The 57,671-nt window shown below is 38.0% G+C and carries 57 protein-coding genes, 1 pseudogene and 1 riboswitch (2 of these 59 cut by a window edge); of the genes and pseudogenes, 48 read left to right on the top strand and 10 right to left on the bottom strand.

Annotation, left to right across the window (positions count from 1 at the left end; all coding sequences use genetic code 11):
• Positions 1-1,190 carry the 3' portion of a phosphoenolpyruvate--protein phosphotransferase gene (gene ptsP / locus VEIT17_RS08060; RefSeq protein WP_178885553.1) on the top strand. It extends 538 nt beyond the left edge of the window, so only the last 1,190 of its 1,728 coding nucleotides appear in the window; the start codon falls outside the window, past its left edge; it ends in the stop codon at positions 1,188-1,190.
• Between the two features lie 149 nt (positions 1,191-1,339).
• Positions 1,340-1,600, top strand: coding sequence for an HPr family phosphocarrier protein (locus VEIT17_RS08055; RefSeq protein WP_178885550.1), 261 nt, complete (start codon positions 1,340-1,342; stop codon positions 1,598-1,600).
• Positions 1,601-1,770: 170 nt separating this feature from the next.
• On the opposite strand, the gene VEIT17_RS08050 is transcribed toward VEIT17_RS08055, so the two are convergent.
• On the bottom strand, positions 1,771-2,049 hold the full coding sequence (locus VEIT17_RS08050; protein ID WP_004695033.1) for a metal-sensing transcriptional repressor: 279 nt from the start codon (positions 2,047-2,049) through the stop codon (positions 1,771-1,773).
• 372 nt (positions 2,050-2,421) lie between these two features.
• Here VEIT17_RS08050 and VEIT17_RS08045 point away from each other — a divergent pair, with 372 nt between their 5' ends.
• The 11 genes from VEIT17_RS08045 (at position 2,422) to VEIT17_RS07995 (ending at position 16,521) form a co-directional block, all read left to right on the top strand.
• Positions 2,422-3,228 (top strand): transglycosylase domain-containing protein, encoded by an 807-nt coding sequence (locus VEIT17_RS08045; RefSeq protein WP_178885548.1) that lies wholly within the window; start codon positions 2,422-2,424, stop codon positions 3,226-3,228.
• Between the two features lie 122 nt (positions 3,229-3,350).
• Complete coding sequence (locus VEIT17_RS08040) at positions 3,351-4,052, top strand: hypothetical protein (RefSeq protein WP_129823427.1); 702 nt, start codon at positions 3,351-3,353, stop codon at positions 4,050-4,052.
• A 268-nt stretch (positions 4,053-4,320) separates the two neighbouring features.
• Positions 4,321-5,532 carry an argininosuccinate synthase gene (locus VEIT17_RS08035; RefSeq protein WP_178885546.1) on the top strand — a complete coding sequence of 404 codons (1,212 nt, stop codon included), beginning with the start codon at positions 4,321-4,323 and terminating at the stop codon, positions 5,530-5,532.
• Positions 5,532-6,959, top strand: a complete 1,428-nt coding sequence (gene argH / locus VEIT17_RS08030) for an argininosuccinate lyase (RefSeq protein WP_178885544.1) — start codon at positions 5,532-5,534, stop codon at positions 6,957-6,959. Before VEIT17_RS08035 ends, argH begins: the two co-directional genes overlap by 1 nt.
• 616 nt (positions 6,960-7,575) lie before the next feature.
• Positions 7,576-8,907 (top strand): putrescine-ornithine antiporter, encoded by a 1,332-nt coding sequence (gene potE, locus VEIT17_RS08025; RefSeq protein ID WP_178885542.1) that lies wholly within the window; start codon positions 7,576-7,578, stop codon positions 8,905-8,907.
• A 390-nt stretch (positions 8,908-9,297) separates the two neighbouring features.
• A riboswitch (cobalamin riboswitch) is annotated at positions 9,298-9,485 on the top strand.
• 148 nt (positions 9,486-9,633) lie between these two features.
• Positions 9,634-10,572, top strand: a complete 939-nt coding sequence (nikB, locus tag VEIT17_RS08020) for a nickel ABC transporter permease (RefSeq protein ID WP_178885540.1) — start codon at positions 9,634-9,636, stop codon at positions 10,570-10,572.
• Positions 10,572-11,393 carry a nickel transporter permease gene (gene nikC, locus VEIT17_RS08015; protein ID WP_105089750.1) on the top strand — a complete coding sequence of 274 codons (822 nt, stop codon included), beginning with the start codon at positions 10,572-10,574 and terminating at the stop codon, positions 11,391-11,393. Before nikB ends, nikC begins: the two co-directional genes overlap by 1 nt.
• 149 nt (positions 11,394-11,542) lie before the next feature.
• Positions 11,543-13,111 carry an ABC transporter substrate-binding protein gene (locus tag VEIT17_RS08010; protein ID WP_178885538.1) on the top strand — a complete coding sequence of 523 codons (1,569 nt, stop codon included), beginning with the start codon at positions 11,543-11,545 and terminating at the stop codon, positions 13,109-13,111.
• A 12-nt stretch (positions 13,112-13,123) separates the two neighbouring features.
• Complete coding sequence (locus VEIT17_RS08005; protein ID WP_005385379.1) at positions 13,124-13,921, top strand: ABC transporter ATP-binding protein; 798 nt, start codon at positions 13,124-13,126, stop codon at positions 13,919-13,921.
• Positions 13,914-14,726, top strand: a complete 813-nt coding sequence (locus VEIT17_RS08000; protein ID WP_156719994.1) for an ABC transporter ATP-binding protein — start codon at positions 13,914-13,916, stop codon at positions 14,724-14,726. Before VEIT17_RS08005 ends, VEIT17_RS08000 begins: the two co-directional genes overlap by 8 nt.
• 241 nt (positions 14,727-14,967) lie before the next feature.
• Positions 14,968-16,521: an ABC transporter substrate-binding protein gene (locus VEIT17_RS07995; RefSeq protein ID WP_178885536.1), complete on the top strand. Its 1,554-nt coding sequence runs from the start codon at positions 14,968-14,970 to the stop codon at positions 16,519-16,521.
• Positions 16,522-16,627: 106 nt separating this feature from the next.
• Here the strand turns inward: VEIT17_RS07995 and VEIT17_RS07990 are convergent, their stop codons facing one another.
• Positions 16,628-17,563, bottom strand: a complete 936-nt coding sequence (locus VEIT17_RS07990; RefSeq protein ID WP_129823431.1) for a YiiG family protein — start codon at positions 17,561-17,563, stop codon at positions 16,628-16,630.
• 277 nt (positions 17,564-17,840) lie between these two features.
• Here VEIT17_RS07990 and VEIT17_RS07985 point away from each other — a divergent pair, with 277 nt between their 5' ends.
• The 18 genes and pseudogenes from VEIT17_RS07985 to VEIT17_RS07895 all read left to right on the top strand — a co-directional run bounded on the left by VEIT17_RS07985 (position 17,841) and on the right by VEIT17_RS07895 (position 35,872).
• Positions 17,841-19,223 (top strand): Sau3AI family type II restriction endonuclease, encoded by a 1,383-nt coding sequence (locus tag VEIT17_RS07985; RefSeq protein WP_178885534.1) that lies wholly within the window; start codon positions 17,841-17,843, stop codon positions 19,221-19,223.
• Between the two features lie 10 nt (positions 19,224-19,233).
• Entirely contained in the window at positions 19,234-19,470 is a 237-nt protein-coding gene (locus VEIT17_RS07980; RefSeq protein ID WP_178885532.1) for a hypothetical protein, read from the top strand.
• Positions 19,471-19,583: 113 nt separating this feature from the next.
• Entirely contained in the window at positions 19,584-20,015 is a 432-nt protein-coding gene (locus tag VEIT17_RS07975) for a hypothetical protein (RefSeq protein ID WP_178885530.1), read from the top strand.
• An 81-nt stretch (positions 20,016-20,096) separates the two neighbouring features.
• A complete protein-coding gene (dcm, locus tag VEIT17_RS07970) occupies positions 20,097-21,392 on the top strand; it encodes a DNA (cytosine-5-)-methyltransferase (protein WP_178885528.1) in 1,296 nt (431 codons plus the stop codon).
• Positions 21,393-21,851: 459 nt separating this feature from the next.
• Complete coding sequence (locus tag VEIT17_RS07965) at positions 21,852-22,166, top strand: YdcP family protein (protein WP_000420682.1); 315 nt, start codon at positions 21,852-21,854, stop codon at positions 22,164-22,166.
• Between the two features lie 15 nt (positions 22,167-22,181).
• Positions 22,182-22,568, top strand: coding sequence for a YdcP family protein (locus VEIT17_RS07960; protein ID WP_000985015.1), 387 nt, complete (start codon positions 22,182-22,184; stop codon positions 22,566-22,568).
• Positions 22,569-22,596: 28 nt separating this feature from the next.
• Entirely contained in the window at positions 22,597-23,982 is a 1,386-nt protein-coding gene (locus tag VEIT17_RS07955; protein WP_178885526.1) for an FtsK/SpoIIIE domain-containing protein, read from the top strand.
• Positions 23,983-24,159: 177 nt separating this feature from the next.
• Positions 24,160-25,365 carry a MobT family relaxase gene (mobT, locus tag VEIT17_RS07945; RefSeq protein ID WP_000398284.1) on the top strand — a complete coding sequence of 402 codons (1,206 nt, stop codon included), beginning with the start codon at positions 24,160-24,162 and terminating at the stop codon, positions 25,363-25,365.
• Positions 25,366-25,407: 42 nt separating this feature from the next.
• The gene (locus VEIT17_RS07940) at positions 25,408-25,629 is read left to right on the top strand and encodes a hypothetical protein (protein ID WP_001009056.1); all 222 of its coding nucleotides are present in this window, start codon (positions 25,408-25,410) and stop codon (positions 25,627-25,629) included.
• Positions 25,630-25,745: 116 nt separating this feature from the next.
• Complete coding sequence (locus tag VEIT17_RS07935) at positions 25,746-26,243, top strand: antirestriction protein ArdA (RefSeq protein WP_000342539.1); 498 nt, start codon at positions 25,746-25,748, stop codon at positions 26,241-26,243.
• Positions 26,218-26,724 (top strand): conjugal transfer protein, encoded by a 507-nt coding sequence (locus VEIT17_RS07930; protein ID WP_000506270.1) that lies wholly within the window; start codon positions 26,218-26,220, stop codon positions 26,722-26,724. Before VEIT17_RS07935 ends, VEIT17_RS07930 begins: the two co-directional genes overlap by 26 nt.
• Complete coding sequence (tcpF, locus tag VEIT17_RS07925) at positions 26,708-29,155, top strand: conjugal transfer ATPase TcpF (RefSeq protein WP_000331160.1); 2,448 nt, start codon at positions 26,708-26,710, stop codon at positions 29,153-29,155. Before VEIT17_RS07930 ends, tcpF begins: the two co-directional genes overlap by 17 nt.
• A gap of 2 nt (positions 29,156-29,157) precedes the next feature.
• The gene (locus VEIT17_RS07920) at positions 29,158-31,335 is read left to right on the top strand and encodes a CD3337/EF1877 family mobilome membrane protein (protein ID WP_000804748.1); all 2,178 of its coding nucleotides are present in this window, start codon (positions 29,158-29,160) and stop codon (positions 31,333-31,335) included.
• Positions 31,332-32,344 (top strand): annotated as a pseudogene (locus VEIT17_RS07915) (bifunctional lytic transglycosylase/C40 family peptidase). Before VEIT17_RS07920 ends, VEIT17_RS07915 begins: the two are co-directional and overlap by 4 nt.
• A gap of 7 nt (positions 32,345-32,351) precedes the next feature.
• Positions 32,352-33,290: a conjugal transfer protein gene (locus VEIT17_RS07910; RefSeq protein ID WP_078377190.1), complete on the top strand. Its 939-nt coding sequence runs from the start codon at positions 32,352-32,354 to the stop codon at positions 33,288-33,290.
• A gap of 274 nt (positions 33,291-33,564) precedes the next feature.
• On the top strand, positions 33,565-33,651 hold the full coding sequence (locus tag VEIT17_RS07905; RefSeq protein ID WP_011058339.1) for a tetracycline resistance determinant leader peptide: 87 nt from the start codon (positions 33,565-33,567) through the stop codon (positions 33,649-33,651).
• Positions 33,652-33,666: 15 nt separating this feature from the next.
• On the top strand, positions 33,667-35,586 hold the full coding sequence (tet(M), locus tag VEIT17_RS07900) for a tetracycline resistance ribosomal protection protein Tet(M) (protein WP_000691741.1): 1,920 nt from the start codon (positions 33,667-33,669) through the stop codon (positions 35,584-35,586).
• Positions 35,587-35,704: 118 nt separating this feature from the next.
• Positions 35,705-35,872, top strand: a complete 168-nt coding sequence (locus VEIT17_RS07895; RefSeq protein WP_000336323.1) for a cysteine-rich KTR domain-containing protein — start codon at positions 35,705-35,707, stop codon at positions 35,870-35,872.
• 59 nt (positions 35,873-35,931) lie between these two features.
• Here the strand turns inward: VEIT17_RS07895 and VEIT17_RS07890 are convergent, their stop codons facing one another.
• Positions 35,932-36,054, bottom strand: a complete 123-nt coding sequence (locus VEIT17_RS07890) for a hypothetical protein (protein ID WP_427876568.1) — start codon at positions 36,052-36,054, stop codon at positions 35,932-35,934.
• A 248-nt stretch (positions 36,055-36,302) separates the two neighbouring features.
• Here VEIT17_RS07890 and VEIT17_RS07885 point away from each other — a divergent pair, with 248 nt between their 5' ends.
• The 4 genes from VEIT17_RS07885 (at position 36,303) to VEIT17_RS07870 (ending at position 41,079) form a co-directional block, all read left to right on the top strand.
• On the top strand, positions 36,303-36,386 hold the full coding sequence (locus VEIT17_RS07885) for a 23S rRNA methyltransferase attenuation leader peptide (protein ID WP_001814874.1): 84 nt from the start codon (positions 36,303-36,305) through the stop codon (positions 36,384-36,386).
• A 124-nt stretch (positions 36,387-36,510) separates the two neighbouring features.
• Entirely contained in the window at positions 36,511-37,248 is a 738-nt protein-coding gene (gene erm(B) / locus VEIT17_RS07880) for a 23S rRNA (adenine(2058)-N(6))-methyltransferase Erm(B) (RefSeq protein WP_001038790.1), read from the top strand.
• 354 nt (positions 37,249-37,602) lie between these two features.
• Positions 37,603-38,157, top strand: coding sequence for a recombinase family protein (locus VEIT17_RS07875; protein ID WP_000576156.1), 555 nt, complete (start codon positions 37,603-37,605; stop codon positions 38,155-38,157).
• A gap of 3 nt (positions 38,158-38,160) precedes the next feature.
• Entirely contained in the window at positions 38,161-41,079 is a 2,919-nt protein-coding gene (locus tag VEIT17_RS07870; protein ID WP_001240982.1) for a Tn3 family transposase, read from the top strand.
• A 55-nt stretch (positions 41,080-41,134) separates the two neighbouring features.
• Here the strand turns inward: VEIT17_RS07870 and VEIT17_RS07865 are convergent, their stop codons facing one another.
• Positions 41,135-41,374 (bottom strand): helix-turn-helix domain-containing protein, encoded by a 240-nt coding sequence (locus VEIT17_RS07865; RefSeq protein WP_001227348.1) that lies wholly within the window; start codon positions 41,372-41,374, stop codon positions 41,135-41,137.
• A 504-nt stretch (positions 41,375-41,878) separates the two neighbouring features.
• Between VEIT17_RS07865 and VEIT17_RS09975 the strand changes: the two genes are divergently transcribed.
• The 11 genes from VEIT17_RS09975 (at position 41,879) to VEIT17_RS07815 (ending at position 48,944) form a co-directional block, all read left to right on the top strand.
• Positions 41,879-42,139 (top strand): hypothetical protein, encoded by a 261-nt coding sequence (locus tag VEIT17_RS09975; protein WP_426098233.1) that lies wholly within the window; start codon positions 41,879-41,881, stop codon positions 42,137-42,139.
• A complete protein-coding gene (locus VEIT17_RS09970; RefSeq protein ID WP_009431784.1) occupies positions 42,140-42,301 on the top strand; it encodes an RNA polymerase sigma factor in 162 nt (53 codons plus the stop codon).
• On the top strand, positions 42,298-42,528 hold the full coding sequence (locus VEIT17_RS07855; RefSeq protein WP_000857133.1) for a helix-turn-helix domain-containing protein: 231 nt from the start codon (positions 42,298-42,300) through the stop codon (positions 42,526-42,528). Before VEIT17_RS09970 ends, VEIT17_RS07855 begins: the two co-directional genes overlap by 4 nt.
• A 460-nt stretch (positions 42,529-42,988) precedes the next feature.
• Positions 42,989-43,192, top strand: a complete 204-nt coding sequence (locus VEIT17_RS07850) for an excisionase (protein WP_000814511.1) — start codon at positions 42,989-42,991, stop codon at positions 43,190-43,192.
• An 81-nt stretch (positions 43,193-43,273) separates the two neighbouring features.
• The gene (locus VEIT17_RS07845) at positions 43,274-44,491 is read left to right on the top strand and encodes a tyrosine-type recombinase/integrase (protein ID WP_001291561.1); all 1,218 of its coding nucleotides are present in this window, start codon (positions 43,274-43,276) and stop codon (positions 44,489-44,491) included.
• Between the two features lie 270 nt (positions 44,492-44,761).
• Entirely contained in the window at positions 44,762-45,214 is a 453-nt protein-coding gene (locus VEIT17_RS07840) for a hypothetical protein (RefSeq protein ID WP_178885524.1), read from the top strand.
• A 223-nt stretch (positions 45,215-45,437) separates the two neighbouring features.
• Positions 45,438-46,256, top strand: coding sequence for a sulfurtransferase (locus VEIT17_RS07835; RefSeq protein ID WP_178885522.1), 819 nt, complete (start codon positions 45,438-45,440; stop codon positions 46,254-46,256).
• A gap of 13 nt (positions 46,257-46,269) precedes the next feature.
• The gene (locus VEIT17_RS07830) at positions 46,270-46,494 is read left to right on the top strand and encodes a hypothetical protein (protein ID WP_024064459.1); all 225 of its coding nucleotides are present in this window, start codon (positions 46,270-46,272) and stop codon (positions 46,492-46,494) included.
• Between the two features lie 149 nt (positions 46,495-46,643).
• On the top strand, positions 46,644-47,399 hold the full coding sequence (locus VEIT17_RS07825; protein ID WP_054748264.1) for an exodeoxyribonuclease III: 756 nt from the start codon (positions 46,644-46,646) through the stop codon (positions 47,397-47,399).
• A 68-nt stretch (positions 47,400-47,467) separates the two neighbouring features.
• Positions 47,468-48,157: a 7-cyano-7-deazaguanine synthase QueC gene (gene queC, locus VEIT17_RS07820; protein WP_178885520.1), complete on the top strand. Its 690-nt coding sequence runs from the start codon at positions 47,468-47,470 to the stop codon at positions 48,155-48,157.
• A 295-nt stretch (positions 48,158-48,452) separates the two neighbouring features.
• Entirely contained in the window at positions 48,453-48,944 is a 492-nt protein-coding gene (locus VEIT17_RS07815) for a QueT transporter family protein (RefSeq protein WP_024065885.1), read from the top strand.
• A gap of 77 nt (positions 48,945-49,021) precedes the next feature.
• Here the strand turns inward: VEIT17_RS07815 and VEIT17_RS07810 are convergent, their stop codons facing one another.
• The 6 genes from VEIT17_RS07810 to ispE all read right to left on the bottom strand — a co-directional run bounded on the left by VEIT17_RS07810 (position 49,022) and on the right by ispE (position 55,226).
• Positions 49,022-49,876: an IS3 family transposase gene (locus VEIT17_RS07810; RefSeq protein ID WP_242013297.1), complete on the bottom strand. Its 855-nt coding sequence runs from the start codon at positions 49,874-49,876 to the stop codon at positions 49,022-49,024.
• Positions 49,840-50,409, bottom strand: coding sequence for a transposase (locus VEIT17_RS07805; protein ID WP_242013249.1), 570 nt, complete (start codon positions 50,407-50,409; stop codon positions 49,840-49,842). Before VEIT17_RS07805 ends, VEIT17_RS07810 begins: the two co-directional genes overlap by 37 nt.
• Before the next feature lie 92 nt (positions 50,410-50,501).
• The gene (locus tag VEIT17_RS07800; RefSeq protein WP_178885516.1) at positions 50,502-51,758 is read right to left on the bottom strand and encodes a Glu/Leu/Phe/Val family dehydrogenase; all 1,257 of its coding nucleotides are present in this window, start codon (positions 51,756-51,758) and stop codon (positions 50,502-50,504) included.
• Positions 51,759-52,034: 276 nt separating this feature from the next.
• Positions 52,035-53,495: an alanine/glycine:cation symporter family protein gene (locus VEIT17_RS07795; RefSeq protein WP_024065886.1), complete on the bottom strand. Its 1,461-nt coding sequence runs from the start codon at positions 53,493-53,495 to the stop codon at positions 52,035-52,037.
• A gap of 145 nt (positions 53,496-53,640) precedes the next feature.
• Positions 53,641-54,333 carry a GntR family transcriptional regulator gene (locus VEIT17_RS07790; protein WP_024065887.1) on the bottom strand — a complete coding sequence of 231 codons (693 nt, stop codon included), beginning with the start codon at positions 54,331-54,333 and terminating at the stop codon, positions 53,641-53,643.
• A complete protein-coding gene (gene ispE / locus VEIT17_RS07785; RefSeq protein ID WP_156720005.1) occupies positions 54,330-55,226 on the bottom strand; it encodes a 4-(cytidine 5'-diphospho)-2-C-methyl-D-erythritol kinase in 897 nt (298 codons plus the stop codon). Before ispE ends, VEIT17_RS07790 begins: the two co-directional genes overlap by 4 nt.
• 205 nt (positions 55,227-55,431) lie before the next feature.
• Between ispE and VEIT17_RS07780 the strand changes: the two genes are divergently transcribed.
• Together VEIT17_RS07780 and VEIT17_RS07775 are read left to right on the top strand one after the other, a co-directional pair.
• Positions 55,432-56,361 (top strand): YitT family protein, encoded by a 930-nt coding sequence (locus tag VEIT17_RS07780; RefSeq protein WP_024065889.1) that lies wholly within the window; start codon positions 55,432-55,434, stop codon positions 56,359-56,361.
• An 83-nt stretch (positions 56,362-56,444) separates the two neighbouring features.
• Positions 56,445-57,671 carry the 5' portion of a phosphoglucomutase gene (locus VEIT17_RS07775; RefSeq protein WP_178885514.1) on the top strand. It continues 411 nt past the right edge of the window, so the window shows 1,227 of its 1,638 coding nt (coding positions 1-1,227); its start codon is at positions 56,445-56,447; its stop codon lies off the right edge, out of view.

Here is a 57,671-nt window from a genome sequence, read left to right as displayed (position 1 = left end):
TTGTAACAGCTGCTGGTGGTCCTACATCTCATGCGGCTATCATGGCGCGCACCTTGGAAATTCCTGCCGTTATGGGCGTTGGTGACATTGAAGGCTTCGTAGATGGCGAGAAAGCTGTTGTACTTGGTACAGATGGTATTGTGGAAACAAATCCATCTGATGCGGATTGGACTGAATATACAAATCAAGCGGCTGCATACCAAGAGGAATTGAAACGGTTGCGCGAATCTGCCAATCTTGAAGCTAAGACTACTGATGGTCATCATGTAGAATTATTCGGTAACATCGGTAAGTCTAAAGATGCTAAACACGCTCTTACAATGGGCGCACAAGGCATCGGCTTATATCGTACAGAATTCTTGTACATGGAAAACGACGAGTTACCAACAGAAGATGTACAGTTTGAAGAATATAAAAAGGTTGCAGAAGATATGCAGGGCCAACCTGTTATTATCCGTACTATGGATATCGGTGGCGATAAGGAATTGAAATGCCTTGATTTACCAAGTGAAATGAATCCATTCCTTGGTTATCGTGCGATTCGTATTTCCTTGAACCGTCCGGATATCTTCAAAGTACAATTGCGTGCGTTATTGCGTGCTAGTTCCTTTGGCGATATTCACATCATGTACCCTATGATTGCTTCCGTAGAAGAAGTGAAACAAGCGAATGCTATGCTCGAAGAATGTAAGGCAGAACTTACAGCTGAAGGCAAAGAATTCAACAAGGATATCAAGGTTGGCATTATGATCGAAGTACCAGCGGCGGCTGTTATTTCTCCAATCTTAGCAAAATATGTGGACTTCTTCAGTATCGGTACAAATGATTTATGCCAATATACACTGGCGGTAGACCGTATGAACGAATCTATTGGTTCTCTATATCAACCATTGCATCCAGGTGTATTACGTCTTATCAAGCATGTTATCGATGCGAGCCATGAACAAGGTAAATTTACAGGCATGTGCGGTGAACTTGCTAGTGACCCTGTAGCTACAATGATTCTATTAGGCCTTGGCCTTGATGAATTCTCTATGACAGCGTCATCTATACCACTTATTAAGAAAATCTTGCGTTCCGTTTCTAAAGCAGAATGTGAAGAGGTGGCTAATAAAGCACTTTCCATGGATACAGCTGAAGAAATTACAGAATATGCTAAATCTGTACTAGCCGAAAAAGACTTACTATAATTCTGTATAGATTAAAGATAAACGTTAAGCGAATCAGTATATAGTAAATAACTTTTAATATACTTGAATTGAAATGCTTGAAATTGATACAATATATCTATTAGAACGTATGGGATAGGTACTACCTATCGAGATAGAAAGAGGTTATTATGAAAGAATTAACAGTAGAAATTACTAACGAATCTGGTTTACATGCTCGTCCTGCTACAGCTTTCACACAATTGGCTGCTAAATACGCTTCCAAAGTGACAATCGCTGCTAACGGTAAAACAGCTGATGCTAAATCCATTTTAACTGTATTGACTTTGGGCGCTACAAAAGGCACATCTGTTACATTGACAGCTGACGGTGCTGACGAAGATGACGTACTCGCTGCATTGAGCGAATTCTTAACAACTAACCACGACTAATACTTTGTGGTAATATAAAGGACTCTACGAATGTAGAGTCCTTTTTTCTTGAGCCATATATGATGGATGTTTTAATCAGATTTGATTTTTATTTGCTTTTTCGGGGGAGCTTCACGATTTAGTAGAGCCTTGTTTTTGGTAAAAAAAGAAGAGGCCTCTTAGCCTCTTCTTTATTTTCCCATGTTTGCAAAACGCTCTACAGCTTTTGTAAAGTCGCTAATGGTTTTCTCTACGTCACCGTGTTCGATACCATCTCGCACGCAGTGGTTGATATGTCCTTCAAGAACTACTTGACCTACTTTATGTAGTGCAGATTTAGCTGCATTAATTTGGCTCAACACATCTTCGCATGGAATGTCTTCTTCAATCATTCGATCAATAGCTTGCACTTGACCAAGGATTTTACGCAATCGACGATGTAGATTTTCTGAATCCATACATTGTTTCATAATACTCCTCCAATGGGCATGTTTTTATCATCTTTACTATTATACTCCATGTAAAGTTTATAATACAACTTAATAAGTATACCTAATATGCATTAAATCTACATATATAGATTTATATTATATATGGATATATGTGAATATCTGTATTTAAAGGTACTTTTAAATATATACTTTTAAAATAGAATGAAATATATTTTATATTATACGCATCTATTTAGACCTTGTAATATATATCTTCTTCTTAATTGATGTGATACAATACATTTAATACACAATGTGTTTGTATATGTATATAAGGTGCTGTAATACATAATAGATTTTAAATTTGTCTATGGGTATATACTACGGACCTTTATGAAATAGGTGAAAGCAATGAAAGTGTTTCGCTACCTTCGGAATCTAGTGGTGTTCGTGGTGGTCATCATATTGGCCATGTTTATATATGACGGATACCATAGCTTTCAAGGTACAGATCGTGAAAGTAAGGCTCACACAACTGTTGAAAAACGCATAGAACAAGGTGAAGATACCCTCAGTCGTACAGATCGTATCATACGAATATTTACATTTAAAGAAAAGGTAGAGACGGCCCTTAATCAACGTGTTTCTAAAGAACACTGGGTGAAGGGTGATGTCATTCCAGAATATACAAAGAATGCACTTATCGCTATTGAGGATAAGCGGTACTATAAACATGGAGCTATTGATGTGCTCGGTATTATTCGCGCCTTTTATACCAATACTATAGCAGGCGAAACTGTAGAGGGGGGGAGTACTATTACACAACAAGTAGTAAAAAATCTCTTCCTTTCATCAAAACGCATCATGAGTCGTAAGGTAGAGGAAGCAATCCTTGCTAGTGAAATGGAACATTACTACTCGAAAGAAGAAATCCTCACCATGTATTTAAATACTGTATATTATGGTCATAATTACTACGGTATTTACGAAGCTGCTCATGGCTATTTTGGAACAAGTCCAAGCCGATTGACACTAGGTCAAAGTGCCATGTTAGCCGCCTTGCCTAATGCACCATCTTATTTGGATCCCTATACGAACTATAAAGGGGCTAAGGCTAGACAAAAACTGGTGCTTGAACAAATGGTAGACCAAGGCATGATTACACAAGCGGAAGCGGACTATGCATACCAACAAGACCTAGGACTTGTGGATGAATAATTGAATATATTTTATAATCTCTGTTTGCTAATGAATAATTAATTGGCGAACAGAGATTTTTTTGCTACATTAGTAATAATAGATACATTTAGAGAGAGTTTTGAGTATTAGGAGCATAATTATTGGATAATATTGAATTAAAGCAGTATGAGGAAGGCAATTTTTTATCTATTTATATTGGAGCAAAACCTATTATTAAGTTTGCTATGCTTCGATTGGAGAATTTTATATCCTATTATTTAAGAGGTCCTGGAGGATTAGATTATAAGTCTGAAGCACTTGATATTGATTCCTATGCCCGTGAAATCTTTTATATTGAACAAACAGATGCTAATAAATTTGAAAACTGGATAGTTTACTACGATGATGAACATGATTGTATGACTGTAAGGCATTGTTTTTGGGATAAAGCGTTAGATAGAGAACAAATAATGACTGATGAGTCTTTGCGAGTTGCTGTTAGAGAGCAATACATTGTGGATTCAATCCCACATATTCAAAATGAGACCGTTATAGGCGTAAATGAAATAGATAAAAATAATATTTTAAATAGTATAAATGCTTTCGATATAGCGATATCTAAGATAAATATATTAAAGCTATTTAGCAATGTAGACTACAGTACAGGTGATTATAGAATTTCTAGGTCTTATGATTTAGATGTTCGTATTGAAGCGATTATTAATGAAGCTCAAAATGAGCTTTACTCGGTTATAGGTGAAATTCAGTCTTTAATAGTTAATACTTTAAAAGCATCAATAAATACAACTACAGATTATAAGATAGCTTTAGATTACCAGTTTTCACCTATTGATATTAAGTAAGAATAGATAGTCCATCGTAAGAAATGAAGCTATGTCTAGTATTAAATCACTGAATATAGCTTTTTTATTATGTTAGTTCGGAATCGAAATATATTACTAAATTGAATAAAAATAATGCTTGCATTTATAATTATACAGGTGTATACTATTTTTTGTCAGAAAGAGGGAATGACCGTTGAGCTAGATGCCACGGTGCTTTCACAATTATCTGATATAATATTGATTATATGAGTTTAAATACATAGTAAGTTTTTTATGAGGTGTTATCATGGGTAAAGCAAATAAAGTAGTACTCGCATATTCTGGTGGTTTAGACACATCCGTTATCATTCCTTGGTTAAAAGAAAATTATGGAGCTGAAGTTATCGCAGTGTGCGTAGACTTGGGCCAACCTGAGGATTATGATGCAGTTGAGAAAAAAGCAATCAAATCCGGTGCTTCTAAAGCGTACATCGTTGATGCTAAAGAAGAGTTCGTAAAAGATTATGTATGGCCAACAGTAAAAGCGGGTGCAGTTTATGAAGGTAAATATTTATTAGGTACATCCTTCGCTAGACCTTTAATCGGTAAAATCCTTGTAGATATTGCTAAAAAAGAAGGTGCTGATGCTATCGCTCACGGTGCGACTGGTAAAGGTAATGACCAAGTTCGTTTCGAACTTGCTATCAAAGCATTGGCTCCTAATATGAAAATCATCGCTCCTTGGAGAGAATGGGATTTGAAATCCAGAACAGACTGCATGGAATACGCTGCTAAACATGATATTCCAGTTGTAGCTACGAAATCCCATCCATATTCCATGGACCAAAACGTATGGCATTTGTCCCATGAAGGCGGCGATCTTGAAAATCCAGCAAATGCTCCTAAAGATGATGTGTACTTGGTAACACATACTCCTGAACAAGCTCCAGATGAAGCTGGTTATGTAACTGTATTCTTCAAAGATGGCGTACCTGTAGCAGTAGATGGCCAAGAAGGTACTCCATTACAATTATTAGAAAAACTCAACGAAATCGGTGCACACTATGGCGTAGGCGTTGTAGATATCGTTGAAAATAGATTAGTAGGCATGAAATCCCGTGGCGTTTATGAAAACCCAGGTGGATCCATCATCATGTATGCTCATAGAGAACTTGAATACCTTTGCCTCGACAGAGCTACATACCACTACAAAGAACTTATTGCTAACAAATACGCTGAACTTGTATACGATGGCATGTGGTTCGCACCATTGATGAACGCTTTGCAAGCATTCGTTGATGAAACTCAAAAAACTGTAACTGGTGAAGTAAAACTTAAATTGTACAAAGGCAACATTATCTCTGCTGGTGCAACTTCTCCATACTCCTTGTACAGCGAAGATTTCGTAACATTCGAAGAAGATGATGTATACAACCAAGCTGATGCGGCTGGTTTCATCAACTTGTTCGGTTTACCTCTTAAAATTAATGCATTAATGAAAGAAAAGGCAGGTAAATAATGGCTAAATTGTGGGGCGGGCGTTTCACAAAAGGCACTGATAAAGCGGTAGAGGATTTTACATCCTCTATCGCTTTTGATGCGCGGATGTACGCCGAAGATATTGCAGGCAGTAAAGCACATGCTACAATGCTGGCAAAACAAAATATTATCTCCGACGCAGATCGGGATGCTATTGTTGAGGGCTTAACAAAGATTAAAGGCCAAATCGATAAAGGGGAGTTCCCATTCTCCGTAGCTCTTGAAGATATTCATATGAATATTGAAAAGCGCTTAACCGATGATATCGGCGAAGCAGGTGGCCGCTTACATACAGGTCGTAGCCGTAATGACCAATGTGCAGTTGATTTACATATGTACGTGCGTAAAGCCGTAGTAGAAATGGGCGAGCTCATCGTAGATATGCAAAAAGCCCTCATCGAAACAGCTGAAAAATACAGTGATGTTATCATGCCTGGCTATACGCATTTACAACGGGCGCAACCTGTATTATTTGGTCATCATATGATGGCATACTTCTCTATGCTAGAACGCGACTTTGACCGTTTGTTGATGGTCTTCAAACATGCAGATATCATGCCACTTGGTGCAGGGGCCTTAGCAGGTTCTACATACGGTATTGATCAAACTTATACGCAAAAGCTACTCGGCTTCTCTCGTATTTATGAAAATAGTATGGATGCCGTATCCGACCGTGACTATGTAGTTGAATTCTTGTCCTTTGCATCTCTTGTGATGATGCACTTGAGCCGTCTTAGCGAAGAATTGATTTTGTGGTCTACCAATGAGTTTAACTTCATTGAACTCGATGATGCTCACTGCACAGGCTCTAGCATTATGCCACAAAAGAAAAATCCTGACGTATGTGAACTTGTTCGTGGTAAAACAGGTCGTACCTATGGCCACTTGTTAGGTTTATTAACTACATTAAAAGGCTTGCCACTTACATATAATAAAGATATGCAAGAGGATAAAGAGGGCATTTTTGATGCTATCGATACAGTACACTTTGCATTGTCCATTAATGCGGCTATGGTCCGTGGTATGAAGGTCAATGGGGCGCATATGAAAGCTGTCCTCGATGATGACTTCTCTAATGCTACAGATATGGCCGATTACCTTGCGAAAAAAGGCGTTCCATTCCGTGAAGCTCATGAAATCGTAGGTAATGCTGTACATCATTGCATTGAAAAAGGTTGCGTATTGCTTGATTTATCTGTTGACGATTTCAAAGCTATATCCGATCACTTTGATGCAGATATCCTTGATGCCATTTCCATCGAAGCTTGCATAGCTGGCCGTAATAACTATTCTGGTACTGCGCCAGAATGTGTGGAAAGACAACGGAACAATGGTAAAGCTGTTATCGCCGGAGAAGAAAAACAAATTGCTCAGTGGAAAGCAATTGTTGAATCTGTGCAAGCATAACTGCTTTAGTAAGCCTAATGTTTTGATTTAGGGCCACATCCTGTACAAGAGTAACATTCAGAGTAATCGTTACATGTGACATTGAAAATTTAAGATCGATATACATATAAGTCTTATGTTAAAGCGCTTTATATTAACCTTTAAGCTTATGTGTATATCGATTTTTTTATTTGAATGATAGATAATTTCTAGAAAAGAGGTATTCTAATTGATAAATTACTATTAAAATAGTGTAAATTTGTGTACGCATACAGTGGACTGCGCGAAAACAATAGTCTTGTACTACGACACTATAACCATGATAGATAGTAAAAATCACATATATACACAGAATAAAATGGGGTAAAAATATACCCTGTCATTGATAAAATGAGTTCTGTTCGTTTTAGATGATAAATTAACTATAATTTATTCAATTCGTGTAATAATGCTTGTCCGCCAATAAAGTACTTTCATTTTGGGTTCATAGGTGTTATTATTTAATTCGTAATAAGAATAACAACGGTAAATTCACATTCAAGCCCATCACAGCACGAACTGAATTTACTTAGCGGTATATTATATTTAAGTGAATTATGGACGAGAAAAAATTCACCTTTTGAAAGGGGATTGATACATGAAAACCACCGCTAAAAAAATGTCTGTATTCCAGCTAACCACAATGGTAGCAGCCAATATGCTAGGAGCTGGGATCATTATGTTACCAACTAATTTGGCTCAAGTTGGTACTATTTCAGTTTTATCTTGGCTCGTAACAGCTGTGGGTGCGCTTCTGTTAGCGTATATTTTTGCTCAAGCGGGTATGTTCTCTCAGATTAGAGGGGGCATGGGCGGTTATGCAGAACACCGCTTCGGTAAAACTGGACATTTTATGGCGAGCTATGCTTACAGCATATCTCTCATCATTGCTAATATCGCCATCGCGGTATCTGCCGTAGGTTATGGCGCAGCTTTCTTTGGTGTTGACCTTAATGCAACACAAACAAGCCAAGTAACAATTGTGCTTTTGTGGTTTGCAGCGATTTTGAACTTCCGTGGTAATCGCTTCACAGGTCGACTCAGCAACATGACTATTTGGGGCTCTATTGTGCCGGTTTTATTAATTGGTACAATCGGCTGGTATTGGTTTGACCCGTCTATTTATTGGGCGGCTTGGAACCCAAATGATCTTCCGTTTTACGATGCAGTAAAACAATCCATTTCCCTCACTTTGTGGGGCTTCCTAGGATTTGAGTCCGCAGCGGCTAATGCTGATGCTGTTGAGAATCCAAAGAAAAACGTACCTATCGCAACTGTAGCGGGTACATTAGCAGTGGCAGTGGTTTACATCTTGTCCACAAACGTTATGGCCGGTATCGTGCCTAACATCGACTTATTAAATTCTAACGCACCATTCGGTTTGACATTCGTATACATGTTCAATGATACAATTGCAAATATCGTGATGGCTGCAATGGTTATTTCTTGCTTTGGCGCTTTACTTTGCTGGCAATTCACATTGTCTCGCGTATTTAAAAGCGCAGCGGAACATGGTTACTTCCCTAAAGTATTCGCTCGTGTAAATAGTAATGATGCTCCTGTTCGTGGCGTATTCATTCTACTCGCTGTTGAAACATTACTTACATTGTTCACTGCAAGTGATTCTTTGCGTGAGCAATTTGAAGTATTGGTAAACTTAGCGGTTGTAACTAACGTAGTACCATATGTATTGTGCATCTTAGCTGTACCTACAATGATGCGTATGGCTGGCGTAGCTGAAAGCCGTATTAAACGCTACAATTACGTATTTGGTGCAGGCGTTGTGTATTGCTTATATGCTATCTATGCATGTGGCTTTGATGCTATGGTTGGTAGTGCCGTGGCAGTAAGCATTGGTCTTGTGATCTATGTTTTGCGTAAAGCGTGGGCTACACGCAAAGCGCACCGCTTACAACAAAGTATCGATTAACTGAATATCTCTCGTCTTATAAGAGGCTGTTACTTAGTAACAGCCTCTTTTTGGTATATTAATCAGACTTATTAATTATAATTTTATTGATTATAAATAATTGATAGTTGCTAAAGTGATTAAGAGTTTTTTCGGTATGTATAAAAAAAATTCATGAGAAAATTACCATTATAATAATAATTAATATATATACAGTTGGATACAGTTAATACGGAAAAAATCATATATATAAAGTGATTTGTATGGGTTTATACATAAATAGAGACTTGTTCAGTAATCGATAATTTTTATTAGTATAAAAATTATATTGATTTTACTAAATATAACAATACCCCTAAGGGGTATATGTATTGTAAACATATTATTAATATAGTATATTTATAATCGATAAAAATGAATAAACTAATGAGTGTCGGGGTATACCGAGCGTAAAAGAGGAAAATGGGTGTAAATCCCATACTATGCAAATAGCTGTAATGAGGAGCAAGGTTTCATTATAGGGTCACTGGGAAACTGGGAAGGCCGAAATATTGCGATGAATCATGAGTCAGAAAGCCTGCTCTAAATGTATGGTATTGTACATACTATACTTAATTTAGGTTAGTCAGGTGGACTAACCTTTTTTGTCGTTTTCCTATATGCACCTCTGCTATATCGGGAGAAATAAGCATATTAGTTGTTCATTTAGATTATTGTAGTATTTAGAGAGTATAGGAGGAGGCGCCTATGGGCAAACGCTTTGCTAAACAGCTAGGTCAATTCATTGTTACACTGTTTGGCATTACTTTTTTAACATTTTGTCTCACTTATTTAGCACCAGGCGATCCAGTAACGATGTTACTAGAAACGGCAGATACAATTGTATCTCAGGAGCTTATCGATGAAACTCGAGCTCAGCTTGGGTTAGATAAACCGTTTATAGTGCAATATGCAAACTGGGTTGTGAATGCTGCACAAGGTGACTTAGGGATGAGTTACTCTGCTAAAAAGCCTGTTGTAGATCGTATGTTGGAGGCTTTGCCAGGGACAGTTATGCTAGCAGGTACAGCATTAGTATTTACATTGCTCTATGCATTGCCGGCAGGGATTATAAGCGCCTTAAATCGAAACAAATGGATCGACTATCTGTTGCGCGTTGCTTCCTTTGTAGGCGTGTCTATGCCATCATTCTGGTTAGGCCTTGTACTGATTTATATCTTTGGCCTTAAATTAGGACTTGTTCCTATTGCATCTTCTCGTGTAACTCCTATCGGTGTAATTCTACCAGCCGTTACATTAGCTGTTGTAGTCGGGTCCAAGTACATGCGCCAAGTTCGTCTCGTTATTCTTGAAGAAATGCAAAAGGATTATGTTATCGGCGCACGTGCTCGTGGTGTGAGTGAGATGAAAATTTTATTCGGTCATATTTTGCCTAATGCAGTATTACCACTTATCACTATACTGGGCGTTGTTATCGGTTGGTTATTAGGCGGTGTTGCAGTTATTGAAATGGTATTCTCCTGGCCTGGCCTTGGGAATATGGCAGTATATGCCATTACCATGCGCGACTATCCATTGATCGAAGGTTTTGTGTTGTGGGTTGCCTTAGCATATATGTGTATTAATGCATTAGTTGATGCGTCATATATCTTGTTAGACCCTAGATTAAAAAGGGAGAGAGCATAATGGCAGAATTTATTCAAAAACATAAATTGTTCTCTTTCTATAGCGCCTTGATGATTGTGGTAGTTCTCATAGCTATATTTGCACCATGGCTTGCTCCGGGTGATGCTTTTAGCTCAAATCTGAGTCAAGCATTACAAGCGCCAAGTAGTCAACATTGGTTTGGTACAGATAAGCTTGGTCGTGATGTATTGTCTCGCATCATTTATGGTACACAGTTATCCTTGTTTATGGGTGTCAGTATCGTTGTTATCATGGTAAGCATTGGTACTATTATCGGTGCTGTAGCTGGTTATTTCGGCGGGAAAATCGAAATGGTCCTCATGCGTCTTGCGGACATTATGCTATCCTTCCCGGGTGTAGTATTAGCCATTGCCATTGCTGGTATTTTGGGTGGTAGCATTGTGAATACGATTATAGCGCTATCTGTAGTTGGTTGGGCAAAATATGCTCGTCTTGTACGGTCTATGACGTTGAAAGTTCGCGGTGAAGAGTATGTAACGGCGGCTGTCATGATGGGGGCCTCTACAACGACTATTCTAAGACGTCATATCATTCCCAATATCCTTCCTCTTGTTGTTACAACAGGGGCTCTTGATATTGGGGCTATCATGATTGAAGTAGCAGGTCTTTCCTTCCTTGGATTTGGTGCTCAACCACCAACACCAGAATGGGGCCTTATGCTTAACGAAGGTCGTCAATATTTACAAACCAGTCCATGGCTGATGGCATTCCCTGGTATGTCCATCCTTATCGTAGTTGCTATCTTTAACCTTTGGTCTGATTCCTTACGGGACGTAGTGGATCCTAAGAACCAAGGTTAGTTATGTGTGATGCTTATTTATAGGTTGTGTTGTGAAAGTTGTTATATAAATAGGCGGTAATAAGGTTTTTCCATTATGACTATTGTAGATTGTAGTGGTCATGATGTGTATGTTTTATGTTTATATGTAATGGAACAAGGAGATTTTACATGAAAAAATCTTGGAAAAAAGCCCTCTTAGCAGGTCTTAGCATTGTAGTGATGGGTTCCTTCATCGCTGGTTGCGGCTCTGATAATAATGGTGCTGCTAATAAGGATGTTTTAAAAGTTGGTGTAACTAACTTCGCATCCACATTAGAACCTACAGAAAACTTCTTCGCATGGGTTGTTATGCGCTATGGTGTAGGCGAAACATTGGCTAAGTTTGACGAACACATGAAACCTCAACCATGGATTGCATCTAAATGGGAAGTATCCCCAGACCATAAAACGTGGACTTTCACAATCAATGATAAGGTGAAATTCTCTAATGGTAAAAAAGTTGATGCTGCAGCAGTTAAAGCATCTATCGAACGGGCTTTTGAAAAATCCAATCGTGCAAAAACATTTTTCGAATATGACTCTATGGAAGCTAATGGTCAACAATTAGTTATTCATACAACAAAAGAATATCCTAATATGCCTGGCCTTTTAGCGGATCCGTTGTTCCTAATCGTTGACGTTCAATCTGAAAAAGATGGCCGTAACTTTGCCAAGGAAGGTCCTATCGGTACAGGTCCATACGTAGTTAAATCTTTCACAAAAGATCGTGCTGAGATGGCTGCTAACGAAAACTATTGGGATGGTACAGTACCATTTAAAACTGTAGAAATTCCTTCCATCGATGATCCTAATACGCGTGCTATGAGCTTGCAATCTGGTGACGTAGATATGGCGGTTAACATCGGTGCTGGTGAAATGGGCTTATTCCAAAATAACGATAAGTTCAAGGTTGATGAAATCGCATCTCTTCGCGTAGTATTGGCTCGTATCAACCAAAAAGGTGTTCTTGGTGATGACAAAGTACGTGCTGCAGTTATTTCCGCAACAGACCGTAAAAACTATGCTGATGTATTGTTAAAAGGTACATTCATTCCTGGTTCCGCACCAATTCCACCATCCATGGACTATGGCTTCAAAGATTTGAAAGATCCTAATGCGTATAACCCTGAACGTTCTAAACAATTATTAGCAGAAGATGGTTGGAAAGATACTGATGGGGACGGCATCCTTGATAAAGATGGCAAACCATTAACATTTGACTTCGTAGTATATAATTCTCGTGCAGAATTACCACTTTATGCAGAAGCTGTTCAAGCAGACCTTAAAAAAGTGGGTATCGACATGAAAATCAAAACAGTTGACTATAACTTGATTGATAAAATGGGTCAAGATGGCGACTATGATATGCTTATCTCCAACATCGTAACTGCTAATACAGGCGATCCAATCTGGTTCTTAGCTAACTACTGGCATACTAATGTGGATGGTTCCAACCCTCAAAACGGTTCTGGTTACTCCAATCCACAAGTTGACCAATTGTTAGATGCTGCTGAAACTGAATTTGATCCTGCAAAACGTCGTGACTATGCAATTCAAATTCAACAATTATTGATGAATGATGGTGCTGCATTGTTCTTAGGTTACCCTAAAACTAATATCGTTACTGGTTCTTACTTGAAAGGTGCTGTCATGTACCCAAGTGACTACTACTGGATTACTAATAAAATTACAAAATAATAAGGAGCTATAATGGCAGAAAACATACTAACTGTAGAGAACCTTAACATCGCGTACCAAGGTGTGCCTGCTGTTATGGATGTAAACTTTACCTTGGAACGCGGTAAGGTATTGACCATTGTAGGGGAATCTGGATCCGGTAAAACTACCGTGATCCGGGCCCTCATGGGTTTATTGCCTATAGGTGGTGAGGTCACAGATGGTACAATGCTCTTTAATGGTCAAGACCTTCGCACCCTATCTAAGTCTGAATGGAGAGCTATACGTGGTAAAGACATGGCCATGATTTTCCAAGATAGTGGTAGTGCTTTAGACCCAATAGTTCGCATTGGTAAACAGTTTAGAGAATTATTTAAATCTCATATAGAAATTACCAATGATGAATGTGATCGACGAGCAATTGAGTTATTAGAATCTGTTTCTCTCCCTAATGGGGCAGATATATTGCGCCGTTATCCACATGAGTTATCCGGCGGTCAACGCCAACGTGTGGGCATTGCTATGGCATTAGCGCTGGATCCTGCGTTATTAATTGGTGATGAACCTACATCTGCTTTAGATGTAACAACACAATCACAAGTTGTTATGCAAATGCTAGAACTTGCTAAAGAGCATAATTCTGCTATCGTAATGGTTACGCATAACCTTGGTGTAGCGGCCTATATGTCCGACTATATCATTGTTATGAAAAAGGGTCGTGTTGTTGATGCTGGCACACCGCAAGATATTTTGGAAAACCCATCTAATGAATATACGAAGCAATTAAAAGATGCTGTACCAACATTGGAAGGAGGTCGTTACATTGACTAACTACGCTGTAGAATTAAAAAATGTATGTAAACGATTCCCACTTCCTACTGGTGGTGAGCTCGAAGCGTGTAAGAGTATTAATATCACCTTAGAAAAAGGCGAGTCCCTTGGGATTGTAGGGGAGTCTGGCTCTGGTAAAACAACTTTGGTTCGTATGATCATGAAGATGCTGCCTATCACAGAAGGCGAGATTTATGTAGATGGTGTAGAGATTCAACATATGAACTCTGAGCAAACGAAAGAATACCGCAAGAAAATTCAGATGGTATTCCAAGATCCATCTGCAGCTTTCAATCCGCGTATGAAGGTAAAGGATATTATCCTTGAACCGTTATACAATTTTGGGCTTCTTGAAAAAGGAAAAGAAGAACAAATCGCAGGTGACTATCTTGAAATGGTAGACCTACCTCGCGAGTTCATGCATCGTTATCCTCATGAAATGTCTGGTGGTCAACGTCAACGTGTAGCTATTGCTCGTGCCATTGTACTAGAACCAGAAATTCTTGTTCTAGATGAGGCAACAAGTGCTCTAGACGTGTCTGTACAAGACTCCATCGCCTATTTACTAGCGCGTTTACAAAAGAAGAAAAATTTAACATATCTATTTATCGCTCATGATATTGCGTTCATTCGTACCATGTGTCATAAGGTAGTGGTTATGTATAAAGGTGCTATCGTTGAAGAGCTAGATGCATTCCATTTAGCAGATGCAAAACATCCTTATACAAAGGTTCTATTGAGTTCTATCTTTGAAATTGGTAAAGATCATAAGCCACTTACTTTAGAAGAAGCTGGGAAAGCATAAATTTTGATTATATAAAATAGCAGTTAGCCATTTGGTTAACTGCTATTTTTATATTATCTATTATTTATTATGCGGATAATTTTTGCTTCTACATAAATATATCGAAAATTTCCTCAAAAATGATTGTGTTAACATTAAATATATAGTATAGTTGACTAAGCAATATACCCATATGGGTATGATTAAATATGCTCATATGAAATGATATACATATACATATAGAGAAAGGTTAGGTGTGTGAATGAAAGGATTACGTAAGGCGTTACTGATTGGTATGATGCTGGGGGTTACGGTCCTTGGTACTGTAGGATGCATGAATCAATCATCCGATTCATCTAATGATGTATTAAAGGTAGGGGCTATTAGCTTTGCGGGTACATTAGAACCAACAGAAAACTATTTTAGTTGGGCTGTTGTACGATATGGTGTAGGGGAAACACTCATAAAATTTGATGATCACATGAATGCTAAACCCTGGTTAGCATCTTCTTGGAAACAAAGTGATGATAAGCTGACTTGGACTTTCACCATCAACGATAAGGTTAAGTTCTCTAACGGTAATGCTCTTACTGCCGAGGCCGTAAAGGCGTCTTTGGAACGAACCTTTGCGAAGAGTAAACGGGCAAAAACATTCTTTAATTACACTGAAATGACGGCTAATGGTCAAGAGTTCACAATTAAGACCGATAAGCCTTATTATAATTTGCCAAACTTGTTGGGAGATCCATTATTCTTGATTATGGATGTAACTGCTGAGGCAAATGGTCGTGATATTGCGAAGGAAGGTCCTATTGGTACTGGTCCTTATGTAGTGACATCATTTACAAAAGAGCGTGCTGAGCTAGCACGGAATGATAACTATTGGGATGGCAAGCCAGGCTTCGGTAAGGTTGAAATTCCATCTATTAACGATGCCAATACACGAGCTATGGCATTGCAAGCGGGTGATGTAGATATGGCCGTTAGCATTGGACCTGGCGAATATGGTATCTTCCAAAACGATAAGAAATTTACTATTTATGAAGAATCATCTTTACGTGATGTATTCGTTCGGATGAGCCAAAAAGGCAAGCTTAAGAATGCTAATCTTCGAGCGGCCCTCATTGCCGGAGCGAATCGTGAGTCCTATGCAAAGAACCTTATGAAGGATACCTTTATTGCCGGTAAGGCTCCATTGCCACCGTCCATTGATTATGGATTCAATCAATTGCGGGATCCTAATAAATATAATGTTGAACGTGCTAAAGAATTACTTAAACGTGAAGGTTATATTGATACAAATGGTGATGGGATTGTAGATAAAGATGGTGAAAACCTAGTGCTTGATTTCTATGCCTATACATCTCGTCCTGAATTGCCATTATATGCAGAGGCATTACAAGCGGACTACAAAAAAATCGGTGTAGATTTACAAATCAAAATCATAGACTATGCTGTGATTGATACATTGGCGCAATCTGGGGATTACGATATGCTCATCTCTAGTGTAGTTACTGCTAATACTGGCCAACCTGTATGGTTCTTGAAACAATACTGGGGGACCGGTGCTGAGGCAAATGGTTCTGGATTCTCCAATCCACGTTTCGATGAATTGTTAGATCTTGGTGAAAGTGCCAACGATCCATTAGTGCGTCGTAATGCGTTGATCAATGCACAACAATTGATGCTAGATGATTCGATAGCACTCTTCCTTGGATATCCTAAGATTAATATTGTAGGGAATAACAATATCGATGGTATTAAGATATCTCCATCTGAATACTATATCATTACGAAAGACTTAAAACGGAAATAATTTTATTATATAAACCTATAGTGATGAAACTTGTTAATATAATTTAACGTAGTTGTCGACATAGCAAAAGAGGACTAGCCACGGCTAGTCCTCTTTTTGTAGTTAGTTATTTTTTCTTTTGCTCTGTTGCATCAAGTTCTGCCATATTCACGACATTTGCTTTGCCAACCATTTTGTTATATTTAATAAATAGTTGTGTATATGCTTCGCCGTAGGAAGAATTGATGATGATATAGTTGCGAGCCTCTGCGACAAATTCTTTTACAGAATCTTGATACTCGCGAACTGCGTTTTGCGTTTCTGATGTTGTACCAGGTTGTAACTTGTTGATGCGTTGCGTGATTTGTTGCAAGTTTGCTTCAACCTTTTGGGTATCTGTATTTCCATCTGGATCGATAAGATCGATTGTTTGGGCAGTCATGAGATTTAACTCGATAAAGTTAACTGCATTTTCACGTTTTTCACCTTGATATTCAGTCATGCGTTCTGTATAGAGCTCATTATTACGATTATCTAAGGCTAAATCTAAAGCATTGTATGTAGCGTAGAATTGTTCAGCTAGAGGTACATACTGTGCTGCTAACTCATCGCTACCTTTGAAATTATCTTTTTCAAAACGACGTTCTACATAGTAGGCTTGCAATTGATCCGCAACAGGAATCAATTGATCTAGTACTGCTAATACATCATTAGTTGATTGGTTTACATCTTCGTATGGAGTAGGGCTATCTTGCTTTGCAGCCTCTAATGCTGTTTTAAGATCTTTGTATTTAGGTAATGTAATCGTCGTGTTATGGGACCCATTACGTAACTCTTCAAGAGTTGGTTGTAATTGATTTGCATAGGCTACACTGTACGCGTTATATGAGTCTAATGCGACGATATAAGGTCGGATAGCGTTGATCTTGTCGTCAACGGTTGATCGATATAAAATTGTCGTTGTATTGGATGACAAGAGTGTATACACCCCGTAGATCCCACCACCGATAATAGCGACGCCAAGTATAACGGCTGCTATTAACTTGATGTACCCCTTTTTCAACTGCGCACGCTCCTTGAAAACACACTAACTCTTTTTGGATCCGTTTGGGCGGACTACGCCCCTAAGAGTAATTAGTTATATTATATCATAAACTTACGTCCCAAAAAAGACGTGTAGAGCGGAGAATCATAAGGAATAGATGAAATTATTCGATGTGAACATATATTAATATTTATAATTCGCTATTTATAGATGAATATACTCTGTGAAAGTTAAATTAGTATATTTCTTAATACCTTTGATATAATTTACATATATATGATTGGAGGGGATTCTAATGAGCACGGATAAGGTTTATAACTCCATTGAAGAAGTATTAGATATAGCTGAATCTGCAGAGGGTAAAACGGTTGGTGAGTTTGATATAAATAATCGCCTGGATAGTAGGGGAAACAAGGGCGGTATTGGTCAGGTTTTAGAAGAAGGCTTATTTAAAATGGCTGTTAATAGCAGAGCAGAAGCAGACTTTGTTGATTTAGGTTTGGAGCTAAAAGTTACTGCTATAAAAGAAAATAAAAAGAATGACTTCTCTGCAAAAGAACGGTTAGTTTTAAATATTATTAACTATGAAGAGGATTATAAAGACTCTTTTGAAGAATCATCATTTTGGCAAAAAAATAAGAAGTTACTAATTATTTTCTACTTATATAAAGATGAAATAGATAAAAAGGATTTTCCTATCATAAAGTCGGTTTTACATAATTTTGATCCTGTGGATTTAGAAATTATAAAACAGGATTGGCAAACTATTATAGATAAGATTAAAGCTGGTGAGGCCCATAATATTTCGGAGGGAGATACGATGTATTTGGCTGCCTGTACTAAAGGGGCTAATGCTAAGTCCATAAGAAAACAACCATTTTCTAATATACCAGCTAAACAACGTGCCTTTTCTCTTAAAAGTTCTTACATGTCTGCCTTTGCTCGCCGTGTTATTGATAGACAATTAATACCATCACTATTTAATGTTGATGAACTTAAAAGTAAGACTACATTACAATTATTACAAGAACGATTCGCTCCATATATTGGTAAACGAGTATCTGAAATTGCAAAACTCGTAGATATTCCAGTAACTAAAAATAAGGCTTTTAATGCCAATCTTATTAGTGCAGTTTTGGGTGTAAAAGGGACCAAGTTAGAATCACTTAGAGAGTTTAGTAAAGCAAATATTAAGTTTAAAACGATACGGCTTGAGCCTACTGGAATTCCAAAGGAACACATGTCCTTTGAACAAATAGACTTTCATCGTTGGCTTAACGATGCATGGGAAGACTCTCAGCTTTATGAAAAATTTGAGTATACAAAATATCTATTTGTAGTATTTCAGTATGATGAGACTGAGAAGGAAAATAAAAATAGAGAACCTTACTTAAAAGGAATTATGCTGTGGAATATGCCAGAGGTTGTAATTGAGCATGAGCTCAAAGAACTTTGGAAAACAACAAAAGCTATTTTGGAAGAAGGGGTTCAACTTACTCCTGTACGTAATGGTGTGTCAAATAATTTACCAGGTGCTAGCTTTAATGGTATTTGTCATATTCGACCTAAGGCTAGAGATGGAAAGGATCAAGTAGAACTACCAGATGGACAACGTATAACAAAACAATGCTATTGGTTAAATAGAGAATATATAGCAGAGATTGTAAAAGAACTGTAATGAGGAAGTCATGGCTAATAATACGTCAAATTTCAGAAATGATTTTAATGCAGAGAAAGTTATAAATGAATTCTTAAGGAAGTATTTCTATCAAAAAATTGTTGATAAAAATATTATTAAAGCCTTTCGTCATATTACAGATTCAAATTTACAACATGAGGGTGTTGATACAATAATTATTACCTTACGAGATGTAGCGGTTCATATTGATGAGAAGGCCGCACTAGATTATGCAAAAATGATTTAGCTGAAACAGCGCTACCAACCTTTGCATTTGAAATTTCTTATCTAAATAGGGATGGAGTCTTAACTGAGGGTTGGTTAACTAATTCAAAATATAGAAAGACCGAGGACTATCTCTTGATTTGGTTATGGGTTAAACCTGACACTAAAATGAAATGGTTAAGGTGCGAAGATATTCTTCAACTAGAAATTATTGTTTTAGCTAAAAAAGACATATTAGACACCATATTATATTATGCAAGTGGTGATAGTTGCTTAACTAGATTCCGACAAATTGCTAGTAAGCAGAGAGAATTTATGTTAGCTAAAAATTTACAACAAGTAGCTATTGAAAAAACGATTTCTAATGTAGATTTACATTTAAATGAATATTCAATGGAAAATTTTATGTCGAAGCAGATTAAATCACCAATAATGAAGTGGTATTTAACTGATATAAGTAGAAAGGCCGAGCAACCTTTAAATATTGTGGTAAACAAAAAGATATTGAAAGAGTTAGCTAAGAGTTGCTGGATTATTACACCGAATAATTGCATACGGAAAAAATGATATGTAAATTTGATCTTAAAATTTTTAGGGATTTCTGCTATAATAGTGATCTATGAAGGTGATTGATTAAGGGGTAAAGTAATGAAAATATTTTCCATGTTTGATGGTGTTGGAGGTTTTATAGTAGGTTTAGAAAATTCCTCTAAAGAGGTTTTTCAAACGCTATATTCAAACCAATATGAGCCATCTCGTAAGACTCAAGATGCCTATGAAGTAGGTTTATATAGATTTCCTGATATAGAACATATCTCAACAGATGTAGCCTTAATTCCTAATGAAAAGTTTGAGGAAATGAAAGCCAATGGTGTAGATATGATTGTTGGTGGATTTCCATGCCAAGACTATTCTGTTGCAAGAAGCAAAAAGAATGAGTTAGGTATTGAAGGTAAAAAAGGGGTTCTTTTCTGGGAAATTATCCGTGCTACTGAGGTAATTAGACCTAAGTATTTGGTTTTAGAAAATGTTGACCGTTTATTGAAGGCTCCTTCCAATCAACGTGGTCGTGACTTTGCGATTATGTTAGCTGCTTTCAATCAATTAGGTTATTCTGTGGAATGGCGTGTTATTAATGCCGCTGATTATGGTCGTGCTCAACGTAGACGTCGTGTATTCTTCTTTGTATTTAGAAATGATACAAAGTGGGGAGAACGATTACATACTAAATATGAAGCTACCCTGTCTAATGATGCTGACTTAAATGCTCGTTTAGATTGTTATGCACCATATATTTTTGAAGATGGTCTCTTTGGTCGTCAATTCCCAGTTAAGAATGAAGCTGTAAAAAAACGTATTAATGCTAATAAGCTTGATGAAGATATTGCAGAAGTATCAGCTAACTTCTCTGATGGTAAAATGTGGAACTCTGGTCTTATGACTAATGGGTACTATTATACGATTGAAACTGAACCAAAAGGGGATGAAGAACCAATCCCAATGAAAAAGATTGTGGTTAAAGAAAATCAAGTACCAGAAGATTATTATGTTGATGGCGAAAAATTAGAGAAGTTTAAATATCTTCGTGGACCTAAGAAAATTACTCGGACTGCAGCAAATGGACATACTTATACATTCTCTGAAGGTGGTATGAGTGAATATGATTCTCTTGAACTACCAGGTCGCACAATGCTTACCTCTGAAGGTAGTGTTAATCGATCTACACATCTTTTGAAAATTGATGGTAAATATCGACTTATTACCCCAATCGAAGCTGAGCGTCTACAAGATTTCCCTGATGACTGGACTCGTTATAAACGTAATGCAAAAGGTGAAGTAGTAGAGGTATCTGATCGTATGCGTATGTTCTTTATGGGAAATGCACTTGTGACAGGCATTGTTAAACGTATAGGTGATGAGCTTCAAAAAATTGATGCTATCTAAAAAAGGAGCTCTAATATAGAGCTCTTTTTTTAGTATTTTCAGTAAGGGCATTCAAACAATATTATAAAGTTATCTTTTAATTACAAAAAAAGTCTCTATCTATGATAGAGGCTTTTTTCAAAGAAAAATAGCATAAAAATCTAGTTATCCGCATAAAAACTGGACTTATCACACTTTATCAAGGTCAAAACCACTCAATTTACTACTAATTTACTACTTATGAATGAGCTTTGATACGACGATTTATCCTTGAAAAGTGAAGATATAAAGATACTTCCAATAAAATTTGAATATTTAATAGGTAGACACTTCAAAAAATGAGGTGTCTATTTTTTTACCCGATTTTGAAAGGAAGTGAACTTATGAAAACAAAAAATCAAGAATCAAAAGGTCGTTCCCCACTCTTTAAGACCATCAAACATTCATTCAGCCAATAAAAAAGAAAGGATAGGTAAAAATATGGAACTTAAATTTGTGATTCCCAACATGGAAAAAACATTCGGCAATTTAGAATTTGCTGGCGAGGATAAAGTCGTTCAGCGAAGAATCAACGGACGGCTAACTGTCTTATCAAGAAGCTATAATCTCTATTCTGATGTTCAAAGAGCAGATGATATTGTGGTGGTGCTTCCTGCTGAAGCTGGCGAAAAACATTTCGGCTTTGAGGAACGTGTGAAGTTAGTCAATCCACGTATTACCGCAGAGGGCTACAAAATCGGCACTCGTGGTTTTACAAATTACCTTTTACATGCTGACGACATGATAAAAGAATAAAGAAAGAGAGGAAAAATGATGAGATTAGCAAATGGCATTGTATTAGATAAAGACACGACTTTTGGAGAATTGAAATTCTCTGCTCTACGTCGTGAAGTGAGAATCCAAAATGAAGACGGGTCGGTTTCAGATGAAATCAAGGAACGTACCTATGACTTAAAATCCAAAGGACAAGGACGCATGATTCAAGTAAGTATTCCTGCCAGCGTGCCTTTGAAAGAGTTTGATTATAACGCACGGGTGGAACTTATCAATCCCATTGCGGACACCGTTGCTACTGCCACCTATCAAGGAGCAGATGTTGACTGGTATATCAAGGCAGACGATATTGTGCTGACAAAGGATTCTAGTTCATTCAAAGCTCAACCACAAGCAAAGAAAGAACCGACACAAGACAAATAGTCGCTAGGTAGAAAGGAGACTTTTTCGCATGAAACAGCGTGGTAAAAGGATTCGCCCATCTGGTAAAGATTTAGTCTTTCATTTTACGATAGCGTCACTCCTGCCTGTTTTCCTGCTGGTTGTCGGACTGTTTCATGTGAAGACAATCCAGCAGATCAACTGGCAGGATTTTAACCTATCACAAGCAGATAAGATTGACATTCCCTATTTAATTATCAGTTTCAGTGTCGCAATTCTTATCTGCTTGCTGGTAGCGTTTGTATTCAAACGGGTTCGCTATGATACGGTTAAACAACTTTACCACCGTCAAAAACTGGCAAAGATGATACTTGAAAACAAGTGGTATGAATCTGAACAGGTCAAAACAGAGGGTTTCTTTAAAGATAGTGCTGGTCGTACAAAGGAAAAGATAACCTACTTCCCTAAAATGTATTATCGACTTAAAAATGGCTTGATACAGATACGGGTGGAAATCACGCTGGGAAAATATCAAGACCAACTCTTACACTTGGAAAAGAAATTAGAGAGTGGCTTGTACTGTGAGCTGACGGATAAAGAGTTAAAGGATTCCTATGTGGAATATACTTTGCTCTATGACACCATAGCCAGTCGTATTTCTATTGATGAAGTAGAAGCTAAAGATGGTAAACTTCGCTTAATGAAAAACGTATGGTGGGAATATGATAAGCTCCCTCATATGTTGATTGCTGGTGGTACAGGTGGCGGTAAAACTTACTTTATACTGACACTGATTGAAGCCTTGCTTCATACAGATTCAAAACTGTATATTCTTGACCCGAAAAATGCTGACCTTGCGGACTTAGGTTCTGTGATGGCAAATGTCTACTATAGAAAAGAAGACTTGCTTTCTTGCATTGAAACATTCTATGAAGAAATGATGAAACGTAGTGAGGAAATGAAGCAGATGAAGAACTATAAGACTAGCAAAAATTATGCTTACTTAGGTCTCCCGGCACACTTCTTAATCTTTGATGAATACGTCGCTTTCATGGAAATGCTGGGAACAAAAGAAAACACCGCAGTTATGAATAAGCTGAAACAGATTGTCATGTTAGGTCGTCAAGCTGGCTTCTTTCTAATACTGGCTTGTCAACGTCCAGACGCAAAATATTTAGGCGACGGAATCCGTGATCAGTTTAATTTCAGAGTGGCTTTAGGTCGTATGTCTGAAATGGGCTATGGCATGATGTTTGGCAGTGACGTACAAAAGGATTTCTTCTTAAAGCGAATCAAAGGTCGTGGCTATGTTGATGTAGGAACAAGTGTCATATCAGAGTTTTATACTCCCCTTGTACCAAAAGGATATGATTTCTTGGAGGAAATTAAAAAGTTATCCAACAGCAGACAGTCCACGCAGGCGACGTGCGAAGCGGAAGTCGCAGGTGTGGACTGATCTTGCTGGCTGGTGTGGCAATAGCCACGCCAGCACTTAACCCCCCGTATCTAACAGGGGGGTACAAATCGACAGGAAACAGTCAAAAAAACATTAGAAAATCCTTTGGTTACAAGGGATTTACAAAATTTCAGCGTATGTCAAATGGGCTTTAAAAGTTGACATACGCCTTTTTGATTGGAGGGATTTTTACTGAATGAACAAACTTGGTTACAGCATTTAAAAGAAAAACGCTTGGCTTATGGACTATCTCAAAACCGTTTAGCTGTTGCGACTGGTATTACAAGGCAGTATCTAAGCGATATTGAAACAGGAAAAGTCAAGCCATCAGAGGATTTACAGCAGTCCCTTTGGGAAGCTCTGGAACGCTTCAATCCCGACGCTCCCCTTGAAATGCTGTTTGATTATGTAAGGATTCGCTTTCCGACAACAGACGTACAGCAGGTGGTCGAAAACATCTTACAACTGAAACTGTCCTATTTTCTTCATGAGGACTATGGTTTCTATTCTTATTCAGAGCATTATGCTTTAGGCGACATATTCGTCCTTTGCTCCCATGAACTGGACAAAGGAGTTCTGGTGGAATTGAAAGGTCGTGGGTGCAGACAATTTGAAAGCTATCTTCTGGCACAACAAAGAAGCTGGTATGAGTTCTTTATGGACGTTTTGGTGGCTGGCGGTGTGATGAAACGCCTTGACCTTGCCATTAACGATAAGACAGGGATTTTGAATATCCCTGTACTCACTGAAAAGTGCCAACAGGAAGAATGTATCTCCGTCTTCCGCAGTTTTAAAAGCTATCGCAGTGGCGAACTGGTACGCAAAGAGGAAAAGGAATGTATGGGAAACACCCTCTATATCGGTTCATTACAAAGTGAAGTTTATTTCTGTATCTATGAAAAGGACTACGAGCAGTACAAGAAAAATGATATTCCCATTGAAGACGCAGAAGTAAAAAACCGTTTTGAGATTCGATTGAAAAATGAGCGTGCCTATTATGCAGTCCGTGATTTACTCGTCTATGACAATCCAGAGCATACCGCCTTTAAAATTATCAATCGGTATATCCGTTTTGTAGATAAAGACGATTCCAAACCTCGTTCTGATTGGAAACTGAATGAAGAATGGGCTTGGTTTATTGGGAACAATCGTGAACGATTAAAACTAACCACAAAACCAGAGCCTTACTCCTTCCAAAGGACGCTGAACTGGCTATCTCATCAAGTTGCCCCGACCTTAAAGGTTGCGATTAAACTTGATGAAATCAACCAGACGCAGGTTGTAAAAGACATTCTCGACCATGCGAAACTGACAGACCGACACAAGCAGATTTTGAAGCAACAGTCAGTAAAAGAACAGGACGTGATAACAACAAAAAAATAACTCAAATACAAATTCATTGAATATAGAGAGGAGAACATTTTTATGAATTTTGGACAAAACCTTTATAACTGGTTTCTATCAAACGCTCAATCACTGGTGCTTTTAGCAATCGTTGTGATTGGCTTGTATCTTGGCTTCAAGCGTGAGTTTAGCAAACTGATTGGCTTTTTAATTATTGCGATTATTGCGGTTGGCTTAGTCTTCAACGCTGCTGGAGTAAAAGACATTTTACTAGAGCTATTCAATCGCATTATTGGTGCTTAAATAAAACCGTTCTTTTGTGGAATATAAGTGGTTTTCTTATGTTCCGCAAAGGAATGGTACACCAAACGAAGTGCGGTAGGGATTTTTGAATCTCTACAAAGAAAGGACGTGAATATATGGACGATATGCAAGTCTATATTGCGAATTTAGGCAAATACAATGAGGGCGAATTGGTCGGTGCGTGGTTTACCTTTCCCATTGACTTTGAGGAAGTCAAAGAGAAAATCGGCTTGAATGATGAATATGAGGAATACGCCATTCATGACTACGAGTTACCCTTTACGGTTGACGAATACACTTCCATTGGCGAACTCAATCGACTATGGGAAATGGTATCGGAATTACCCGAAGAATTACAATCGGAGCTATCTGCTCTGCTCACTCATTTTTCAAGCATTGAAGAACTAAGCGAACATCAAGAGGATATTATCATTCATTCCGATTGTGATGATATGTATGACGTGGCACGCTACTACATTGAAGAAACGGGTGCTTTAGGCGAAGTACCAGCTAGTCTTCAAAACTATATTGATTATCAAGCCTATGGTCGGGATTTAGACCTTTCAGGAACGTTTATCTCAACCAATCATGGGATTTTTGAAATCGTCTATTAAATCTGTCGGTACATTACTACTGGCAGATTTTCTATTTTACGGGGTGGCTCAATCAGCTACCCCTATTTTTTATGAAAGGATTGATTACATGAAGAAAATACGAAGCTATACCAGTATCTGGTCTGTGGAAAAGGTACTGTATTCTATCAATGATTTTAGACTTCCGTTTCCCATAACCTTTACGCAAATGACATGGTTTGTCGTGTCACTCTTTGCAGTGATGATACTTGGCAACTTGCCCCCTCTTTCCATGATAGAGGGAGCATTTCTCAAATACTTTGGGATTCCTGTGGCTTTCACATGGTTTATGTCTACAAAAACTTTTGATGGTAAAAAGCCTTATGGATTTTTGAAGTCTGTCATTGCTTATGCACTGCGACCAAAGCTGACCTATGCAGGAAAAAAAGTAACGCTTGGCAGAAACCAGCCACAAGAAGCCATTACAGCAGTTAGGAGTGAATTTTATGGCATATCCAATTAAATACATTGAAAACAATCTCGTCTGGAATAAAGACGGGGAATGTTATGCTTACTATGAGCTTGTTCCTTACAATTACTCATTTCTAAGTCCAGAACAGAAAATACAAGTGCATGATTCTTTCAGACAGCTTATCGCACAAAATCGTGATGGCAAAATTCATGCTTTACAAATCAGTACAGAATCCAGCATACGTTCTGCACAAGAGCGTTCCAAAAATGAAGTCACTGGCAAGCTCAAAGCGGTTGCCTATGACAAAATCGACCAACAGACAGACGCTTTAATATCCATGATTGGCGAAAATCAAGTGAACTACCGTTTCTTTATCGGCTTTAAGTTGCTTCTCAACGATCAGGAGTTTTCTATGAAAAGTCTTACCGTTGAAGCAAAAAATGCTTTGTCTGATTTTGTCTATGATGTGAACCATAAGCTGATGGGCGATTTTGTTAGTATGAGTAATGATGAAATCCTGCGTTTTCAGAAGATGGAAAAGCTCTTAGAAAATAAAATCTCTCGTCGTTTCAAAATCCGCAGGTTAGATAAGGACGACTTCGGCTATCTGATTGAACACCTTTACGGACAGACAGGCACTGCCTATGAAGAGTATGAGTACCATCTATCAAAGAAAAAGCTGGATAATGAAACGCTGATTAAATACTATGACTTGATTAAGCCTACTCGCTGTTTGGTGGAAGAAAAACAGCGATATTTGAAAATCCAGCAGGAAGATGAAACCGTCTATGTAGCTTACTTTACCATTAACAGCATTGTCGGAGAACTGGACTTCCCGTCCTCTGAAATCTTCTACTACCAGCAACAGCAATTTACATTCCCGATTGATACGTCAATGAATGTGGAAATTGTAGCGAATCGTAAAGCCCTATCTACTGTCCGCAATAAAAAGAAAGAACTGAAAGACTTGGATAACCACGCTTGGCAAAGTGATAATGAAACCAGCTCCAATGTGGCGGAAGCTCTGGAAAGTGTGAATGAGCTGGAAACCAATTTAGACCAAAGCAAGGAATCTATGTACAAGCTGTCTTATGTGGTAAGGGTATCAGCAAATGATCTTGACGAACTCAAACGTCGTTGTAATGAAGTGAAAGATTTTTATGACGATTTAAGCGTAAAACTGGTACGACCATTTGGGGATATGCTCGGCTTACATGAAGAATTTTTACCTGCCAGCAAGCGTTATATGAATGATTATATTCAATACGTGACCTCTGATTTCCTCGCTGGTTTAGGTTTTGGTGCTACTCAAATGCTGGGGGAAAATGAGGGGATTTATGTTGGCTACAGCTTAGATACTGGACGCAATGTCTATCTGAAACCTGCTCTTGCCAGTCAAGGGGTTAAGGGTTCAGTAACCAATGCGTTAGCGTCGGCTTTTGTTGGTTCGCTGGGTGGTGGTAAATCCTTTGCGAATAACCTTATCGTCTATTATGCGGTGCTTTATGGGGCACAAGCAGTGATTGTAGACCCAAAAGCAGAACGTGGCAGATGGAAAGAAACCTTGCCAGAGATTTCCCATGAAATCAATATCGTCACTCTGACTTCTGATGAGAAAAACAAAGGCTTACTTGACCCTTATGTGATTATGAAAAATCCCAAAGATTCTGAATCACTGGCTATTGATATTCTGACATTCCTTACGGGGATTTCCTCTCGTGATGGGGAACGCTTCCCAATCCTTAGAAAAGCCATTCGTGCAGTAACCAATAGTGAAGTACGAGGGTTGATGAAAGTGATTGAGGAATTACGGGTTGAGAATACGCCACTAAGTACCAGTATAGCCGACCATATCGAAAGTTTTACAGACTATGACTTTGCACATTTATTATTCAGTAATGGTTATGTGGAGCAGTCTATCAGCTTAGAAAAACAACTGAACATTATACAGGTTGCGGACTTGGTACTTCCCGACAAGGAAACTTCCTTTGAGGAATATACCACTATGGAGCTTTTATCCGTTGCTATGCTGATTGTCATTAGTACCTTTGCTTTAGACTTTATCCATACAGACCGAAGCATTTTCAAGATTGTAGATTTAGACGAAGCATGGAGCTTTTTACAGGTAGCACAAGGAAAAACACTATCTATGAAGCTGGTTCGGGCTGGTCGTGCTATGAACGCTGGGGTATATTTCGTGACCCAAAATACAGACGACCTCTTAGATGAAAAACTGAAAAATAACCTCGGCTTAAAATTTGCATTTCGTTCCACTGACCTTAACGAGATTAAAAAGACCTTAGCCTTTTTTGGTGTAGACCCAGAGGACGAAAACAATCAGAAGCGATTGCGTGATTTGGAAAACGGGCAATGCCTTATCAGTGATTTATATGGTCGTGTCGGTGTGATACAGTTCCACCCTGTATTTGAAGAACTGCTCCATGCCTTTGATACCAGACCACCTGTGCGAAAAGAGGTGTAAATGTGAAACCATCAATAGTAAACAGAATAAAATCAAACTGGACGCTGAAACGTCTAGGTAAAGTGGCAATGACAGTGGCTTTCACACTTGTGATTGCCATTTTTCTTTTAGCCATGCTGGGAACGGTGGTTCAAGCTGCGGGCTTGGTAGATGATACGGTCAATGTGGCAAATGAATACAGCCGATACCCACTTGAAAACTATCAACTGGATTTTTATGTGGATAATAGCTGGGGCTGGCTTCCGTGGAACTGGTCGGACGGGATTGGAAAACAGGTCATGTATGGACTATATGCCATTACCAATTTTATTTGGACAATCAGTTTGTATGTTTCCAATGCGACAGGTTACTTAGTACAGGAAGCCTATTCCTTAGACTTCATTTCCGCTACAGCAGATTCCATTGGTAAGAATATGCAGACCTTAGCTGGTGTGAGTGCAAACGGATTTTCAACAGAGGGTTTCTATGTTGGATTCCTCTTACTCTTGATTTTGGTTCTTGGGGTTTATGTTGCCTATACGGGACTGATAAAGAGAGAAACCACAAAGGCAATTCATGCCATTATGAATTTTGTGCTGGTGTTTATCCTATCGGCTTCCTTTATTGCCTACGCTCCCGACTACATTAAAAAAATCAATGACTTTTCATCAGACATCAGTAATGCCAGTTTATCACTTGGCACGAAGATTGTCATGCCCCATTCCGATAGTCAAGGCAAGGACAGCGTGGACTTAATCAGAGATAGCCTGTTTTCCATACAGGTTCAGCAACCGTGGCTACTGCTTCAATACAACAGTTCAGACATTGAAAGTATCGGTATTGACCGTGTGGAAAGCCTGCTCTCCACCAGCCCAGATTCCAACAATGGCGAAGACAGAGAAAAAATTGTTGCGGAAGAAATTGAAGACAGAAGCAATACCAATCTAACCATTACAAAGACCATTAACCGTTTAGGTACAGTCTTCTTCCTATTTGTCTTCAATATTGGGATTTCCATATTTGTATTCCTATTAACAGGAATCATGATTTTCTCGCAGGTACTTTTTATCATCTATGCTATGTTTCTGCCTGTGAGCTTTATTTTAAGCATGATTCCATCATTTGATGGTATGTCAAAACGAGCCATAACAAAGCTCTTTAATACCATTTTGACACGAGCTGGAATCACATTGATTATTACGACAGCATTTAGTATTTCAACCATGCTCTATACCTTATCGGCTGGTTATCCGTTCTTTTTGATTGCTTTTCTACAGATTGTGACCTTTGCAGGAATCTACTTCAAGCTGGGCGATTTAATGAGTATGTTTTCTCTACAGAGTAACGATTCTCAAAGTGTGGGAAGTCGTGTGATGAGAAAACCTCGTATGCTTATGCACGCTCACATGCACCGTCTACAGCGGAAACTTGGACGTTCTATGACTACTCTAGGGGCTGGGTCTGCCATTGTTACAGGTAAAAAAGGACAGTCGGGTTCGGGGAGTTCTGCAAGGACACAAGCAGATCACTCCCGACCAGACGGAAAGGAAAAATCAACACTTGGAAAACGTATCGGTCAAACCATCGGTACAGTAGCTGATACCAAAGACAGAATGGTAGACACTGCTAGTGGTTTGAAAGAACAGGTTAAAGATTTGCCGACCAATGCAAGATATGCAGTATATCAAGGAAAATCCAAAGTAAAAGAGAATGTCCGTGATTTAACCAGTAGTATTTCTCAAACCAAAGCGGACAGAGCCAGTGGACGCAAGGAACAGCAGGAACAAAGGCGAAAAACCATTGCGAAGCGTCGCTCTGAAATGGAACAGGTCAAACAGAAAAAACAGCCTGCTTCTTCTGTTCATGAAAGACCGACTACAAGACAAGAACAATATCATGATGAACAGACCTCAAAACAGTCTAATATTCAGACTTCATATAAGGAATCTCAACAAGCCAAACAAGAGCGTCCAGCAGTTAAGTCCGATTTTTCAAGTCCAAAAGTGGAACGCCAAGGCAATACCGTTCAAGAAAAAACCGTTCAAAAGCCAGCAACTTCAACCACTACAGCAGATAGAACTTCACAACGTCCAATCACAAAAGAACGTCCGTCTACTGTTCAAAGAGTACCACTACAAAATACAAGAAGTAGACCACCAATCAAAACCGCCACCATTAAGAAAGTCGGTAAGAAACCATGAAGTTGAAAACTTTAGTGATTGGTGGTTCTGGATTATTCTTGATGGTCTTCTCACTGCTTCTGTTTGTTGCCATTTTATTTTCAGATGAACAGGACAGCGGAATTTCCAATATTCATTATGGAGGTGTGAATGTTTCCGCAGAAGTGCTGGCTCATAAGCCTATGGTAGAAAAATATGCCAAAGAATATGGCGTTGAAGAATATGTCAACATACTTCTTGCGATTATACAGGTGGAATCGGGCGGTACTGCGGAAGATGTTATGCAGTCCTCGGAATCCCTCGGTCTTCCACCTAATTCATTGAGTACAGAAGAATCCATTAAGCAAGGTGTGAAGTATTTCAGTGAATTATTAGCCAGTAGCGAAAGGCTCAGTGTAGATTTAGAATCGGTTATCCAGTCCTACAATTATGGTGGTGGTTTCTTAGGGTATGTGGCTAATCGTGGAAATAAATATACCTTTGAACTGGCTCAAAGTTTCTCAAAAGAGTATTCAGGTGGCGAAAAAGTGTCTTACCCCAATCCCATAGCCATACCTGTGAATGGTGGTTGGCGATATAACTATGGAAATCAGTTTTATGTTCAGTTGGTTTCACAATACCTAACCGACACTTCCCCAACAGAATTTGATGATGAAACCGTGCAAGTCATTATGGACGAAGCCTTGAAATACGAAGGGTTTCCTATGTCTTTGGAGGGGCGTCGCCTACCACCTCTTTTGATTGTAGTGGCTTAATACAATGGGTGTATGACAAAGCTGGCATTTCTCTCCCTCGTGTCGCCCAAGATCAGTATGACGCTACGCAAGAAATCTCTATGGAAGAAGCCCAAGCAGGCGACCTTATCTTCTTTCATTCAACCTATAATGCAGGCACATATGTGACTCATGTGGCGATATATTTAGAGGGAAATCGCTTTTATCATGCAGGCGACCCAATCGGTTATGGCGACTTAAGCAGTCGTTATTGGCAAGACCATCTGATTGGGGCTAGACGTGTTATTCATAACTAAGAAAGGAATGAATCAAATGATTATAAAAATCGAGCGAAAAGAAAAGAAGGAGAAACCAAAGAAATCTAAAAAACCGAGCAAGCAAAGAAAAGTTCCGATGATTAAAGTTGGCACGCATAAGAAATTAACCTTTGTTTTATGGGTTTTATTGATTGGTAGTGTCGGATTTGGAATCTATAAAAATTTTACTGCCATTGACACTCATACTGTCCGTGAAACAGAAATCATTAAACAGCAGATTGTCGATACCAACCAAGTAGAAAGTTTTGTGAAATCCTTTGCGAAAGACTACTTTTCGTGGCAACAATCCCAAGAAGCCATTGATAAACGAAATGAGAAATTGACCCATTATTTGACGGAAGAATTGCAGGTATTAAATGAAGAAATGATTCGTAAGGATATTCCTACTAGTTCTAGTGTGAACGATATACAGGTGTGGCAGGTTTCTCAAGTGAATGAGAACACCTTTGAGGTACTGTTTTCTGTTGAACAAGTTATTACCGAAGACAAAGACAAGGAAACTATATCGTCTAGCTTTCATGTGGTTGTCCATATAGATGAATCAGATAATATGGTTATTATCAAAAATCCGACAATGAGTAAGAAACCTCAAAAATCGGACTACCAACCCAAACAGCTAGAAAGTGACCATACAGTAGATACAGAAACGATGGACGAAATCATTAGCTTTTTAGAAACGTTCTTCCAGCTCTATCCTACCGCCACAGAAAAAGAATTGACTTACTATGTAAGTAATCATGTGTTACCTATGATTAACAAGGAATATGTTTTCGAGGAATTGGTGAATCCTATCTTTACCAGAAAAGATAACCAAGTAATCGTGAATGTCGCTGTGAAATATTTAGATCAAGAAACAAAGGCAACCCAAATCTCGCAATTTGAGTTGATATTAGAAAAACAAGATAATTGGAAGATTGTAAAATAACAAATATTGGTACATGATTACAGATACTTTGTAATCATGTACTCTTTTTGATAAAAAATTGGAGATTCCTTTACAAATATGCTCTTACGTGCTATTATTTAAGTGACTATTTAAAAGGAGTTAATAAATATGCGGCAAGGTATTCTTAAATAAACTGTCAATTTGATAGCGGGAACAAATAATTAGATGTCCTTTTTTAGGAGGGCTTAGTTTTTTGTACCCAGTTTAAGAATACCTTTATCATGTGATTCTAAAGTATCCAGAGAATATCTGTATGCTTTGTATACCTATGGTTATGCATAAAAATCCCAGTGATAAAAGTATTTATCACTGGGATTTTTATGCCCTTTTGGGTTTTTGAATGGAGGAAAATCACATGAAAATTATTAATATTGGAGTTTTAGCTCATGTTGATGCAGGAAAAACTACCTTAACAGAAAGCTTATTATATAACAGTGGAGCGATTACAGAATTAGGAAGCGTGGACAAAGGTACAACGAGGACGGATAATACGCTTTTAGAACGTCAGAGAGGAATTACAATTCAGACAGGAATAACCTCTTTTCAGTGGGAAAATACGAAGGTGAACATCATAGACACGCCAGGACATATGGATTTCTTAGCAGAAGTATATCGTTCATTATCAGTTTTAGATGGGGCAATTCTACTGATTTCTGCAAAAGATGGCGTACAAGCACAAACTCGTATATTATTTCATGCACTTAGGAAAATGGGGATTCCCACAATCTTTTTTATCAATAAGATTGACCAAAATGGAATTGATTTATCAACGGTTTATCAGGATATTAAAGAGAAACTTTCTGCCGAAATTGTAATCAAACAGAAGGTAGAACTGTATCCTAATATGTGTGTGACGAACTTTACCGAATCTGAACAATGGGATACGGTAATAGAGGGAAACGATGACCTTTTAGAGAAATATATGTCCGGTAAATCATTAGAAGCATTGGAACTCGAACAAGAGGAAAGCATAAGATTTCAGAATTGTTCTCTGTTCCCTCTTTATCATGGAAGTGCAAAAAGTAATATAGGGATTGATAACCTTATAGAAGTGATTACGAATAAATTTTATTCATCAACACATCGAGGTCAGTCTGAACTTTGCGGAAAAGTTTTCAAAATTGAGTATTCGGAAAAAAGACAGCGTCTTGCATATATACGTCTTTATAGTGGCGTACTGCATTTGCGAGATTCGGTTAGAATATCGGAAAAGGAAAAAATAAAAATTACAGAAATGTATACTTCAATAAATGGTGAATTATGTAAAATCGATAAGGCTTATTCCGGGGAAATTGTTATTTTGCAGAATGAGTTTTTGAAGTTAAATAGTGTTCTTGGAGATACAAAGCTATTGCCACAGAGAGAGAGAATTGAAAATCCCCTCCCTCTGCTGCAAACGACTGTTGAACCGAGCAAACCTCAACAAAGGGAAATGTTACTTGATGCACTTTTAGAAATCTCCGACAGTGACCCGCTTCTGCGATATTATGTGGATTCTGCGACACATGAAATCATACTTTCTTTCTTAGGGAAAGTACAAATGGAAGTGACTTGTGCTCTGCTGCAAGAAAAGTATCATGTGGAGATAGAAATAAAAGAGCCTACAGTCATTTATATGGAAAGACCGTTAAAAAAAGCAGAGTATACCATTCACATCGAAGTTCCACCGAATCCTTTCTGGGCTTCCATTGGTCTATCTGTAGCACAGCTTCCATTAGGGAGCGGAGTACAGTATGAGAGCTCGGTTTCTCTTGGATACTTAAATCAATCGTTTCAAAATGCAGTTATGGAGGGGATACGCTATGGCTGTGAACAAGGATTGTATGGTTGGAATGTGACGGACTGTAAAATCTGTTTTAAGTATGGCTTATACTATAGCCCTGTTAGTACCCCAGCAGATTTTCGGATGCTTGCTCCTATTGTATTGGAACAAGTCTTAAAAAAAGCTGGAACAGAATTGTTAGAGCCATATCTTAGTTTTAAAATTTATGCGCCACAGGAATATCTTTCACGAGCATACAACGATGCTCCTAAATATTGTGCGAACATCGTAGACACTCAATTGAAAAATAATGAGGTCATTCTTAGTGGAGAAATCCCTGCTCGGTGTATTCAAGAATATCGTAGTGATTTAACTTTCTTTACAAATGGACGTAGTGTTTGTTTAACAGAGTTAAAAGGGTACCATGTTACTACCGGTGAACCTGTTTGCCAGCCCCGTCGTCCAAATAGTCGGATAGATAAAGTACGATATATGTTCAATAAAATAACTTAGTGTATTTTATGTTGTTATATAAATATGGTTTCTTGTTAAATAAGATGAAATATTTTTTAATAAAGATTTGAATTAAAGTGTAAAGGAGGAGATAGTTATTATAAACTACAAGTGGATATTGTGTCCTGTATGTGGAAATAAAACACGATTAAAGATAAGGGAAGATACTGAATTAAAAAAATTCCCCCTCTATTGTCCGAAATGCAGACAAGAAAATTTAATTGAAATAAAGCAGTTCAAAGTAACTGTGATTACAGAGCCAGACGCAAAGACGCAGAGCCGATAAAATGAGATTAATACAATCTCATTTTATCGGCTCTTTTCGTTATGTATGGATTCTTTTAATTAGTCTTCGATGTTTCTTGCTTCGTTGATACCGCTGGCTAAAGATTCCATTAAGGATAGTTCTTTGTCTGTAAAGCTATCCATGTATTTCTCTATCTGTAATCGTCGGGTGCTTTTTACCAAGTTATTAGCAGGTAGGGGTCCCGAGCGCCTACGAGGAATTTGTATCGATAAGAAATAGATTTAAAAATTTCGCTGTTATTTTGTACATTTAACTTGACGGTGACATCTCTCTATTGTGAGTTATTAGTGGTACAGTTTTCAACCGTTTTAATTATAAAAAAGTGGTGCATTATCTTAAAATTTTGTATAATAGGAATTGAAGTTAAATTAGATGCTAAAAATTTGTAATTAAGAAGGAGGGATTCGTCATGTTGGTATTCCAAATGCGTAATGTAGATAAAACATCTACTGTTTTGAAACAGACTAAAAACAGTGATTACGCAGATAAATAAATACGTTAGATTAATTCCTACCAGTGACTAATCTTATGACTTTTTAAACAGATAACTAAAATTACAAACAAATCGTTTAACTTCTGTATTTATTTATAGATGTAATCACTTCAGGAGTGATTACATGAACAAAAATATAAAATATTCTCAAAACTTTTTAACGAGTGAAAAAGTACTCAACCAAATAATAAAACAATTGAATTTAAAAGAAACCGATACCGTTTACGAAATTGGAACAGGTAAAGGGCATTTAACGACGAAACTGGCTAAAATAAGTAAACAGGTAACGTCTATTGAATTAGACAGTCATCTATTCAACTTATCGTCAGAAAAATTAAAACTGAACATTCGTGTCACTTTAATTCACCAAGATATTCTACAGTTTCAATTCCCTAACAAACAGAGGTATAAAATTGTTGGGAATATTCCTTACCATTTAAGCACACAAATTATTAAAAAAGTGGTTTTTGAAAGCCATGCGTCTGACATCTATCTGATTGTTGAAGAAGGATTCTACAAGCGTACCTTGGATATTCACCGAACACTAGGGTTGCTCTTGCACACTCAAGTCTCGATTCAGCAATTGCTTAAGCTGCCAGCGGAATGCTTTCATCCTAAACCAAAAGTAAACAGTGTCTTAATAAAACTTACCCGCCATACCACAGATGTTCCAGATAAATATTGGAAGCTATATACGTACTTTGTTTCAAAATGGGTCAATCGAGAATATCGTCAACTGTTTACTAAAAATCAGTTTCATCAAGCAATGAAACACGCCAAAGTAAACAATTTAAGTACCGTTACTTATGAGCAAGTATTGTCTATTTTTAATAGTTATCTATTATTTAACGGGAGGAAATAATTCTATGAGTCGCTTTTGTAAATTTGGAAAGTTACACGTTACTAAAGGGAATGTAGATAAATTATTAGGTATACTACTGACAGCTTCCAAGGAGCTAAAGAGGTCCCTAGCGCCTACGGGGAATTTGTATCGATAAGGAATAGATTTAAAAATTTCGCTGTTATTTTGTACAATAAGGATAAATTTGAATGGTACCATAAACGACCGTTTATGGTACCTTTTCATTTTCCTGCTTTTTCTAAATGTTTTTTAAGTAAATCAAGTACCAAAATCCGTTCCTTTTTCATAGTTCCTATATAGTTATACTTAATGAGTTATGGTACATTTAAATTATAAAATTAAGGAGGTTTTTTTATGATTTTTGGCTATGCTCGAGTGAGTACGGATGATCAAAATCTTAGTTTACAAATTGATGCACTTACTCATTATGGAATTGATAAATTATTTCAAGAAAAAGTAACTGGTGCGAAAAAAGACCGACCGCAATTAGAAGAAATGATCAACCTACTACGTGAAGGAGATTCTGTTGTCATTTACAAGTTAGATCGAATTTCACGATCAACTAAACATTTGATTGAACTTTCTGAATTATTTGAAGAACTTAGTGTCAATTTTATATCTATTCAAGATAACGTAGATACTTCAACGTCTATGGGAAGATTCTTTTTCCGAGTTATGGCTAGTTTAGCAGAACTGGAACGGGATATTATTATTGAACGAACTAACTCTGGTCTTAAGGCAGCCAGAGTCCGAGGAAAAAAAGGGGGCCGTCCAAGTAAAGGTAAGCTATCAATTGATTTAGCTTTAAAAATGTATGACAGCAAAGAGTATTCTATTCGTCAAATTCTTGATGCCTCTAAATTAAGCAAAACAACCTTTTACCGTTACCTCAATAAAAGGAATGCTTAAGATATGGCTATGAAAAGAATTTTAACTACTTCACAGCGTGAACAACTTCTTTCTGTAGACCACTTATCAGAAGAGGATTTTAAAGCGTATTTTAGTTTTTCTGATTATGATCTGGAGGTTATTAATCAACACCGTGGAAAGGTCAATAAACTAGGATTTGCGATACAACTTTGTTTGGCCCGGTATCCTGGGTGTTCTTTAAGTAATTGGCCGATTAAATCAACCAGACTAACTTCTTATGTGAGTCGACAGCTCCATCTTGATGCAATTGATTTAAATTCATATGATCATAGAAATACACGTGCAAATCACTTCAACGAGATCTTAGAAGTATTCAACTATCATCGATTCGGTAGTGCTAATACACAAAAACAGTTAATAGAATATTTAATTGAACTAGCTTTAGAAAATGATGACTCTATCTATCTAATGAAAAAAACAATTGATTTCTTAACTCGAAAAAGAATTATTTTTCCATCTATAGCTACACTTGAAGACATTATAAGCCGCTGTCGAGATAAAGCAGAAAACAACTTATTTTCAATATTACTCTGTTCATTAACAGATATACAAATTGAAAAACTAGAGAGTTTGTTTCAAATTTATGAAGAGACGAAAATAACTAAACTCGCTTGGCTAAAAGACATTCCAGGTAAGGCAAATCCAGAAAGCTTTATGAGTATTTGTAAAAAAGTGGAAGTGATTGCTTCCATGGGACTCGGGACAATTAATGTCTCCCATATTAATCGGAACAGGTTTCTTCAGCTAGCTAGACTAGGGGAAAATTATGATGCATATGACTTCTCCCGTTTTGAGCTTGAAAAAAGATACTCTTTACTTATTGCTTTTTTAGTCAATCATCATCAATATCTGATCGATCAACTGATTGAGATTAATGACCGCATTTTAGCAAGTATTAAACGCAAAGGGACACGTGATTCACAAGAACAGTTAAAAGAAAAAGGAAAATTGGCTACTAAAAAATTGGAACATTATGCTTCTTTAATTGATGCTCTTCACTTTGCAAAAGATAATGATAGTAATCCTTTTGACGAAATTGAACGAATCATGCCTTGGGAAGATTTAGTACAAGATGGAGAAGAAGCTAAAAAAATTACAGGTAATAAAAATCATGGCTATTTAGAAATGGTTCGAAATAAAGCTAATTACCTCCGAAGATACACGCCAATGTTATTGAGGACCCTTTCGTTCAAAGCAACTCCGGCAGCAAATCCAGTCCTCATGGCCCTAACTCAACTAACTGATTTACACAATAGTGGTAAAAGAAAAATACCGGCAGATACTTCTACTGATTTTGTGAGTAAAAAATGGAAAAGCCTTGTTCGGCCAGAAGAGGGGAAAATAGATCGGTCTTACTATGAGTTAGTAGCTTTCACCGAGCTAAAGAACAATATTCGATCAGGAGATATTTCAGTTGAAGGAAGTATGATCCATCGAAATATTGATGATTACTTAGTTGATTTATCTGCTTGTATTGATTCAGAAACTATTCCAGACACGTTTGAGGACTATTTAAAGGATCGGGAAATAATTTTAGATTTACAGCTTCAATTTTATTCGACAGTTGATAAGAGAATTTCAAGAGCAAACCTTAAAAAGTTGGAAAAAGTTACACCTAGCGAAGCAGAAATATATAGAAAAAAACTTTATTCAATAATTCCTAAGATAAGGCTTAGTGATCTTTTAATTGAGGTGGACAGTTGGACCAACTTTTCACAAGAATTTAGTCATGATTCTACAGGGAAACCGCCGAGTGAACAAGAAAGAAAAATTATTTTTGCTGCTTTGCTGGGTTTAGGGATGAATATTGGTCTTGAAAAAATGGCCCAATCAACTCCTGGAATTTCTTATTCTCAGTTAGCCAATGCCAAACAATGGCGCTTTTATAAAGAAGCTCTGACTCGTGCTCAATCTGTTTTGGTTAATTATCAGTTAAAGCTTCCTGTTGCAGACTTTTGGGGTGAAGGAAAAACCACTGCTTCAGACGGAATGCGCGTCCCAGTGGGCGTCTCAGCTCTAAAATCCGATGTTAATCCACATTACAAAAGTATGGAAAAAGGAGCTACAATGATTCGATCAATAAATGATAGGCATACGACTCATCATATCGAGGTTGCTTCAACTAATACAAGGGAAGCTACTCATACCCTTGATGGCCTACTTTATCATGAAACAGATCTAGATATTGAGGAACATTTTACTGATACAAATGGGTATTCTGATCAGGTGTTTGGAATGACCGCATTACTAGGCTTTGATTTTGAACCTCGCATCAGAAATATAAAAAAATCACAATTATTTTCTATCAAATCACCTTCCTACTACCCTAACTTATCAGAAGATATAAGCGGAAAAATCAATGTAAAAATTATTGAAGAAAACTATGATGAAATTAAACGAATCGCCTATTCGATTCAAACAGGAAAAGTATCTAGTTCTTTACTATTAGGAAAGCTAGGCTCATACGCACGTAAGAATAGAGTAGCTCTTGCACTGAGAGAACTAGGTCGCATTGAAAAGAGCATTTTTATGATAGATTATATTACAGATAGTGAGCTACGGCGAAGGATCACTCATGGACTAAATAAGACAGAAGCGATTAATGCTTTAGCTAGAGAACTATTTTTTGGGCGACGCGGAAAATTTATGGAGCGCGATATTCGCCGACAACTTCAAAGTGCTAGTGCGCTTAATGTGTTAATAAATGCAATAAGTATATGGAACGCCGTCTACTTACAAGCAGCTTATAATTATCTCGTCAAAATAGATCCCGAAGTAACTAAGTATATGAAGCATGTATCTCCTATTAATTGGGAGCATATCACTTTTCTTGGAGAGTATAAATTTGACTTGTTATCTATTCCTAAACACTTAAGAGAATTGAATATAAAAAATAAATAGGCCTTGAAACATTGGTTTAGTGGGAATTTGTACCCCTTATCGATACAAATTCCCACTAAGCGCTCGGGACCCCAGGTAAGAAAAATTCATCAACGGAAACATGAAGTAACGATACAAGGTCATAAAGAACTTGTATGCTGGGGTGTTGCCCTTTATTTTCAATATTAGTTAAGTACCGTGGGTCAATTTCAATCAATGCTCCCACTTGTTCACGAGTTAAACCTCGTTTCAATCGAGCTTCTTTAATGGCTAAACCAAAGGCTCTAAAATCATATTTATCTTCTTTTTTACGCATAGTAGACCACCTCTATACATTTTATTGTTCCTACTGAATTAAAAACAGGTATAGAAAAACGTGTTATATGGTTTATAGGTTTATATTTAATAAAAAGCACTACTAAACGCCAATAAAAAAAACCGTTATATGGTAGTGCTATTTACGCTGTTAAAATATTGTATATTACTTCCAAATGGCGGTTTGTTGGAGGTCAACGTCGCCATGAAGTACATCATATACAATAAATTTCCTTACATTGGGTTCTTGTCAAAAAAAGTCGTCTATCTGCAATAGATAAGTACGTCCACCAATGTGGTTTTATAAATCATATAGATAGAATAACAGAAGCATGTAAACAGAGAAATAAATCTGTTTATATGCTTTTTTGGCTATTCAGAACTTTTTTACAAAGTTTATTTATCAGTAATGCAACAAATCCCCCTTTCACATTGGGACTAAGAGTGAAAGGAGATAAACGAGCAAGGCTCACTTCCTTTCCTAGACAGAAAGGGGGTGAGAAACATGAAACCATCTTCTTTTCAGACCACAATAGAAAATCAGTTTGACTATATCTGTAAACGTGCTATGGAAGACGAGCGAAAGAATTATATGCTTTATCTTTCAAGGATTGCAAAGCGTGAGGTGTCCTTTTCGGATGTTGGCGATTATCTTGTTAGCCAGTTTGCGACAACAGATAACTATTCAACTGACTTTCAGATTTTTACACTCAATGGGTTATCAGTAGGCGTTGAAAATGATTTGTTGAGTGAAGCATTACGTTAGTTGCCAGACAAGAAACGTGAAATTCTACTGCTGTTTTACTTTATGGACATGAGCGATTCAGAAATTGCAGACCTGTTGAAATTGAACCGTTCTACTGTCTATCGGCATAGAACCAGTGGACTAGCCTTAATTAAAAAGTTTATGGAGGAATTTGAAGAATGAAAACACAATATCCTATGATTCCCTTTCCTCTCATTGTAAAGGCAACAGATGGCGATACCGAAGCGATTAACCAGATTCTACATCATTACAGAGGGTACATAACGAAGCGTTCCCTACGACTTATGAAAGATGAATATGGCAATCAAAGTATGGTCGTTGATGAAGTCTTACGTGGAAGAATGGAAACCAGACTGATTACAAAGATTTTGTCATTTGAAATTAAGTAATATCCTCTCTCCTTTCGTGGAAGCGTGCTAAACCATTCCACGCTTCCCGAACAGGGAGGTTTGTTATTCCACCAAAGCATATTGAGCTTTCAATGTGTTTTGATAGGCTAACGAGCCATTGTTCTTTGAAAACTGAATAAAAGTAATCGAATACGTTTCGATAAGAAAAGAGCCAACGGAACTAACCGCCATGACCTATCTTATAAAGATAGCGAGCGATTCATGTTAGTGATCCGAGAAGCAATCTTTAGCAGGATTGCCTGCAACGACATTCTTATCGTGATAATGATACTCCCATACAGTCAATAGTCCGAGCGTGATAAAACCGTCGCAGGCAATGAGTATGGCTACATGAGAACCATGCAGGGGTGGAACTCCCGTGAGCTTTGCTAAAGCTGTTCGATTGCTGGTAAAACAACTTTTATGAAATCCAAATAAGTGATTTGGAAAGGAGGATTTTATGAAGCAGACTGACATTCCTATTTGGGAACGTTATACCCTAACCATTGAAGAAGCGTCAAAATATTTTCGTATTGGCGAAAACAAGCTACGACGCTTGGCAGAGGAAAATAAAAATGCAAATTGGCTGATTATGAATGGCAATCGTATTCAGATTAAACGAAAACAATTTGAAAAAATTATAGATACATTGGACGCAATCTAGCGTCGCCAAAGGGTCTTGTATATGATAAAATAGTATTAAGTCGTATCAAGGCTCTTTCCATAAAGGAAAGGAGCAAATGCCATGTCAGAAAAAAGACGTGACAATAAAGGTCGAATCTTAAAGACTGGAGAGAGCCAACGAAAAGACGGAAGATACTTATACAAATATATAGATTCATTTGGAGAACCGCAATTTGTTTACTCGTGGAAACTTGTGGCTACAGACCGAGTACCAGCAGGAAAGCGTGATTGTATCTCACTTAGAGAGAAAATCGCAGAGTTACAGAAAGACATTCATGATGGTATTGATGTTGTAGGAAAGAAAATGACACTCTGCCAGCTTTACGCAAAACAGAACGCTCAAAGACCAAAGGTTAGAAAAAACACTGAAACTGGACGCAAATATCTTATGGATATTTTGAAGAAAGACAAGTTAGGTGTAAGAAGTATTGACAGTATTAAGCCATCAGACGCTAAAGAATGGGCTATTAGAATGAGTGAAAATGGTTATGCTTATCAAACCATCAATAACTACAAACGTTCTTTAAAGGCTTCATTCTATATTGCTATACAAGATGATTGTGTTCGGAAGAATCCATTTGACTTTCAACTGAAAGCAGTTCTTGATGATGATACTGTCCCTAAGACCGTACTAACAGAAGAACAGGAAGAAAAACTGTTAGCCTTTGCAAAAGCTGATAAAACCTACAGCAAAAATTATGATGAAATTCTGATACTCTTAAAAACAGGTCTTCGTATTTCAGAGTTTGGTGGTTTGACACTTCCAGATTTAGATTTTGAGAATCGTCTTGTCAATATAGACCATCAGCTATTGAGAGATACTGAAATTGGGTACTACATTGAAACACCAAAGACCAAAAGTGGCGAACGTCAAGTTCCTATGGTTGAAGAAGCCTATCAAGCATTTAAGCGAGTGTTAGCGAATCGAAAGAATGATAAGCGTGTTGAGATTGATGGATATAGTGATTTCCTCTTTCTTAATAGAAAGAACTATCCAAAAGTGGCAAGTGATTACAACGGCATGATGAAAGGTCTTGTTAAGAAATACAATAAGTATAACGAGGATAAATTGCCACACATCACTCCACATAGTTTGCGACATACATTCTGTACCAACTATGCAAATGCAGGAATGAATCCAAAGGCATTACAGTACATTATGGGACATGCTAATATAGCCATGACGCTGAACTATTACGCACATGCAACATTCGATTCTGCAATGGCAGAAATGAAACGCTTGAATAAAGAGAAGCAACAGGAGCGTCTTGTTGCTTAGTAGTACAAATGAATTTACTACTTATTTACCACTTCTGACAGCTAAGACATGAGGAAATATGCAAAGAAACGTGAAGTATCTTCCTACAGTAAAAATACTCGAAAGCACATAGAATAAGGCTTTACGAGCATTTAAGAAAATATAAAAAGATAATTAGAAATTTATACTTTGTTTAGTCATAAAAATATTGTAATTCTCATTACTCTCTCATTAATTCTAAGTAGGATATAAACTATTATAATATGTTGAAATATAATAGGAGAGAGCTTTATGAGCGAGAATGCATACGTGTGTCCATATTGTCAGTCGGAAAATATTCAAAGTTATAATATTGCTTATGCTGGTGGCTTTTCTAATGTAAATGGTGTAACTACAGGTGTAGGTATTGGTGCTGGTGGTCGAGTAGGTGTTGGTATTGGCAATACTGTAGGAACGCAACAAACAGCACTTTCTATGATGGCAAAACCTCCGATGAAAAAATCAATTGCTACATTTATTTTAAAGTGGTGGATTGCGATTCAATTTGGTCTCGTATTATTGCTTTGGATTTCCGGTCTAAGTAAACATGAGGCTTCTCTTATCATTTATTTTGGTGCATATGCGTTGTTAATCTACAAAACATATCAACGTTATGTATGGAATAGAGACATATATCCAGGATTACGTCGCGACTGGGAGCATACATATATATGTTTACGTTGTGGGAATTCTTTTCTTTTATAATTGAAATACATCAGCATACAATATAGAGGTACGCCTATAATACTATATAGGTGTACCTTTTATTTTGTATGGATAGGATATTTGTAATGTGAAAGAGCTATTAGAACATATTGGCTTATCGTTTAAATTATATTTTCATATTCATTGTCCATACTTTCATATCGTTATATAATAATATTATCAGATTTGTATTTTTCGATATAATTATATGAAAGGAGTACATATGTCAAATTTCATCACTCCTAAAGAGTTATTAGCTTGTCTCGATGAGGTTATCATCTTAGATGCTCGAGGTTATCAAGATTATAAACAAGGTCATATTAAGGGGGCTTTTCCTGTAGATTTAGATAAGGATTTAACAGGCCCTGTAGGTGAGCATGGCGGTCGTCATCCATTACCAGATATGGAGCGTTTGGCTCATACTTTTGAGTCTTACGGGATTACTCGTGATTCCAAGGTTGTTGTATATGACTCTTGGCTTTTCTTAGCGGGACGTTTATGGTGGACGTTGCGTTACATGGGCTTAACGGATGTACGCGTATTGTCTGGTGGTGTTGAGCGTTGGGTTAAGGAAGGCCATGTTCTAACTAAAGAACCAACTCCGCTACCTACAGAACCGTCTGTTTTTAACTATGAATTGCAAACGCATATGGTTATGAGTCGTGATGAGGTACTCAAGGCTAGTGAAAGTGGTGACCATGTTATCATCGATGCTCGTGCACCGTTCCGTTACGATGGATCTCAAGTAGATACGATGGATGGCATGACTGGTCATATTCCTGGTGCTGTTAATCATTTTTATGAAAGTGGTTATACCGTAGATGGTCCTAAGTCTGTAAAAGATTTAGAAGCTCAGTATTATAATGAAATCTACCAAAATAGACCTGTAGTGACGTACTGTGGCTCAGGGGTAACCGCTTGTAATGCGCTGTTAACTATGAGCGAAGTAGGGCTTGAATCGGCTTTATATGTTGGCAGCTCTAGTGATTGGGTAACCTATGACGGTTTCCCACTTAAGACTGGTGTAGAAACATTACGATAATACAGGAGGGCAAATGAAAATTTTAAAACATCTACTAACCCTTGTTGCGTTTGGTTATTTGTGTTATCACATCTATACCTTCGGGCCCGGCATGTTTAATGTTACAGTGTTGGTAATTCTTGTTTTATCTTCCATAGCTAATTATTTCCGTGAAAAACGTGAAAGTGATCTTAAAGCAAACGAAAACGCTCGAAAGGCTCGTGCGGAAGCTAGACATGCAAAGAAACACAAACAATAGTAATGTACGACTTTTTGGCTAAACTGTATAACATATTATAATTGCTAGCATAAATAAGAATCTTTTTGAAATATAAAGAAATTGTTGAAATAGAGGCTTTCACAAACTATATTAGTATGTAAAAGCACTATTAGAATAAGGAGTAAGCATTGAAATTAATTTCTTGGAATGTAAACGGCCTTCGTGCCGCTGTAACAAAAGGATTTATGGAATCCTTTAACGAACTGGATGCGGATATTTTCTGTTTACAAGAAACAAAATTGCAACCTGATCAAATTTCTTTGGAATTGCCGGGTTATGAGCAATATTGGAATAGTGCTGTGAAAAAAGGCTATAGTGGTACGGCTGTATTCACGCGTATTAAACCGTTGTCCGTAACTAACGGTATCGGCATTGAAGAGCACGATCAAGAGGGCCGTGTTATTACTGCTGAATATGACAATTTCTATTTAGTATGCTGCTATACGCCAAATAGCCAACGTGAATTGGCTCGTCTTGAGTACCGCATGACTTGGGAAGATGCATTCCGCAACTATTTGCTTGAATTAGATAAGAAAAAACCAGTCATTCTCTGTGGAGACCTTAACGTGGCTCACCAAGAAATCGACCTTAAAAATCCTAAGACGAACCGTAAAAATGCAGGCTTCTCCGACGAAGAGCGTGCAAAAATGACCGAACTGTTAGGTGCTGGTTTCACAGATACATTCCGTCACCTGTATCCAGATGCAATTGAGGAATATAGCTGGTGGTCTTATATGGGCAAGGCTCGTGAACGAAATACGGGATGGAGAATTGACTATTTCATCACCTCTAAACGTCTTGACGACAAAATTCAAGAAGCTAAAATTCACCAACAAATCTTTGGCTCTGATCACTGCCCAGTAGAATTAGATATCGATTTATAATATATTGAAAGTATAATCTACAGCCTCATCTTAGGATGGGGCTGTTGTAATAGGTGAAAGGAGACCTTATGGCTCAAAAACAAAAGGCTGTTGTCTTATTTAGCGGTGGGGTAGATAGTACTACATGTTTAGCGCTAGCTATTGAAAGATTTGGCAAAGACAATGTAGTGCCGTTATCCATTCAATATGGTCAAAAACATAGTAAAGAACTAGAGGCTGCTGCATCTATTCTCGCTTATTATGGCATTGAAGGTAAAACGATGGATGTCACTAAATTGTTTGCCTTCAGCAATTGCTCTTTATTGACCCAATCCGCAGAGGCAATACCTCAAGGTTCATACAAGGAACAACAAGAAACAGAAGGGGAAGGTACGGTTAGCACCTATGTGCCATTTAGAAATGGTCTATTCCTATCTGCGGCGGCTTCCTTAGCCTTATCTCTAGACTGCGGCTATATCTACTATGGTGCCCATAGCGATGATGCGGCTGGTAACGCATACCCAGACTGTACAGAACACTTCTATAAATCCATGGGCGATGCTATCTTCGAAGGATCCGGCAAAGAATGCTCCTTAGAAGCACCATTCATCAACCATAACAAAGCAGACGTCGTAAAAGAAGGCCTACGACTCGGCGTACCATACCACCTAACATGGTCCTGCTACGAAGGCGGCGACAAACCATGCGGACACTGCGGCACCTGTATCGACAGAGCCGAAGCATTCCGCGCTAACGGCGTCGAAGACCCAGCTCTGTAGGCAGGTCGAGGCCCTAGGCCGATGACCGTATAGCCAGTGGAGCGATGAGGAAAGGTATCTCCTGCCACCCCGTCCTTACCAACTTAACACTAATAGTAGATTTACATATAAGTCCGCCTACAACAAAATTGATTGCGAAAATATTAGATATATGCTAATATTAGTACTGCCTAAAGGCGACAACTAAATAAGACAGTTTGAAACCATCCTGTCTCTAAACAAAACTACGGAAATTCATAAGCATTTATAGCATGGTAGTTTTGCCATGCTTTTTTTATTTGAGGAGGTGAGTGTTATGATTACTACACGTAAATTGACTATTTCTGCCATGGTTGTGGCATTGTACATCGTTGTACTATATTTAACGCAAAGCGTTTCTTTCGGAGCGTACCAAATTCGTATAGCAACATCATTATATGCACTTGCTTATGCCTTTCCGTTTTTGGTAATTCCAATGGGGATTGGTAACCTCATTTCTAACTTCCTATTCGGTGGTCTTGGTATCCTCGATATGATGGGAGGTTTTGGCGTTGGTATTTTAACAACAGGTATAATCGTAGGTATGCGTAAGCTTGGCCTTAGCGCTTGGTGGGCGATTCTACCGATTATCTTTGTTCCAGCATTATGTGTACCGTTATGGCTTAGCCCATTACTTGGCCTTCCATACTGGCCATTGGTATTGAACCTCATCGTAGGTCAAACAATTCCAGCAGTGCTTGGCTCTGTTTTGGTGAAAGCATTGATCAGCCGTCCTAGCATGGCTGCTTTATTAGGTGCTTTCAAATAAAAAGTACATAGGTAAATAAAAAGGCGTAAGCTCGATGTGAGTGATATGTACCCATTTTCCTGGACACATATTATTTACTAGCCTAAACACATGGATGCTTCCCTGTATTTCACAGGGGGCATCCATTTTGTTTTTGCTTGAATCCTTTTGTTATTGTAATAGTTAATGTATTCTTCTATCGCTGCTGCAAAAGCATTAAAAGATGAATATTCTCTCTCAAAACCATAATATATTTCCGTTTTCAATCTACCAAAAAAGGTTTCCATCACAGAGTTATCATAACAATTTCCTTTTCGAGACATAGATTGAATAATACCATGCTCTTTGAGTGTTCTCCTAAAGTACTTATGTTGGTATTGCCATCCTTGATCAGAATGGAGGATTAATCCTGAAAGATTAGTAAACTTCTTGAATGCCTTCTCTAACATACGAGAAATTTGTTCTAAGTTAGGACTTAATGCTAAGTCATAAGCAACAATCTCATTCGTATTCATATCTAAAATAGGCGACAAATAGCATTTTCCCCATGAGAAATTAAATTGAGACACATCAGTAGTCCATTTTTGTAATGGTGCAGTTGTACTAAAATCTCTATTGACGATATTTTCTGCTACCTTACCGACTTTCCCTTTGTAAGAGTGGTACTTTTCTTTCGGTCGCTTTCCTGCGAGCCCCATAATATGCATAAGTCTTTGCACTCGTTTATGATTGACTACAAAGCCTCGATTAAGAAGCTCTTGATATACACGGCGTACACCATACCGGCCTTTATGTTCTGTAAAAATCTTTTGAATTTCATCTTTTAGCTCTGTATTTCTTTTATCTACAAGATCTACTTTAGTAAGTTCAAAATAATAGGTAGATTTGGACATTGGCATAGCTTTCAAAAGATGTTTTAGTTGATAGCCTTGTTGGTGGAGCGTTTTGATAATCGCTGCTTTTTCGCCTTGAGTCGCGCAGCCTCTTTTTCTTCTCTCAAGGCAATCTCTTTTTTTATGACTTCATTTTCAGCTTTAATATAAGCAATTTCAGCTCGTAAGCGAATAAGTTCCTCATATTCACTCTCTTTGAGCTCTCGAGGTGAGATAGTCTTAGGTACTTTCATTTTGCAATCCTTTGGTGATCGTCCTTTAGGTTTATTAATAAGACCATTGTATCCCAAAGTTTTGTATTTATGAACCCATTGATACAGTTGGCCAGTATTAATTCCAGCCCTAATAGATACAGAGCGGATAGATTCTCCAAATAATACTTGGCATACTAACTCATATTTCTTCTCTGGAGACCAACATCGCTTATCTGGATTATGCTTATTGATTTCTGGGCCATTAAACTCTTCCTGTTTAGCCCATTTTATTATTTGTTCGTGAAAAGTATGAGTCAATACTCCAGTTGGCGTCTCTGGCCATTCACCTTGATTAAATAATTCAATTGCTTTTCTTTTAAATTCATAACTATATCTCATGAAAATACCCCCTTTACTGGTTGTCCAGTAAAGGGGGTACATATCAGAGCTTACGCCTTTCTTATGGCTAAATGTTATGGAGGTTGAAGGTATTAGCAGTTGTAGCCGCGCCATTTAGTTTCTACTACGAGGCGTTCAAGGGCAACCATGTACGCTGCTTGACGAGGAGGTACATTGTATTTATGTTGCATTTCCCAAACTGCTTCAAAGCTATTTTGCATATTTTTAGTTAACCGTTCATTAACTTCTTCTTCAGTCCAGTAGAAGCTTGCTTTGTTTTGTACCCATTCATAGTAAGATACAACTACGCCGCCGCCGTTTGCAAGAACGTCAGGAATGATGTCGATACCTTTTTCATAGAAGTATTTATCTGCATCATTAGTAGTAGGGCCATTAGCACCTTCCAAGATGATTTTAGCTTGGATGTTTCCCATGTTGTCTTTGTTCAATTGGTTTTCAAGAGCTGCCATGTACAATACATCAACTGGTTGAGCCAATAATTCTTGGGCACCAATTGTAGTCATACCTGGTTCGCTGTAACCTTCAAGGGAACGACCATGGGAGTTAGCATATTCGTATGCTTTTTCCACATCAATACCGTTAGGGTTGTAGATGTTAACGCTTACGTCGCCGATAGCAACAACTTTAGCGCCTGCTTGCGCAATGAGGCGAGCACCTACGGAACCTACGTTACCGAAGCCTTGAACTGCTACAGTAAGGTTTTTGATGTCTAAGTTTTTCTTAGCTAAGTAACTTTGTAATGCGATGAGACAGCCGCGACCAGTCGCTTCATTACGACCTAAGGATCCGCCTACTTCAATAGGTTTACCAGTAACGATACCAGGGCTCCATTCGCCTTTTAATGTGCTGTATTCATCAGCAATCCAGCTCATGATTTGGGCGTTTGTATTTACGTCTGGTGCAGGCACGTCAGTATTTACGCCAATGATAGGAGCAATACGACGTACAAAGTTACGAGTTAAGCGTTCTAATTCGCGAGGGTTCAATGTTTTAGGATCAACTTTGATACCGCCTTTACCACCGCCATAAGGAATGTTAGCGATAGCATTTTTAATAGTCATCCAAGCTGCCAATGCACGAACTTCGTTTTCGTCGGAGTCAGGATGGAAGCGAAGACCACCTTTAGCGCTACCACGTAATGTGGAGTGTTGGCAACGGTAACCTTCGTATACGCGAACTTCACCATTGTCTAGTTGAAGAGGTACAGCTACTTTTAGTTCTCGTTCAGGATGACGTAATACTTCGTACTCACTACGAGAATAACCGAGTTTTTCTGCTGCTACATCTAACGTATTTAGCATGTTTTCATAAGGATTATAACCACTCATAATAACCTCCTGTATATAAGAGTAAATTAAGTTTTGCTAATTTTAGACATACTGTAGTATTCGACGTTGTATACATAATACCCTTTATAATTTTATAACTATATTCTATAGTTTTTAATGCTTGAAAAGTGTATAGAATATAGATATTTACTGTGATTATAGTCACTCCTGGAGTTAGATATAAATCGTAGTTTTTACAGTATAAATGGATACTTTTACAAAAATAAAAAGAGACCGATGAAATATACTTTCACCGATCTCTAAAGAGAATATATTTTATTTTTCCATTGTAGCTTCCACTGGAGTAGGAGGTACAGAAGAGTCTGTAGTTTGACCGTCACCCCACCATACGATACCGTATGTATGATTAAGAACAGAACGGTTAAATACAGGTGTTTCGATGCCTGCCTTGCGTTGTTTGATATAGTCATCAAGAGCAAGACCTGCAGTACGTCCCATACGTACGATGGAACTAATATTAGTTAATACTAAGAAGGCCATGAATAAATCGGCTAAATTCCATACTAAATCAAGGGAGGCAATGGAGCCTACGAATGTCATGATTATTACACCAATACGGAATAAATGAAGATAGAATTTCTTCTCTGTTAAGTGGCTAATATTAATTTCACCGTAGTAATAGTTACCAATTAAGGAACTGAAGGAGAACATTACGATAAAGATTGCTACCGCTGTTGGTGCCCAAGAACCAAGTTGTTGTTCGAGGTTATGTTGTACTAGAGCAACACCAGTTAAACCTGTTGTGCTATAGTCGCCAACCATGAGTACAATGAATGCTGAAGCTGTACAAATGATAAATGTATCAAGGAATACACCGAATGCTTGTACAAGACCTTGTTCAACAGGATGGTTAACAGCCGCAGTAGCCGCTGCATTAGGCACAGAACCTTCACCGGCTTCGTTGGAGAATAGACCACGTTTAATACCATTCATTACAGTAGCACCTAATAAGCCACCACCTGCTGCTACTGGTTCAAAAGCAGAGGAGATAATAGTATAGATTACATGTGGGAATTGAGTGATATTCATAATGACTACGAATAATGCAGTAGCAATATATAAAACCGCCATGATAGGAACGATGATTTCAGATGCTTTTGCAACGCGATGAATACCACCAAAAATAATGAGGCCAAGAAGTATTGCTACTACAGCGCCTGTATAGGATACATCAAAGTTGAATACTTGAAGAGATGCAGCTAATGTATTAGCTTGTACAGAGTTGTAAATCCAACCGTATGTAATACTGATCAAAATTGCAAATAAAACAGATAATGCTTTGTTGTTTAAGCCATAGCGAATATAGTATGCTGGGCCGCCGTAAAAGCCGCCTTTAGCAACAGGTTCTTTGTAGATTTGTGCTAATGTAGATTCGATGAAACCTGTAGCAGCACCAATAAGAGCGATAACCCACATCCAGAAAATAGCACCAGGACCACCGAGTACAACAGCAATCGCAATACCTGCGATATTACCAACACCTACACGAGATGCGGTACTAACACAGAATGCTTGGAATGAGGATACATGATTTTTTTCTGTAGAACTACCTGCACCATTGATTACGAGGCGAACCATTTCTTTGATCATACGAATTTGTACAAAATTCGTTGTCATCGTAAAGAAGAGACCTGCGCCGATGAGGATAAAGATGATGAAATAACTCCATAAATAGCCATTAATGGTAGAAATAGCATCATTGAGCATTGCTTCCATAAAAACGCTCCTTTCTCATAAAAAGAATTCTTATAATTATTAATAATATTGTATCAATTTCTATAGACTATGTAAAACAAAATCCCTCACAAGAGTGAAGGATTTTATTAATAGTTTATTATTGTATAGCAACTAAGATGTTTCTTTAAGCTTTAGTGAATTCCGGTGATTCCTCCATGCCTTGTAATAAGGTTTGTTCGGAATGTTCCATGTGAATTCTTGCCAACTTACGAGCTTGAGTAGCATTATGTGAAGCAATGGCCTCCACCAATTGACGGTGCTCTTCCCATGTCTTTCTTAGTCGGCCCGGTTGATTCATAGAGAAGCTACGGAATCGATAGGTTTGCTCCCGCAAGTTGTGTACGATATCTGCTAAACGTTCGTTACGAGATGCACGATATAGTACTTCATGGAATTCTACGTCTGCTGTTACGACGGACTCCATATCTTTATTCTCCATATGGTCGCCGATCGCTACGAGCATTCGTTCTAGTGTTTCGATTTCCTCTTCGGTTATGCGTTCGGCAGCAAGGCCTGCTGCGAGCTCTTCCAGAGCAGATCGAATTTCGAATACTTGAGTAATATCCTTTAACGATATATTGGCTACATATGTACCACGGCGAGGAACCATGACAACAAAACCTTCGAGCTCAAGCTTACGAATGGCTTCGCGAATTGGTGTACGGCTCACACCGAGTTCTTCAGCTAGAGGAATTTCCATAAGGCGTTCGCCCGGTTTTAACACGCCGTCTTGAATGGCTTGACGTAATGTTTCACTTACGACTTCGCGTAGAGGTTTATACGCATCTAAGCGTATTGGTTGTAACCGTTTTGTCATGGTAAGTCCTCCTGTGTACATGTTTTTGTAATGAGCGATAGCCAATCATGGCCTGCCGCTTTGATCTCTTCTTGCAGTTGTAATGCTTCCATTGGTTTATCCAGCAATACCACCATTGTAGGACCACTACCGGTCATAATCGTTGGATATCCACGACTAGTGAAGAATTCTTTACAAATGACAAGTTCTTCATGGTCAGGGAAGAGTAGTTCTTCAAATGTATTAGCACTAGTAAGGAATGCTGATTTTAAGTCATTATTTTCTAGGTGTTGTTGGACTGTATCGATGGTTTGTTTTGTTGCTACGGACTTATTCGTGAAGCGACCATAAGCAGCTGCAGTTGATACAGAAACCTTTGGCTTTACTAGTAATAACCAGTGTGGATCTGGAGATTTTCCGTACGTTAATATTTCACCACGCCCCGTGCCACGTGCTGTACCACCTTGCAATAGGAATGGCACATCGGATCCAAGAGTAGCACCGATTTGTAAAAGTTCCTCTTGGGTGAGTCGTAAGTCCCAGAATCGATTGAGACCTACTAACATAGCAGCCGCATCAGCACTACCACCGCCAAGACCGGCTTGAATAGGTACCCGTTTTAATAGGTGAATGGCAGCTCCCGCTTTGCAACCGGTATAAGCTTGTATTGCCCGTAATGCTTTGAGGGCAAGATTTTCTTCACCATAAGTAACTAATTTTTGCATATACTCAGGTAATTCTGGAGCGCCACCAGAGAAAACTACGGAATGATGCTTCGCAAAATAAATGGAGTCGCTAAGGCGAATGGATTGGAAGATAGAGTCGATATCGTGATATCCGTCTTCACGCTTGCCCGTAATGGCAAGGCCAATATTGATTTTACTGCAACCGAGTTGCTCAAAACTTTTACTCATGATAGCCTCGTTTGTAACATACAGAATATATGCAATTTATATGTTTATTTTATACTCTTATAAAGTGATTGAAAATAACCATTAAGTGGTTTATGATGAATTTGTATACGCATATTGTTTTATTACTAAATGTATTGTAAATAGCGTATGTTTTAGTTAGTTCATTATAGAATATTTATAGTGAAATGGCAATTTGGAGGAAGCTATGTTCGCTAAGTATAAAAGTGTTATCTATGAAAGCCTTATGGTCATTCTTGGATGTGCCATATTTGGTGCCGGCCTTGATGCCTTTGTATTGCCACACAAATTGGTGAGTACTGGTATTAGTGGGGTAGGCTTGATTTTGTATTATTTAACAGGCTTATCCGTTGGTTCTTGGAATATGATTTTAAATATTCCTATATTCTGGGCTGCTTGGAAGTGGCTAGGCACCCGTGTTGTTATCAAAACCTTGTATGGCACATTGATGCTGTCTTGGATGGTTGATTTATTTAACTTCTTGCAATATGACATGATTATTAAGGATCCTTTATTGAGTTCCATGATGGCTGGTATTACTACTGGTGTAGGTCTTGGCATTGTATACCGTGTAGGCGGTAACACAGGTGGGCTTGATCCTATTGCACTCATTGTACGCAAATATTATGGACTTCAAATGGGGTCCATTAATAGTGCCATAAACTGTGCCATCCTTGTTGCCGCAATTGGTGTTGTTGGCCTTGAAGCCGTAGCGGTCACACTTATTAGTGTTTATGTGTATACCATCATTACGAATAAGGTAGTTATCGGGTTTAATCAACGAAAGGTAGCTTTCATCATTACCTATCGTACCGATGATGTCTGCGAATGCATCATCAAAAAGGTTGGTCGTGGAGCCACTATTATTAATGGTGTGGGTGCCTATACACGGACGCCGAAGCAAATCGTTATGGTAGCCGTTAATCTCTTGCAAGTAAATAAATTAAAAGAGGTTATTCAAGAGGCCGATCCTAATGTATTTATCTTGATAACCGATGCGCAAGAGGTTATTGGTCAAGGCTTTACGCAGCCTATTATACCGACTGAAGTATGTGAACAGTTGAAAGATAAGAGTACTACACAAGAGGACAATACAGAGATTGTACACAATCAATAAGTAAGTATTTGTCATCTCATCTTAATCATGTGTAAATATAATATTTTATGAATGATATATACAGTTGAGATTAGGAGGTTCCTATGGCTCATAAATTAGCAGGTATGCCTGTACAAGAACAAGATATTATTGATGTGCAAACATTGGTGGATGCATATTTTGATAATGCACCGGATGTAACGGATCCGACACAACTCGTATCCTTTGGTACATCTGGTCATCGTGGTACCTCGTTGAATGGTACCTTTACAGATTTACATGTAGCAGCTATTACGCAGGCTATCTGTGATGGTCGTGGACAATTTGGTGCGACAGGTCCTATTTTTGTGGGCCAAGATACACATGCTTTATCTCAGCCTGCATTAGTAACAGTGCTTGAGGTCCTTGCCGGTAATGGCGTGGTTGCAATGGTTGATGCGGATATGGACTTTGTGCCTACACCGTCAGTGTCTCGTGCTATCATTCGGTATAATGAAAGTCATTTTGATAAGGCGGATGGTATTGTTATTACACCATCTCATAACCCGCCAGATAATGGGGGTATTAAGTATAATGCTACCAATGGTGGCCCTGCAGATACGTTAATAACGAAATGGATTGAAACTCGCGCCAATGAGTACGTTCGTGCTTATTGTGAATTAGAAGGGCTCAAACGCATTAGTGTTGATAATATTGAACCAGATCAACAAGTTCCGTATGACTACAAGGGGTTATATGTGGAAGAGTTATCTTCTATCATTAATATGGAGGCTCTTCAAAGTGCTAAGCCTAAGGTTCTTGTCAATGCATTAGGTGGTAGTGGTCTCGGTTATTGGCGGGCCATTAAAGAACGATATAATCTCAATATGGATATCATAAATGATGAGTACGATCCAACCTTTAGCTTTATGACTTATGACCATGATGGTAAGGTGCGTATGGATTGTTCCTCTGAATATGCGATGGCGGATGTAATTAAACAAATTGGCAATTATGATCTCGCTGTTGGCAATGATCCTGATTATGATCGCTATGGTATCGTTACTGCAGAGGGTCTTGCTTCTCCAAATGCGTTCCTTACGGTTGCTGCAGATTATTTGTTTACGACCCGTGGTTGGACTGATAAAGGGGTAGGGAAAACAGTTGTTTGTACTACGATGATTGATAAATGGGCAGCCCTTAAAGAGGTGCCTGTTTATGAGGTTCCAGTAGGTTTTAAATATTTTAGCTCCTTATTATTTGATGGTGAGATTGGTATCGGTGGGGAAGAATCTGCTGGTGCATCGTTCCTCAAAAAGGATGGCACCGTATGGACTACTGATAAAGACGGC

The sequence above is a fragment of the Veillonella nakazawae genome, from assembly GCF_013393365.1.
Taxonomy (GTDB): Bacteria; Bacillota; Negativicutes; order Veillonellales; family Veillonellaceae; genus Veillonella; species Veillonella nakazawae.
This window is presented reverse-complemented; position numbering and strand designations above follow the sequence as displayed.

Coding starts and splice junctions, on each gene's coding strand:
- VEIT17_RS07850 (WP_000814511.1), top strand. CDS start 42,989: ATGAAGCAGACTGACATTCCTATTTGGGAACGTTATACCCTAACCATT.
- VEIT17_RS07865 (WP_001227348.1), bottom strand. CDS start 41,374: ATGCGTAAAAAAGAAGATAAATATGATTTTAGAGCCTTTGGTTTAGCC.
- potE (WP_178885542.1), top strand. CDS start 7,576: ATGAAAACCACCGCTAAAAAAATGTCTGTATTCCAGCTAACCACAATG.
- VEIT17_RS08035 (WP_178885546.1), top strand. CDS start 4,321: ATGGGTAAAGCAAATAAAGTAGTACTCGCATATTCTGGTGGTTTAGAC.
- VEIT17_RS07870 (WP_001240982.1), top strand. CDS start 38,161: ATGGCTATGAAAAGAATTTTAACTACTTCACAGCGTGAACAACTTCTT.
- VEIT17_RS07910 (WP_078377190.1), top strand. CDS start 32,352: ATGAATCAAATGATTATAAAAATCGAGCGAAAAGAAAAGAAGGAGAAA.
- VEIT17_RS07960 (WP_000985015.1), top strand. CDS start 22,182: ATGATGAGATTAGCAAATGGCATTGTATTAGATAAAGACACGACTTTT.
- VEIT17_RS07795 (WP_024065886.1), bottom strand. CDS start 53,495: ATGGAAGCAATGCTCAATGATGCTATTTCTACCATTAATGGCTATTTA.
- VEIT17_RS07940 (WP_001009056.1), top strand. CDS start 25,408: ATGAATTTTGGACAAAACCTTTATAACTGGTTTCTATCAAACGCTCAA.
- VEIT17_RS07845 (WP_001291561.1), top strand. CDS start 43,274: ATGTCAGAAAAAAGACGTGACAATAAAGGTCGAATCTTAAAGACTGGA.
- VEIT17_RS07840 (WP_178885524.1), top strand. CDS start 44,762: ATGAGCGAGAATGCATACGTGTGTCCATATTGTCAGTCGGAAAATATT.
- VEIT17_RS07985 (WP_178885534.1), top strand. CDS start 17,841: ATGAGCACGGATAAGGTTTATAACTCCATTGAAGAAGTATTAGATATA.
- nikB (WP_178885540.1), top strand. CDS start 9,634: ATGGGCAAACGCTTTGCTAAACAGCTAGGTCAATTCATTGTTACACTG.
- VEIT17_RS08010 (WP_178885538.1), top strand. CDS start 11,543: ATGAAAAAATCTTGGAAAAAAGCCCTCTTAGCAGGTCTTAGCATTGTA.
- VEIT17_RS07965 (WP_000420682.1), top strand. CDS start 21,852: ATGGAACTTAAATTTGTGATTCCCAACATGGAAAAAACATTCGGCAAT.
- VEIT17_RS08005 (WP_005385379.1), top strand. CDS start 13,124: ATGGCAGAAAACATACTAACTGTAGAGAACCTTAACATCGCGTACCAA.
- dcm (WP_178885528.1), top strand. CDS start 20,097: ATGAAAATATTTTCCATGTTTGATGGTGTTGGAGGTTTTATAGTAGGT.
- VEIT17_RS07805 (WP_242013249.1), bottom strand. CDS start 50,409: ATGAGATATAGTTATGAATTTAAAAGAAAAGCAATTGAATTATTTAAT.
- VEIT17_RS07905 (WP_011058339.1), top strand. CDS start 33,565: ATGCTTTGTATACCTATGGTTATGCATAAAAATCCCAGTGATAAAAGT.
- queC (WP_178885520.1), top strand. CDS start 47,468: ATGGCTCAAAAACAAAAGGCTGTTGTCTTATTTAGCGGTGGGGTAGAT.
- tcpF (WP_000331160.1), top strand. CDS start 26,708: ATGGCATATCCAATTAAATACATTGAAAACAATCTCGTCTGGAATAAA.
- VEIT17_RS07780 (WP_024065889.1), top strand. CDS start 55,432: ATGTTCGCTAAGTATAAAAGTGTTATCTATGAAAGCCTTATGGTCATT.
- VEIT17_RS07815 (WP_024065885.1), top strand. CDS start 48,453: ATGATTACTACACGTAAATTGACTATTTCTGCCATGGTTGTGGCATTG.
- VEIT17_RS07995 (WP_178885536.1), top strand. CDS start 14,968: ATGAAAGGATTACGTAAGGCGTTACTGATTGGTATGATGCTGGGGGTT.
- VEIT17_RS07855 (WP_000857133.1), top strand. CDS start 42,298: ATGAAAACACAATATCCTATGATTCCCTTTCCTCTCATTGTAAAGGCA.
- VEIT17_RS07955 (WP_178885526.1), top strand. CDS start 22,597: ATGAAACAGCGTGGTAAAAGGATTCGCCCATCTGGTAAAGATTTAGTC.
- VEIT17_RS07930 (WP_000506270.1), top strand. CDS start 26,218: ATGGGATTTTTGAAATCGTCTATTAAATCTGTCGGTACATTACTACTG.
- VEIT17_RS07980 (WP_178885532.1), top strand. CDS start 19,234: ATGGCTAATAATACGTCAAATTTCAGAAATGATTTTAATGCAGAGAAA.
- ispE (WP_156720005.1), bottom strand. CDS start 55,226: ATGAGTAAAAGTTTTGAGCAACTCGGTTGCAGTAAAATCAATATTGGC.
- VEIT17_RS08045 (WP_178885548.1), top strand. CDS start 2,422: ATGAAAGTGTTTCGCTACCTTCGGAATCTAGTGGTGTTCGTGGTGGTC.
- VEIT17_RS07875 (WP_000576156.1), top strand. CDS start 37,603: ATGATTTTTGGCTATGCTCGAGTGAGTACGGATGATCAAAATCTTAGT.
- VEIT17_RS07800 (WP_178885516.1), bottom strand. CDS start 51,758: ATGAGTGGTTATAATCCTTATGAAAACATGCTAAATACGTTAGATGTA.
- VEIT17_RS08055 (WP_178885550.1), top strand. CDS start 1,340: ATGAAAGAATTAACAGTAGAAATTACTAACGAATCTGGTTTACATGCT.
- VEIT17_RS07790 (WP_024065887.1), bottom strand. CDS start 54,333: ATGACAAAACGGTTACAACCAATACGCTTAGATGCGTATAAACCTCTA.
- VEIT17_RS07935 (WP_000342539.1), top strand. CDS start 25,746: ATGGACGATATGCAAGTCTATATTGCGAATTTAGGCAAATACAATGAG.
- VEIT17_RS09975 (WP_426098233.1), top strand. CDS start 41,879: ATGAAACCATCTTCTTTTCAGACCACAATAGAAAATCAGTTTGACTAT.
- VEIT17_RS07885 (WP_001814874.1), top strand. CDS start 36,303: ATGTTGGTATTCCAAATGCGTAATGTAGATAAAACATCTACTGTTTTG.
- VEIT17_RS08050 (WP_004695033.1), bottom strand. CDS start 2,049: ATGAAACAATGTATGGATTCAGAAAATCTACATCGTCGATTGCGTAAA.
- argH (WP_178885544.1), top strand. CDS start 5,532: ATGGCTAAATTGTGGGGCGGGCGTTTCACAAAAGGCACTGATAAAGCG.
- VEIT17_RS07830 (WP_024064459.1), top strand. CDS start 46,270: ATGAAAATTTTAAAACATCTACTAACCCTTGTTGCGTTTGGTTATTTG.
- nikC (WP_105089750.1), top strand. CDS start 10,572: ATGGCAGAATTTATTCAAAAACATAAATTGTTCTCTTTCTATAGCGCC.
- VEIT17_RS07835 (WP_178885522.1), top strand. CDS start 45,438: ATGTCAAATTTCATCACTCCTAAAGAGTTATTAGCTTGTCTCGATGAG.